The 57,671-nt window shown below is 37.9% G+C and carries 47 protein-coding genes (1 of these 47 running past the window's edge); 21 read left to right on the plus strand and 26 right to left on the minus strand.

Annotation, left to right across the window (positions count from 1 at the left end; genetic code table 11):
- Nucleotides 1-120: 120 nt before the first annotated feature.
- The 5 genes from VB715_RS07545 to VB715_RS07565 form a co-directional block, all read right to left on the minus strand.
- Nucleotides 121-558 (minus strand): phosphate-starvation-inducible PsiE family protein, encoded by a 438-nt coding sequence (locus VB715_RS07545; RefSeq protein ID WP_323300584.1) that lies wholly within the window; start codon nucleotides 556-558, stop codon nucleotides 121-123.
- A gap of 99 nt (nucleotides 559-657) precedes the next feature.
- Nucleotides 658-2,052, minus strand: coding sequence for a cation:proton antiporter (locus VB715_RS07550; RefSeq protein ID WP_323300585.1), 1,395 nt, complete (start codon nucleotides 2,050-2,052; stop codon nucleotides 658-660).
- A gap of 132 nt (nucleotides 2,053-2,184) precedes the next feature.
- Nucleotides 2,185-3,948: a SulP family inorganic anion transporter gene (locus VB715_RS07555; protein ID WP_323300586.1), complete on the minus strand. Its 1,764-nt coding sequence runs from the start codon at nucleotides 3,946-3,948 to the stop codon at nucleotides 2,185-2,187.
- A 393-nt stretch (nucleotides 3,949-4,341) separates the two neighbouring features.
- Nucleotides 4,342-5,823, minus strand: a complete 1,482-nt coding sequence (locus VB715_RS07560; RefSeq protein ID WP_323300587.1) for a pentapeptide repeat-containing protein — start codon at nucleotides 5,821-5,823, stop codon at nucleotides 4,342-4,344.
- Between the two features lie 71 nt (nucleotides 5,824-5,894).
- A complete protein-coding gene (locus tag VB715_RS07565) occupies nucleotides 5,895-6,971 on the minus strand; it encodes a choloylglycine hydrolase family protein (protein ID WP_323300588.1) in 1,077 nt (358 codons plus the stop codon).
- Between the two features lie 255 nt (nucleotides 6,972-7,226).
- On the opposite strand from VB715_RS07565, the gene VB715_RS07570 reads away from it, so the two are divergent.
- Nucleotides 7,227-8,246 (plus strand): ATP-binding protein, encoded by a 1,020-nt coding sequence (locus VB715_RS07570; RefSeq protein ID WP_323300589.1) that lies wholly within the window; start codon nucleotides 7,227-7,229, stop codon nucleotides 8,244-8,246.
- A gap of 72 nt (nucleotides 8,247-8,318) precedes the next feature.
- Nucleotides 8,319-11,117, plus strand: coding sequence for a hybrid sensor histidine kinase/response regulator (locus tag VB715_RS07575; protein ID WP_323300590.1), 2,799 nt, complete (start codon nucleotides 8,319-8,321; stop codon nucleotides 11,115-11,117).
- Nucleotides 11,118-11,329: 212 nt separating this feature from the next.
- On the opposite strand, the gene VB715_RS07580 is transcribed toward VB715_RS07575, so the two are convergent.
- Complete coding sequence (locus VB715_RS07580; protein WP_323300591.1) at nucleotides 11,330-12,127, minus strand: actin family protein; 798 nt, start codon at nucleotides 12,125-12,127, stop codon at nucleotides 11,330-11,332.
- 175 nt (nucleotides 12,128-12,302) lie between these two features.
- On the opposite strand from VB715_RS07580, the gene VB715_RS07585 reads away from it, so the two are divergent.
- From VB715_RS07585 to VB715_RS07595, 3 genes are all read left to right on the plus strand, one after another.
- A complete protein-coding gene (locus VB715_RS07585) occupies nucleotides 12,303-12,716 on the plus strand; it encodes a response regulator (protein WP_323300592.1) in 414 nt (137 codons plus the stop codon).
- 298 nt (nucleotides 12,717-13,014) lie between these two features.
- Nucleotides 13,015-15,594, plus strand: a complete 2,580-nt coding sequence (locus VB715_RS07590; protein ID WP_323300593.1) for a DUF3536 domain-containing protein — start codon at nucleotides 13,015-13,017, stop codon at nucleotides 15,592-15,594.
- Between the two features lie 120 nt (nucleotides 15,595-15,714).
- Complete coding sequence (locus VB715_RS07595) at nucleotides 15,715-15,969, plus strand: SemiSWEET transporter (RefSeq protein ID WP_323300594.1); 255 nt, start codon at nucleotides 15,715-15,717, stop codon at nucleotides 15,967-15,969.
- Between the two features lie 89 nt (nucleotides 15,970-16,058).
- Here VB715_RS07595 and VB715_RS07600 read toward each other — a convergent pair whose 3' ends face one another.
- Entirely contained in the window at nucleotides 16,059-16,397 is a 339-nt protein-coding gene (locus VB715_RS07600; protein WP_323300595.1) for a hypothetical protein, read from the minus strand.
- 175 nt (nucleotides 16,398-16,572) lie between these two features.
- Between VB715_RS07600 and VB715_RS07605 the strand changes: the two genes are divergently transcribed.
- From VB715_RS07605 to VB715_RS07615, 3 genes are all read left to right on the plus strand, one after another.
- Complete coding sequence (locus VB715_RS07605; RefSeq protein ID WP_323300596.1) at nucleotides 16,573-17,913, plus strand: cytochrome P450; 1,341 nt, start codon at nucleotides 16,573-16,575, stop codon at nucleotides 17,911-17,913.
- Between the two features lie 170 nt (nucleotides 17,914-18,083).
- Nucleotides 18,084-18,827: a DUF1449 domain-containing protein gene (locus VB715_RS07610; RefSeq protein ID WP_323300597.1), complete on the plus strand. Its 744-nt coding sequence runs from the start codon at nucleotides 18,084-18,086 to the stop codon at nucleotides 18,825-18,827.
- 2 nt (nucleotides 18,828-18,829) lie between these two features.
- The gene (locus tag VB715_RS07615; protein ID WP_323300598.1) at nucleotides 18,830-20,881 is read left to right on the plus strand and encodes a flotillin family protein; all 2,052 of its coding nucleotides are present in this window, start codon (nucleotides 18,830-18,832) and stop codon (nucleotides 20,879-20,881) included.
- Nucleotides 20,882-20,922: 41 nt separating this feature from the next.
- On the opposite strand, the gene VB715_RS07620 is transcribed toward VB715_RS07615, so the two are convergent.
- Nucleotides 20,923-21,153 carry a photosystem II protein, Psb35-related gene (locus VB715_RS07620; RefSeq protein ID WP_323300599.1) on the minus strand — a complete coding sequence of 77 codons (231 nt, stop codon included), beginning with the start codon at nucleotides 21,151-21,153 and terminating at the stop codon, nucleotides 20,923-20,925.
- Nucleotides 21,154-21,441: 288 nt separating this feature from the next.
- On the opposite strand from VB715_RS07620, the gene VB715_RS07625 reads away from it, so the two are divergent.
- Nucleotides 21,442-23,541 (plus strand): cation:proton antiporter, encoded by a 2,100-nt coding sequence (locus VB715_RS07625; RefSeq protein ID WP_323300600.1) that lies wholly within the window; start codon nucleotides 21,442-21,444, stop codon nucleotides 23,539-23,541.
- A gap of 81 nt (nucleotides 23,542-23,622) precedes the next feature.
- Here VB715_RS07625 and trxA read toward each other — a convergent pair whose 3' ends face one another.
- The gene (gene trxA, locus VB715_RS07630) at nucleotides 23,623-23,943 is read right to left on the minus strand and encodes a thioredoxin (RefSeq protein WP_323300601.1); all 321 of its coding nucleotides are present in this window, start codon (nucleotides 23,941-23,943) and stop codon (nucleotides 23,623-23,625) included.
- A 170-nt stretch (nucleotides 23,944-24,113) separates the two neighbouring features.
- Nucleotides 24,114-24,692: a DUF3038 domain-containing protein gene (locus VB715_RS07635; RefSeq protein WP_323300602.1), complete on the minus strand. Its 579-nt coding sequence runs from the start codon at nucleotides 24,690-24,692 to the stop codon at nucleotides 24,114-24,116.
- Between the two features lie 234 nt (nucleotides 24,693-24,926).
- On the opposite strand from VB715_RS07635, the gene VB715_RS07640 reads away from it, so the two are divergent.
- On the plus strand, nucleotides 24,927-26,492 hold the full coding sequence (locus VB715_RS07640; RefSeq protein WP_323300603.1) for a Na+/H+ antiporter: 1,566 nt from the start codon (nucleotides 24,927-24,929) through the stop codon (nucleotides 26,490-26,492).
- A 70-nt stretch (nucleotides 26,493-26,562) separates the two neighbouring features.
- Here the strand turns inward: VB715_RS07640 and VB715_RS07645 are convergent, their stop codons facing one another.
- Nucleotides 26,563-26,967, minus strand: a complete 405-nt coding sequence (locus VB715_RS07645) for a hypothetical protein (protein ID WP_323300604.1) — start codon at nucleotides 26,965-26,967, stop codon at nucleotides 26,563-26,565.
- Between the two features lie 227 nt (nucleotides 26,968-27,194).
- Between VB715_RS07645 and VB715_RS07650 the strand changes: the two genes are divergently transcribed.
- The 3 genes from VB715_RS07650 (at nucleotide 27,195) to VB715_RS07660 (ending at nucleotide 28,326) form a co-directional block, all read left to right on the plus strand.
- Nucleotides 27,195-27,557: a hypothetical protein gene (locus VB715_RS07650; RefSeq protein WP_323300605.1), complete on the plus strand. Its 363-nt coding sequence runs from the start codon at nucleotides 27,195-27,197 to the stop codon at nucleotides 27,555-27,557.
- Between the two features lie 206 nt (nucleotides 27,558-27,763).
- Nucleotides 27,764-28,018, plus strand: a complete 255-nt coding sequence (locus VB715_RS07655; protein WP_323300606.1) for a hypothetical protein — start codon at nucleotides 27,764-27,766, stop codon at nucleotides 28,016-28,018.
- A gap of 62 nt (nucleotides 28,019-28,080) precedes the next feature.
- Nucleotides 28,081-28,326: a DUF433 domain-containing protein gene (locus VB715_RS07660; protein ID WP_323300607.1), complete on the plus strand. Its 246-nt coding sequence runs from the start codon at nucleotides 28,081-28,083 to the stop codon at nucleotides 28,324-28,326.
- Here VB715_RS07660 and smc read toward each other — a convergent pair.
- Entirely contained in the window at nucleotides 28,302-31,976 is a 3,675-nt protein-coding gene (smc, locus tag VB715_RS07665; protein ID WP_323300608.1) for a chromosome segregation protein SMC, read from the minus strand. The two genes, VB715_RS07660 and smc, sit on opposite strands and share 25 nt — an antisense overlap.
- A 569-nt stretch (nucleotides 31,977-32,545) precedes the next feature.
- On the opposite strand from smc, the gene aroF reads away from it, so the two are divergent.
- Nucleotides 32,546-33,397 (plus strand): 3-deoxy-7-phosphoheptulonate synthase, encoded by an 852-nt coding sequence (aroF, locus tag VB715_RS07670; RefSeq protein ID WP_323300609.1) that lies wholly within the window; start codon nucleotides 32,546-32,548, stop codon nucleotides 33,395-33,397.
- A gap of 192 nt (nucleotides 33,398-33,589) precedes the next feature.
- Here aroF and VB715_RS07675 read toward each other — a convergent pair whose 3' ends face one another.
- From VB715_RS07675 to VB715_RS07685, 3 genes are all read right to left on the minus strand, one after another.
- Entirely contained in the window at nucleotides 33,590-34,162 is a 573-nt protein-coding gene (locus VB715_RS07675; protein WP_323300610.1) for a PEP-CTERM sorting domain-containing protein, read from the minus strand.
- 210 nt (nucleotides 34,163-34,372) lie between these two features.
- Nucleotides 34,373-36,025 carry an acetolactate synthase large subunit gene (locus VB715_RS07680; protein ID WP_323300611.1) on the minus strand — a complete coding sequence of 551 codons (1,653 nt, stop codon included), beginning with the start codon at nucleotides 36,023-36,025 and terminating at the stop codon, nucleotides 34,373-34,375.
- A 144-nt stretch (nucleotides 36,026-36,169) separates the two neighbouring features.
- Entirely contained in the window at nucleotides 36,170-37,537 is a 1,368-nt protein-coding gene (locus VB715_RS07685) for an NAD-dependent succinate-semialdehyde dehydrogenase (RefSeq protein WP_323300612.1), read from the minus strand.
- A 293-nt stretch (nucleotides 37,538-37,830) separates the two neighbouring features.
- On the opposite strand from VB715_RS07685, the gene VB715_RS07690 reads away from it, so the two are divergent.
- Nucleotides 37,831-38,043 carry a hypothetical protein gene (locus VB715_RS07690; protein WP_323300613.1) on the plus strand — a complete coding sequence of 71 codons (213 nt, stop codon included), beginning with the start codon at nucleotides 37,831-37,833 and terminating at the stop codon, nucleotides 38,041-38,043.
- 51 nt (nucleotides 38,044-38,094) lie between these two features.
- Here the strand turns inward: VB715_RS07690 and VB715_RS07695 are convergent, their stop codons facing one another.
- From VB715_RS07695 to cofG, 5 genes are all read right to left on the minus strand, one after another.
- Nucleotides 38,095-38,736 (minus strand): DUF4340 domain-containing protein, encoded by a 642-nt coding sequence (locus tag VB715_RS07695; protein ID WP_323300614.1) that lies wholly within the window; start codon nucleotides 38,734-38,736, stop codon nucleotides 38,095-38,097.
- 33 nt (nucleotides 38,737-38,769) lie between these two features.
- Nucleotides 38,770-40,431, minus strand: coding sequence for a GldG family protein (locus VB715_RS07700; RefSeq protein ID WP_323300615.1), 1,662 nt, complete (start codon nucleotides 40,429-40,431; stop codon nucleotides 38,770-38,772).
- 36 nt (nucleotides 40,432-40,467) lie between these two features.
- Nucleotides 40,468-41,253, minus strand: coding sequence for an ABC transporter permease (locus tag VB715_RS07705; protein ID WP_323300616.1), 786 nt, complete (start codon nucleotides 41,251-41,253; stop codon nucleotides 40,468-40,470).
- A 12-nt stretch (nucleotides 41,254-41,265) separates the two neighbouring features.
- Nucleotides 41,266-42,276 carry an ABC transporter ATP-binding protein gene (locus VB715_RS07710; RefSeq protein ID WP_323300617.1) on the minus strand — a complete coding sequence of 337 codons (1,011 nt, stop codon included), beginning with the start codon at nucleotides 42,274-42,276 and terminating at the stop codon, nucleotides 41,266-41,268.
- A 139-nt stretch (nucleotides 42,277-42,415) separates the two neighbouring features.
- Nucleotides 42,416-43,414, minus strand: coding sequence for a 7,8-didemethyl-8-hydroxy-5-deazariboflavin synthase subunit CofG (gene cofG / locus VB715_RS07715; RefSeq protein ID WP_323300618.1), 999 nt, complete (start codon nucleotides 43,412-43,414; stop codon nucleotides 42,416-42,418).
- Nucleotides 43,415-43,587: 173 nt separating this feature from the next.
- Here cofG and VB715_RS07720 point away from each other — a divergent pair, with 173 nt between their 5' ends.
- On the plus strand, nucleotides 43,588-45,900 hold the full coding sequence (locus VB715_RS07720; protein WP_323300619.1) for a DUF3488 and DUF4129 domain-containing transglutaminase family protein: 2,313 nt from the start codon (nucleotides 43,588-43,590) through the stop codon (nucleotides 45,898-45,900).
- Between the two features lie 263 nt (nucleotides 45,901-46,163).
- Here the strand turns inward: VB715_RS07720 and VB715_RS07725 are convergent, their stop codons facing one another.
- A complete protein-coding gene (locus VB715_RS07725; RefSeq protein WP_323300620.1) occupies nucleotides 46,164-47,327 on the minus strand; it encodes an extracellular solute-binding protein in 1,164 nt (387 codons plus the stop codon).
- A gap of 135 nt (nucleotides 47,328-47,462) precedes the next feature.
- Here VB715_RS07725 and VB715_RS07730 point away from each other — a divergent pair, with 135 nt between their 5' ends.
- A complete protein-coding gene (locus VB715_RS07730; RefSeq protein WP_323300621.1) occupies nucleotides 47,463-47,843 on the plus strand; it encodes a hypothetical protein in 381 nt (126 codons plus the stop codon).
- A 68-nt stretch (nucleotides 47,844-47,911) separates the two neighbouring features.
- On the opposite strand, the gene VB715_RS07735 is transcribed toward VB715_RS07730, so the two are convergent.
- Together VB715_RS07735 and VB715_RS07740 are read right to left on the minus strand one after the other, a co-directional pair.
- On the minus strand, nucleotides 47,912-48,577 hold the full coding sequence (locus VB715_RS07735; protein ID WP_323300622.1) for a biopolymer transporter ExbD: 666 nt from the start codon (nucleotides 48,575-48,577) through the stop codon (nucleotides 47,912-47,914).
- Between the two features lie 32 nt (nucleotides 48,578-48,609).
- Nucleotides 48,610-49,260, minus strand: coding sequence for a MotA/TolQ/ExbB proton channel family protein (locus VB715_RS07740; RefSeq protein WP_323300896.1), 651 nt, complete (start codon nucleotides 49,258-49,260; stop codon nucleotides 48,610-48,612).
- Between the two features lie 306 nt (nucleotides 49,261-49,566).
- Between VB715_RS07740 and VB715_RS07745 the strand changes: the two genes are divergently transcribed.
- Nucleotides 49,567-50,838 (plus strand): serpin family protein, encoded by a 1,272-nt coding sequence (locus tag VB715_RS07745; protein ID WP_323300623.1) that lies wholly within the window; start codon nucleotides 49,567-49,569, stop codon nucleotides 50,836-50,838.
- 41 nt (nucleotides 50,839-50,879) lie between these two features.
- On the opposite strand, the gene VB715_RS07750 is transcribed toward VB715_RS07745, so the two are convergent.
- A complete protein-coding gene (locus VB715_RS07750; RefSeq protein WP_323300624.1) occupies nucleotides 50,880-51,914 on the minus strand; it encodes a DMT family transporter in 1,035 nt (344 codons plus the stop codon).
- A 167-nt stretch (nucleotides 51,915-52,081) separates the two neighbouring features.
- Nucleotides 52,082-53,038 carry a pentapeptide repeat-containing protein gene (locus VB715_RS07755; RefSeq protein ID WP_323300625.1) on the minus strand — a complete coding sequence of 319 codons (957 nt, stop codon included), beginning with the start codon at nucleotides 53,036-53,038 and terminating at the stop codon, nucleotides 52,082-52,084.
- Nucleotides 53,039-53,424: 386 nt separating this feature from the next.
- On the opposite strand from VB715_RS07755, the gene VB715_RS07760 reads away from it, so the two are divergent.
- The gene (locus tag VB715_RS07760; RefSeq protein ID WP_323300626.1) at nucleotides 53,425-55,077 is read left to right on the plus strand and encodes a CTP synthase; all 1,653 of its coding nucleotides are present in this window, start codon (nucleotides 53,425-53,427) and stop codon (nucleotides 55,075-55,077) included.
- A gap of 154 nt (nucleotides 55,078-55,231) precedes the next feature.
- Here VB715_RS07760 and VB715_RS07765 read toward each other — a convergent pair whose 3' ends face one another.
- On the minus strand, nucleotides 55,232-56,449 hold the full coding sequence (locus VB715_RS07765; protein WP_323300627.1) for a transposase: 1,218 nt from the start codon (nucleotides 56,447-56,449) through the stop codon (nucleotides 55,232-55,234).
- Between the two features lie 381 nt (nucleotides 56,450-56,830).
- On the opposite strand from VB715_RS07765, the gene efp reads away from it, so the two are divergent.
- Both efp and accB read left to right on the plus strand, forming a co-directional pair.
- Entirely contained in the window at nucleotides 56,831-57,391 is a 561-nt protein-coding gene (efp, locus tag VB715_RS07770; protein WP_323300628.1) for an elongation factor P, read from the plus strand.
- Nucleotides 57,392-57,469: 78 nt separating this feature from the next.
- On the plus strand, nucleotides 57,470-57,671 hold the start of the coding sequence (gene accB / locus VB715_RS07775; protein ID WP_323300629.1) for an acetyl-CoA carboxylase biotin carboxyl carrier protein. The gene runs 275 nt beyond the window's last position; the window shows 202 of its 477 coding nt (coding positions 1-202); it begins with the start codon at nucleotides 57,470-57,472; its stop codon lies beyond the right edge, outside the window.

Raw genomic sequence — 57,671 nt, forward strand, 5'->3', positions numbered from 1 at the left:
GTTTATTGGTAATTTAATTTGATATTAATATATTTTTAATTATAATTTATTTAAGTTAAAAATATACATTGAAAAAGATAATGGTTTAGGTTCATAAAACTCTATCAATAGATAATATTCTTAGGGAGAAGTACGATTACTTAGTCTGATTAATAGATAACTGGTTGCTAAAGCTAAAGCGGCTACTGCTAGGGCAATAATATCGGATTTTTCATATTTACCTGGATCAAAAATAATAATTTTTCTGGCTACTGCAATTAAAGCTGTTACGACGACTAATTCAACTTGAACAATATGTTTTCTGAGATAAGCGGTAATATTTTCTAATAATTCTAAGGCAATTAATATATTTAAGAAAAGACCAAAAAGCTCTAAAAGCGTTTTGTTAAAAAATCCTATGGGTTCCGTTGTAAATAAATCTTGACACAAAACAACCATTAAATCAAAAATAGAAACCCCGATTACAATAATTAGGGCAATCGATAAAATTTTAGAAACAATATTTTCAACTAAATGAATAAATTTTAGGAAATTTTCATCTTTAAACATTCTTTTCATAAGTGATAATTTAAATCATAAAATTTTATTATTGTTATGGAAGATAACCAGGAAAAATCATTAATTATTCTCTGTATTTTTCCTGGCTTTTAATAGAAATTACTTGACTAAATCAACTGCTTTGCTTGGTTCAACTGTTGCTTCTTCACTCGATTCCTTAAAGGCAAATCTTAATAAAGGAGGTGCCATAAAAGTTGTGAAAATTACCATCACAATAATCGCCGCATCTAACGCAGGACTTAAGACACCACTTGCTGAACCAATACCCGCAAAAACCAAGCCAACTTCACCCCTAGGAATCATCCCAAAACCAATAGCTAAACGGTTAATTTTTTCTTGCCCTGTGACTACCCATCCAGTAATTACTTTACCGAAAATTGCCACAACCATTAAAAAGGTAGCAATGATTAAACCTTCGCGATTTTCAGGCACAATAGGATTCAAAACCCCTAAATCAACTTTTGCTCCAACACTCACAAAGAAAATAGGAACTAAAATATCAGCAATGGGAATTATTTGTTGATCCAATTCTTTGCGTTTATCCGTCTCATCTAAGACTAACCCTGCGGCAAAAGCTCCTAAAATTGCTTCCAGATGAATCACATTCGCTAAAAAAGCCATTAAGAAGGCAAAAATTAAGGCAGGAATCACTAATTTGCCGCGAGTTTGTAAGCGTTCAGAAATGGCAACAAAAGACTTATTAAAGAACTTTCCTAAGAAAATTGATCCCAGTAAAAAGGCCGTGGCACTAATAATTAAATAGACCACATTCAGCACATCAACGGTTCCCGTTTTCGCTAAACTAGCAACAACAGCTAAGACAATAATGCCTAACACATCGTCAATAACGGCTGCACCGACAATGATTTGACCTTCTTTGGACTTAAGATGACCTAATTCCGAGAGAACCTTAGACGTAATACCGATACTGGTAGCTGTTAACGCAGCCCCGGCAAAAATCGCGGGAATTGCTGGAATACCAAACAATAACATCAGTCCGACGGTTCCTGCCGCAAAGGGGGCCGCTACCCCAACAACAGCCACGATCGCCGCTTGATAGCCTACCCGTTGCAACTCCTTCAAATCCGATTCTAGCCCAATTTCAAACAGGAGGATAATCACCCCTAATTCCGCTAAAACGGAGACAACTTCGCTTTGGGTGTTAAACACTTCCACCACAGCGTCAGGGGTTAAACCAGCAACTAATTGTAAAAAACTTATTAAAACGGAATCCGTTGCTGTTGCGCCACTTTCAGGGAATACTAATAAATGAAGGGCTGAAGCACCGACAAGGACACCACCAACTAATTCCCCTAAAACGGGGGGTAAATTGAGGTATCTTGATAATTCTCCCCCTAATTTACTGGCTAAATAAACAATGACTAAACTGAGTAAAACCCCTGCCAAAATCATTGGGCCATTCTCAGCAGTGGTTTCTGTTGCAAGTAGGGGAAACGGAGCAAAAAATTGAGTCAATGGTGAACCTAGCATCATTGTGTTTAATTATGTGGATAATATGGCGGAAGTCAGACTTGTAATGAGCAATGTCGAAGTAAGTCAGAAGTCGTAGGGGTAGGTTTTTGACAAAACTTGATGATTTTCATACATAAACCAGCCCCACAGAACTTATTTAAGATTGCGATCGCTAGAAGATGTCTGATTAGTTGCGTCAGTATCATTAGCTGTAGAGACGTAAGAACTATCCATCCCCATCTCTTGTTGAATCTGTTCTAAAGTGTATCCTTTAAGTTGAGCAACGGCTAATTGTAAGGCAGCAACGCGAGTTTGTACACGGTTTTGTTGAGGCACTCGATCTAAGATATCGAACTTTCTCAAGCGTTCCTTAACTTTACCTTCTCCACCGACGATAAACACTTTTAAGTTCTTCGCGTAAGCATCTTCTACCATTTTTTCAATGGCTAAGGTAGCAGTCACCCCCAACAAAGGCACATGGGTTAAATCAATAATCAGCATCTCATAGTTTTCGACAATGCTTTGACGCTGAGTAATCGCTTTAGCAGCACCAAAACTCATGGGGCCAGCTAAATCTAAGAGTAAAATACGTCCATTAGCTTCTCTCATTAAGTGTCTTGCTTCTTGAGTCGCCAAAGCATCATCATCATGACTATCAACAGCTTTAACCCGATCTGCTTGAATATCAGCCAAACGTTGAATAGTTAAGATGTTAGCAACAAAAATCCCAATACCGACAGCGATAATTAAATCATAGAAGACGGTAAGCAACATCACCCCATACATGATGGCTGCGGCTTTCCAGGACAGATTATGAGCGCGTTTGAGGAATTTCCAGTCAATAATATCGATACCCACCTTAAAGGCAATACCCGCTAATACTGCTAAGGGAATACTTTGGGTTAAAGGGGCAGCCCACAAGACAACAATTAACAGAATAAAGGCACGGGTTAAACCAGATAGGGCGGTAGTTCCCCCAGCTTGAATATTAACAACGGTTCCCATGGTGGCACCCGCACCAGGTAGGCCCCCACATAAACCAGAGACTAAGTTACCAAGTCCTTGACCAATTAATTCTTTATCGGAGTTATGTTGAGTTTGGGTTAAACTATCGGCAATTACAGCCGTTAACAGGGCATCAATACACCCTAACATCCCTAACACTAAGCCATCAATAATCATGGTATTGACTTGCTCTAGGGTGAAGGTGGGCATGACTAAGGTAGGAAGTCCGGTGCTGAATTCAGGAATGGTTTTGATGCCACCACCAGAAAAGAAGACCAACGATAACACAGTACAACCAATTAAGGCTACTAATTGAGGGGGTACATATTTCTTGAGTTGGGCCGGCATCAAGAATAAAACCGCCACCGTTAACAGCCCTAATGTTACTTCTCCCATGTGACTACTAATATGAGTCAAGACATCGGGGGCATTTTTCAAAGCTGCAACGACACCACCTTTGGGGTTGCTTGCCCCCAATAATGGACCAAATTGCAGAATTACTAGAATTAGCCCAATACCCGACATAAAGCCAGAAATAACGGTATAGGGCATCAAGGTAATATATTTACCCAGTTTCAAGACCCCGAAGATGATTTGAAAAATACCTGCTAACATGACCACTGTAAAGGCCATGGCTAAGCCATTTTCAGGATCACTTGCCGTCATTTTGGTGACAATGGCGGTCATAACAACCGTCATGGGCCCCGTCGGTTCAGAAATCAGGGTCGGTGTTCCCCCAAATAAGGCAGCAAAGAAACCGACTAAAACTGCACCCCATAAACCGGCCGCTGGCCCAGCACCAGAGGCAACCCCGAAGGCGAGGGCCATGGGTAGAGCAATAACGGTGGCAGTGATCCCACCAAAAATATCGCCCCTGACATTTCTAAAGTGAATACGATTGGTTATCTGCATGATCAAATGTTAGTAAGTCCTAACCTGGGTTTAGTTGTCTATAATTTGATTTATCTGATTTAAAAGATGTCATCGATAGTGATGAGATCTTTTAACGGTCATTTAATAGACTAACTTCTATTATTTTTTGTAAAAGCATAGTCTAATTACTATCGAAAGTATATAACTAGCTATAGGGATTCGTCAACCCCTTTTATATTAAGGTTTTCTTATTGTTTGTTATAAATTTGATTATCAATTGCAATGACTAGGTAGAGGCGAACATCTGTTCGCCTCTACCCTGATTCGACAAAAAATTGAACTTATTGGCAAGGTCTATTTTTGAGGTCTTTGACATCCTCACGCGCCCTCCACTATCGCTCAAGGGCGGTGATTCCTCACCACGCCACTTTTTTAGGATTTTTTTCTGCGGGAAGCCAAACCACCTAAACCAGCGATCGCCAACAAACCTAATGTTGTGGAAGGTTCGGGGACAGAGGTAGAATCAGATACAACGGTTCCATCGGGTAAAGTACCAGAAAAACCGTTCAAAGAACCGAGTTGATTTTGGTTAATATTGGCATTGAGTAGATTAACATTGACGAAATTCCCACCCATTAAATTTGCTCCGTCAAAATTGGAATCAGTGAGATCCGTATCGGTAAACGAACTGTCTCCCAGATTAGCTCCAGAAAAATTACTTCCAGGAATATTACTGTTTATCACTTCAACAGAGATTAAACTAGTATTGGTAAAATCAGGAGGAGTCGGTTCGTTTGCGTTAGTCGTGAAAAGACTATTTATACTCAGTGGGTCAATAACAATACCTACTTCCAAAGTTGCATTATCAATACGGGCGTAGTCAATTATCGCATTAGAAAAGTTAGTTCCATTCAAGTTACTATCAGAAATCACAGCTAACAGTAGGTCAGATCCAGAAAAATTGGCATTAGTCAGGTTACTGCCAACATAGGCAGTGTTTCTAGCAACTGTATTAGAAAAGTTGGCATTGGTAAGATCGGCACGAGAAAAATTACTAAAGTTGACATTAGAATTAGCAAAGTTGGCTCCAGAGAGATCCGCTAGAATGTAACGCACCCCACCTAGTACACCATTATTAGAAAGGTTAGCGCCAGAAAGATTAGCTCGATCAAAGATAGCACCATTGATTATAGCCAAGCCCAGATCAATGACTTCGGCGCGATTTAAGACAGCAAAAGAAGCATCGGAAAAATTCGCTCCAGCTAGATTAGCACCTACGAAGTTGGAACCAGCTAAGTTAATCCCTGTGAAGTCATAACCAGGAAGGTTAAACCCAGAGAAGTCCATCTCGACTAGCTTCGCTCCTGTCAGATCATTGTTTAGGAAAAAATTCTCATTAATGTTGTCAAAGATAGGGCTAATAAAGAGTGCAGTTGGATCAGTTAGAACGGAAATAATATCAACATTAGATCCATTAAAAGTAGGACCGTTAAATACTGCATTCGTAAGGGTATTGTTAGAAAAATTAGTATTACTAAAATCACCAATCATAATTGAATCAGTGAAATTTGTATTGATGAAGGTCGATTGTTCAAACAGTCCAGTGGACTGGGCCTTAGTGAAGTTAGCGTTGGTAAAATTGGAGTTTATATAGATGGGAAAATCATCTATAACGTCCGAGAAATTAGCCCCTGTAAAGTCAGAATCAGAAACAAAATTTCCAGAAAATTGACGACCGGAAAAATCAGCCCCAGAAAGGTCACATCCTGAACAGAAACCAGTAGTTAAAAACGTTTGCAGGTCATTTTCATTAAAGGCTTGTACTTGGGCTGAACCCGCAAATCCTAAAAGGAAAGTAATCGCTGAAATAGTTCCTATCTTCCGTGAATTGAGATTGTTAAAAGAATTGAGCATGATGGTTAATCCTGAAAAAAACTAAATGTGTTGTAAAGCATTGCTCCGAGGCAGAAGAAGGATAAATTAGACTACCTTTTTAACTGTTGTAAATTGTTTGTCATATCCTCAATAGGCTGTTGCCCTTCGGTACTTAATACTTTTATCGTTATGTCTTTAGTTAACATCAGCTTGTTCAAGTCAACCATACGAATTGTTTGATCATCGTAGGTTTTCCAGTAAAAGCGTAGATTTTGAGGATCACGGGCTGTTGTTAGCATGGTATAGTCTGTCTCATGTTCTGCTATTGCCACTCCAACAGGAATATCAAAGTTGTTAAGAATGTGGAATACTTGTTCAATCCCCTTTTCAATCGTTGCTGAAGGGACTGCTGTTTGGCTGAAAACGGCAGCACGGACAAACCTTGCAGGTGGGGTAAAATCACCCGGCATACCTAACATTCCACTCCCTTGACCGAATTGTGAGAAGGTTTCACCAACGATGTCTATTGCTGGTACGTTGCGAGGATTTAGGGCAATATAGTTACGAAGATTCGTCATGTGCCAATCAAATGTGGGGGAATTTGTGATAACGCCGAGAGGGTTTTCATGAACGATGAGTTCACCCCCAACGGGTTCGATAACAATACTTTTTCCTGTTTGCTCATAAATCACATAGTGAAGCGTTAAGGGATCATGTTCAAGCACTTTTCCGTCTACTTCAGGAATTGATTTAATAATGGCAACTGCTTTATTTTTAATTGCATTTTTGACTTCTTCAACACTTTTAAAATTGGCTACAATCCACCCGGTGAAGTCATGAGGGGCAAGTCCTTTACTTTGATTTTCTGGAGATAATGTTTGATACTCTGCATAGGAGGGAAAGTAGAAGATTCCAGCAGCTAGTCCTTCTTCGTTGAGTCCATCAAAACAATTAACATCTTCAAATTTTATGTCGGGACCCATATCTTTTGCCCATGCTCCAACGAAGGCGTATTTAGACTCATAAGTCATTCCTTTCTGAGTTAGTCCATCACCTACTTTGCTGGTGAAAGTATTCCCTGCCGAAGCATAGACAATATCTGTATTGATTTTAATACCAAATTCAAGGGTTCGACCATGTACAATGGCTTTTGCTTCTTTGGTTTGGGGATTGGGATCAACTTTCAATCTTATTCCAGTACACATGAAATGAATACTCCATTGTTTTGTTCACACTGAAAACATATCACGATAAATATGGAGATTTCCGCCCAAAAAGTATTGATTTTGAGAGAAGACTTGCCTTTAAAGTATAGAAAGTCTAAAAAGTATGATCCCGATTGGTGATAAGATTAAAACTTACTCACTCCCTACTTTCTCTTGTTCTAGGAGACAAGTATTAAAAGAGGTTGGGGCATCTAAAATTTCAAATGGTAGTATGGTATGGATATAGAAGTTGCCATTAATCTAGTAGATAAGCTTGTTTTTCAAAAAAAAAATCAACATCTAAGTTGTCTTCAAATCAATTTATTACGAAGCGTTTGGTTCAATAAGTCTTACGAAGAACTAGCAGAAATTTGTTATTGTTCAGTTTCTAATATCAAGATGGTAGGCTCAGTATTTTGGACAGAATTATCGCAAATTTTGGGAGAAAAAGTGACTAAAAGAACAGTGCGGGCAATTTTAGAATCCTATCACCAAGATTTAAAACAGGGGAAGTTAAGAAGAACAACAATTAAGACGGGCAATAATAATAATAATAATAATAATAATAATTTACGCAAAACAGCTAATACCATAAAAACAATAAAATCTGAGGAAATACCTGATTCTTGGTTTGATTCTGAGATATTATTTCGACTGACTGAGAGATTAGATAATTCTTTAAAGACGATTTATACTAATTGTAATACGGATCTCATTCCCATTAAGTCCTTTTCAGAAAAACTCCGACTGATACATATTTTAAGCAGACAAAAATATTCTCTAAATCGAACTTCTTTAGATATTATCAATATTTGTCGCAATTTAATTAATGATTTTAACGTTCATTATCCTAACCGAACGATTATTCTTTCACTTTTTGAAGAACCTGTTTTACCTCATTATGATCTCAGTGTCAGTACTTTGATAGATGAAAAGTTAGTACAAAATATTCTCAAAAATTTACTCTCAAATGCCTTACAATATTCTAATCCTGAAAGTATCATTACTCTTGATCTAAATGTAGAAGAACAGAAGGGAATTTTTACAGTGATAGATGAGGGAATTGGTATTCCTCCAGATGAATTAGAACAGGTTTTTCAGCCCTGTTATTCTGCGACTAATGCTCGTCAATGGTCTGGAGATGGTTTAGGATTAACCATTGTGGAAAAAAGTGTTAGATTGCATCAAGGCCAGCTTTCTGTAGCTAGTCAGCTAAAACATGGTTCTACTTTTATCGTTGTGTTACCAGTTGTTTGAACTATTTAGTTAAATCAACTATAACAATCTTACATACAGATGTAAACGCTATAATAGATGAATAAATAAATTATGCCTAATTACGCCAAACTAATAAGAGAAAATCAGAAAAGAATTAGATTACTAAGCTTATTATTAGCTTTTTTATTAGCTTTTTTACTCTTGTTAACTTTAGGACAAAATAAGAGCTATAGCTATTCGGTTAAATCAGAAAATAGACCCATTATTTTAAAAAGCAATAAAATTAAATATCCTATTAGCTTAAATTTAGATATCTTAGAAGATAAAAGTCGTGAATTAACGATTAAGGAGATTATTTCTCCAGAATATTCGAGTCAATTTATACCAAACCATCAAGAAACGCCTAACTTGGGTTTTTCTAAAAGTAATTTCTGGGTAAGATTTTCAGTTAAAAATGAAGCAGATATAGAAAAAAAGTGGTTATTGGTACTCAGTGATGCTCGGATGACTTATATTCAGTTTTATGTACCTTCTCAGAATAAATCAGGTTTTGTTGTCAAAGAAACAGGTAAAGCTTTTCCTTTTAAATCGAGAGATATTCCTCATCATAGTTTTGTTTTCAATCTCCCCCTAGCACAAGGAGAAGAAACCACATTTTATCTACGATTTAGTAGTATTTCAACTGTATTTGTTCCTTTAACAGTTTGGCAAAGAGAAGCTTTTTTCTTGGTAGAAAATCAACAACTTTTTTTCTTAGGACTATGCTACGGAATGCTAATAATCATGGTAGCTTATAATCTCTTTTTATTTCTTGCTTTGCAAGATCAAAGCTATCTTTACTATGTATTATTTGTGATTGGTTTAACTTTACATCAGTCTCTTCGTCAAGGTTTTTTTGAACAGTATATAATATCTGAATATTCTAATAAATTATCAATACATTTATTTAGTATTATTGCTATAATTTTAGCTTTAAAATTTGCCACCACTTTTCTTGATCTTAAAAGTACCATTCCTCTCTTGTATAAAATTATATTAGGATTACAGGTTGTAGAGTTTATACAACTATTCTTATTACCAATATTTCCTCATTTAATCGCAGAATTTCATACATTTTTGATTTTATTTGTAATTCAAATACTTTTAATTAGTGGCATATTATCATATAAAAGAGGATACCGACCAGCTAGATTTTATTTACTGGCAATGATTGTTCCTTTTGTTTCTTTTTTTATTTCAAATTTATCTAGTTTTCATCTAATTCCGACTACCTCATGGATATTTGACAGTCAGTTAACATCTGTTGTTATCTTAGTATTATTTTATTCTTTAGCTTTAGCAGATAGAATCAATTTAATCAAAAAAGAGAAAACTGAAGCCTTATTTTTAGCCTTAGAAACCTCTCAGAAACATGAAAAATTAATCCAAGAACAAAATATTATCTTAGAAAACAAAGTTAATCAACGCACTCAAAAATTACAGAAAAGAGAAATACAGTTAAGAAAATCGAAAGAAAAAGCAGAAGCGGCCAATCAAGCTAAAAATATTTTTATTGCGAATATGAGCCATGAATTGCGGACTCCTTTGAATGCGATTTTAGGCTTTAGTCAATTAATGAATCGTTCAGACAAATTATCCCCTGATTATCAAGAAAATATTAATATTATTTATCACAGTGGCGAATATTTACTCACTTTAATTAATCATGTTCTTAATTTGTCAAAAATTGAAGCAGGTAAATTTGTTCTTGATTTGACAAATATTGATTTTCATGAATTACTTGATGAATTAAAAAATATTTTTATTCTTTCTGCTAGAAATAAAGGTTTAAACTTACGGTTTACTAAAGAACCTAATGTTCCCCAATGGATTAAAACAGATGTCACTAAATTAAAAGAAGTCTTAATTAATATTTTGGGTAATGCCATTAAATTTACGCCTTCTGGTAGCGTATCCTTACGAGTTAGTAGAGAAAAAAATAACCTAATTTTTGAGATCGAAGATACAGGAATTGGAATTGCTCAAGCAGAACTGGAAAATATTTTTAAATCTTTTTACCAATGTCAAAATTATCCTCAATCCCAAGAAGGAACAGGCTTAGGCTTGACGATAAGTGACAATTTTATTAAGTTAATGGGAGGTAAAATTACGGTTCAAAGTGTGATTGGTAAAGGAACGACTTTTCGCTTTTTTATCGAACTAATTGAAGTTAAGCATCATGAAATAAAAAGTCCAGTCAATCAACAACGAGTGATAGGTTTAGAACCCAAGCAACCCCACTACAAAATTTTAATTGTAGATGATAATATAGCCAATCGTCGGTTATTATTGAAACTGCTACAACCCCTAGAATTTTCTCTCAAAGAAGCTGCTAATGGACAAGAAGCTATTGAAATTTGGCAAGAATGGCATCCTGATTTAATTTTTATGGATATAAGAATGCCTGTAATGGATGGTTTTGAAGCAACCAAACAAATTAAAGCCACATCGCAAGAAAACAAGACAATTATTATTGCTGTTACTGCCAGTGTATTAGAAGAAAAAGAAACATTGATTTATGAAGTCGGGTGTGATGGATTGATTCGCAAACCTTTTAATGATATCGAAATCTTTGAAGCGTTACATCAATATTTAGGGGTGCGTTATGTTTATGAATCTTCTGTAGAGACTCAACTATTACCAACTTCGGAAGACTTCCTGACTCCTCAAGATTTAAAACAGTTACCGCAAGCATGGTTAGATAAAATGTATGAAGCTATTTATAAAGGTGATATTATGTTAGCCTCAGAACTAATTACCGAAATTAGTCGTGATTATCCTGTTTTGGGGCAACAATTGACACAATTACTAGATAATTACGAGTTTGAACAACTATTAACCTTAACTGAACAGGGTATCAAGAAGAACTGAAGCTAACATTTATGGTTCTACGGAACTTGCCATGTAAAATTAATAAATGAATACAGGCTAAAGCCTTATTCTATAAGCACAAAGGCTGTCTACACAGCCTAATTTTAAGCCTGGCTACCCAGGCTTAGTTCCTATAGCTTAACCCGATCGGGTTTAAGCCTGTAATTTTTAATCGTTTTACATCCTAGGTTCGGTAGAGCCACATTAATTAGCTATTGAAAACACTTGTCGTGAACAATCTTTGCCCCGTACTGTTGATACTCTTGCTTAGTAATCCAAGAACCATTCTCATTAAGGAGCGGTGCCATCTTATCTCCTCCGCGCCAAGCTGCATTTTCCGGTTCATTTGCTTCAACAATTTTTACTGTTGCATTTGGTGGTGCTAATGCTGCAACTCGATCCCGAAGTTTTGTAGAAATTCCTGTATACATAGAACTGCTACCAGTGAGGATAATATTGGAATAAAGGGAGTGACGTACATCGCTATCGCAACGAAAAATTGAAGCATAAACTCTGTCGGCGATATTTGCAACTTCTTGGTCGTTAATCTTGTTTTCTTTTAAAGAGTATTGAATTATGGCATGGGTGAAAGGAGAGCCTTGATAGCAAGGGACTATAACGAGACAAGAACCATTCTCCCCAAAGTTTATGACAGTTCCGTTAAGGTTTCCCCCATCATAAAGGGCTAATAGTTCCCTCATTATTAAATAAAATCCTGATACCTTGAATGTCTCGAAGAAAATTTGCGTCATTTTTTCTCGATTGACTTCTGAGTTGAGAGGGGGTTCAGTAATAATGATAGAATGCTGGGATGGATCGACACCTAGTTGCTTAAAGGTATGAGATAAAACATCCTTCATACCATCCCAGTTTGTCACCATACCATAAGCATCCATTGGAGCTTTCGATGTAACAGAATTAGTCGGGAAGACGACCGTAGGCGTATCACCACTTGATAACCCTGCTCTAGTATAATCAGGTTTACTGTCGATAACGATCGGTGAGTTCATAATTTTTTACCCCAGTATTTGGTTGATTTGGTGTGTGGTGTTTAACTGAATCTTACTGGGCCAATAATATCAGAAACCATTCAGAAATTTTAGTCTAAAAAGTATAAATTTTACAAAAAAATCCCCGGAAAGTATAAAAAGTATAAAAAGTAGAATCTACAAAATCGAAGGATAAATGATGACAGAAAAGAACATTAAACAAGCCAAAATTTTAATCATTGATGATAATCCTAGCAATCTAAAATTATTAACAAAAATTTTAGTTGAACAAAATTACCGTGTACGAATTGCCCCTAGTGCCAAATTAGGAATTAATAGCGTTATGGCTGAAGCTCCTGATTTGATTCTTTTAGACATTAAAATGCCAGATATGGATGGTTATAACATCTGCCAGCAATTCAAAGCTAATGAACAAACCCGTGATATTCCCATAATTTTTGTTAGTGGATTGGAAGATGTTATGGATAAAGTCAAAGCGTTTAAGATGGGAGGCGTTGATTATATTGTGAAGCCTTTTGCTACGGAAGAAGTTATCGCTAGAGTAGAAAATCAATTACAAATTATTAAAAAACTGCAAGAAAACAAATAGAGGTCTAATCTTGTAGATTGCTTTTGAAAATAAATCTAAAATAATTGCCCTACAAAAAATTAAGATTTTCTTTAGAAATAGACTCATTAACAATCAACAGTTAAGCTGAGTGGAGTTAGGGTTGATTTAGATACAGAAATCTCAGATGAAAACGTGCTAAATTAGCCAGAGGGGAATCCAATCTTTTAAATTTGTCATCATTATATTACAATTCCCAATTCCCCAAAAACTGTCCTAGCTTTCAACGCTACTCTATCAACGGCTAAGGGACAAAAGCAACTTTAATCAGGTATTTTCTATGACATATCTTGCCGATCAGAATACGACTACCCAGGCTAATTTAGGGGCAGAAAATGTTAACCCCTTAACCACAGCGACAGGGGTTTATGTCACCCTTCATGGTCACTTTTATCAACCTCCCAGGGAAAACCCCTATTTAGATACCATTGAACGACAACCCAGTGCTTATCCGTTTCGTAACTGGAATGAACGCATTGCCCATGAATGTTATCGTACCAATGCTTTTGCGAGAATTTTCAACCCACAAGGGGAATTAATCGGTATTGTTAATAATTTTGAGTATTTAAGCTTCAATATCGGCCCTACTTTGATGTCCTGGTTACAAACCCATGATCTCGAAACTTACCAGCGCATTATTGAAGCCGATCACAAGAGTTGTCAACGGTTGAATGGTCATGGCAATGCGATCGCTCAAGTCTACAATCATATTATCCTGCCCTTAGCCAACAAACAGGACAAATACACCCAAATTCGTTGGGGAAAAGCTGATTTTCGTCATCGTTTTGGTCGTAACCCCGAAGGAATGTGGTTAGCCGAGACAGCCGTTGATTATGCCACCTTAGAGGTGTTAATCGATGAAGACATCAAATTCATCGTTTTAGCTCCAACTCAAGCCGAGAGATGCCGTCCCTTTGCCACAGAGGAAACCTCTGACCCCGAATGGCATGAAGTGGGCGGGGGACAAATTGATCCCACCCGTCCCTATCGCTGTTTTATTAAAGATGGACGTTATATTGATATATTCTTCTATGATGGCCCGATTTCCGGTGATATTGGCTTTGGGGATGTGTTGGAGAGTTCCCAACATTTAGCAGGAAGAATTGGCCGCGCTGTCAAAGGGGATCATCGCAAGTCTCAAATTATCAGCATTGGCACCGACGGCGAAACCTTTGGTCATCATAAGCGAGACAAAGAAAGATGTATTGCCTATGCTTTTACGGTCGAATTTCCCCAAAGAAACTGGACTGTCACCAATTACGCCCATTATTTAAGCATTTGTCCCCCCGTTTGGGAAGTAGAATTAAAGCCCGTCACCGCCTGGAGTTGTATGCACGGGGTTGATCGTTGGCAAGATGACTGTGGTTGCGGTGGTGGTGGGGAATGGCACCAAAAATGGCGGCGACCCCTCAGAGATACCTTAAACTGGTTAAGAGATCAATTAATTCCCACCTATGAACAGGCAGCAGGACAGATATTTAATGAGCCTTGGCGAGCAAGAGATGAATATATCAATGTAATTTTGGATCGCTCTGTGGAAAATGTCGAAGAATTCCTCAGTCGCCATCAACGTCATACCCTTTCCCCCGCGGAACAAATTGATGCTTTACGATTATTAGAAGTGCAGCGTCATTCGTTATTAATGTATACCAGTTGTGGCTGGTTTTTTGAGGAAATTTCTCGTCCTGAAGGAACCCAAATTTTACGCTATGCGGCCCGGGCTTTAGAATTAGCTGGAGAGGTAGCAGGGGTTAATTTAGAGAAGGAATTTATTAACCGTTTAGCTGCTGCGCCGAGTAATGTAGAAACCTACAAAGATGGGGCAGATGTTTACTATGATTTGGTGGTTTCTTCTCAGGTTAATTTCCAACAAGTAGCGGCTCATTATGCCATCAGTTCCCTGTTTACTAACTACCTGCCCCAAGAAAAAGTTTACTGTTATGATGCCCAACAATTTGATTATGAAAGACAACAGTTGGGAACCTTAACTTTAGCGGTAGGACAGGTAAAATTAACCTCTAAAATTACTTGGGAAAGTCATCATTTTACCTTTGCCGTCTTACATTTAGGGGGTTGGGACTTCCATTGTTGTATTCAACCCTTTAATGGACGTTTATCCTATGCTGAGATTAAGGATCAATTATTTGATCTCTTTGAACAAGCAAGTGCGGCCCAAATTATCTTAGCCATGGCTAAACTGTTTGGGGAACAATCTTTTAGTTTACAACACTTGTTCGCAGAAGAACGTCACCGTATTATGAACCTATTAACGGTGAAAACTAAGCAACATTTGGATCAACTTTATACCCAAGTTTATCGAGATAATTACAGCATTTTAGCGGCCTTTCATCGGGATGAAATACCTGTTCCGAAAGAGTTACAAGTCGCTGCCGAAATCGCCTTATCTCATCGCTGTTTAACGACAGTTCGGGCCTTAGAAAAAAGTCTTGAAGATCAAACAGCAACGGATACATATTTAGGGGAATTAACCGTCATTGCCACAGAAGCAAGTCATCTTTCTTGTGTCTTAGATGTTCCCGAAGCAAAACAAACCCTAGAACGGTTAATTCTCAAGATTTTATGGCAGGTTTTAAATGATGAAAGTTCGGTTGATTTAGAGCAGGAAATTAAGCCCTTAGAACGGATGATTGAACTTGGTAAACAACTGAAGCTAGACTTATCTTTGGATCAAGTACAAGAGCTTTATTATCAGTTCTTGTATGAACAATTTGTGCCGAATTGTGTTGACAGTAATGGAAGCAAAGAAAGTCGTCCCGCTTGTCGTTGGACTCCTTCTCAACTCTGTCCCTTACTCAATTTAGGGCCAACTTTAGGCATTAATGTTAGTCCTTGGTTGTAATTAGTAGTAGAGACGTTTCATGAAACGTCTCTACATTGGTTTATGTTACTAATAAACAGTCTGAAAAGTCAACAAAATGTAAACTAAAAAAAATCAAAAATAATCGATAACTTAGTCTCCATGGATTCTATTACCTGGATTGGTCTAATTGCTGGTACATTAACAACAATTTCCTTTTTTCCTCAATTCCTAAAAACCTTGAAAACTCGCTCAACTAAAGATATTTCCTTGGAAATGTTTCTCCTCTTTTGTACGGGACTTATACTGTGGATAATTTATGGCGTATTTCTCCAAAATCTTCCTGTTATTATGACCAATGTTGCTACCTTTATTCTTGCATTTCCGATCTTAGTTTTGAAACTTAAATATAAATAATTCAAAAAAAATCCCGCATCTTAAACTGATTAAACTGAAAAAAAATTAATCAAGTTTGTGCGGGATAAATTTACTAAGTCTAAGGAAATCTAATCTTCGTCACGGGCCGGAAAAGCTTCCTCAATTTTCCATATAATGTTTTTATGATCAATAAACCAACTGCGGGTTTCAGGGGTTAATTGTTCCCAGATAATATCGATGGGAATATGAGGAGAAGCATATTGATATTTTTGTCCTAATTGCCTCAAATTGTCGATCACATGATTGGATAAACCAAACACAGACAAATCAACCTGAAACTGTCTACCGAAGACTCCCCCACTGGGATCAAAAATGAGTTGTGAGGCTCTCAATAAATCAGCAAAATGCTTGGGTTTAAGTCCTGTCACTTGCTGAATTTCCATCGCTCGGCTATTTGTTGACTTCATAGCGACCTTCCTTGGATAGAATTCTGTAGCTATTGTAACCTATTGAGGGAAATATCCTCTTTTTTAAAGTCTGCGAATGATGACTAATTATCGAATTATTAAGGTTATAATAGATTGATGACATTTGGGTAAAAAGTAATAACCAAATCTTAACAAAATAAATTCTAACTTAATTATGACTCTACCTCCTTTTGTCAATACTCCCCGATTCCTAAGACTGTTTAAACTGATTTTTTATCCCCTAAATTATTTAGATGATTATGGTCAAAAATATGGAGATATATTTGCTGTAGGAAATCAGAAAAATCCCTTAGTTTATGTGAGTAATCCTCAAGGTATTCAGGCAATTTTTAGTGCAGATAAAACTCTTTTTAAGTCTGGGGGAGGCGGGGGATTTATTCAAACTCTATTGGGGGATAATTCTTTACTGCTTCTACAGGGAGAAAAACATCAGCGAGAACGTAAATTATTAACCCCCCCTTTTCATGGAGAAAGATTACAAACCTATGGTAAATTAATTTGTGATATTACTCAAGATGTGACCCAAAAATTAAAGGTTAATCAATCTTTTTTAGTTCGTGAGGTGATGCAAGATATTACTCTGAAAGTTATTTTGCAAGCAGTATTTGGACTCTATTCAGGAGAGCGTTATGAGCAATTACAGCAGTTATTAGGGTCAATGCTGGAATTTTTTAGTTATCCAGGCAATGGAGCAATTATCTTTTTTAGTTCCTTACAAAAAGATTGGGGAAACTGGACACCTTGGGGACGTTTTTTACGAACAAAAGCAAAAGTTGATGAATTACTTTATGCTGAAATTCGAGAACGTCGTCAACAGCAAAATTATTCAGGTGATGATATTTTAACCCTGTTAATGTTGGCGACAGATGAAACAGCAAAACCCATGAGTGATGAAGAATTACATGATGAATTAATTACTCTTTTAATTGCTGGTCATGAAACCACTGCTTCAACCTTGAGTTGGGCCTTATATTGGATTCATTATTACCCAAAAATTGAAGAAAAATTGCGATCACATCTTTTAAACTTAGGTGAGGCTCCTAATTTATATGACATTCTAAAATTGCCCTATTTAGAAGCAATTTGTAACGAAACCTTAAGGATTTATCCTGTTGTCTTAAACACATTTTTTCGTATGCTTCAAGAACCCTTAGAATTAATGGGATATCAATTTGAACCAGGAACCGTATTTGCTCCATCAATTTATTTAGTTCATCATCGAGAAGATATCTATCCCCAACCGAAACAATTTCGACCAGAAAGGTTCCTCGAAAAGCAATTTTCTCCCTATGAATACTTACCCTTTGGTGGAGGAATTCGTCGCTGTATTGGCATGGAATTAGCTAAGATGGAAATGAAGTTAGTTTTAGCCACTATTTTGTCTCAGTTTTGCTTAAAACTTACTTCCCGTCGTTCCCTTAAACCTGTGCGTCGTGGGTTAACTGTTGCTCCTCCGACTCGATTTAAAATGGTTGTCTGCAATCAGATATTTTAGACTTAATTTGCTCAACTGTTCATTTAGCTTATGCACGTCATCAACAACTCATCTATATTGAGTTAACAATACTTATCAAAAATATTTAAAAATTGATGTGATTTTGTATAATTAGTTGCCTTACTTGTTATACTGAAAAGTAAGGCTAATTTATTGGTCATTGAACACCAATGTTATTCCATCCAGCTAATATTCTCTATTGGGTTTTGATCAGCTTTGGAGTCGCTTTCTTTCTCCTGATTATTGTGTCTGGGGGAGGGGATGAAGGTGGGGATATTGAGCTTAATCTTGATAGTAATGGATTCAGCTTAGATGCAGATGTGGATGCAGATATCGATGGTGACATTGATGGTGATGGAGACGACTTTACCCCATTACAAATATTAGGATGGTTTGGCATTGGGAAAGCACCCTTAATGATTTTATTAGCCATTGATTTTAGTACCTGGGGAATGACTGGCTGGATATTAAATACAATTTTAGGGCAGTTAACAGGGACAATTCCTGATGGTTTATGGGGGTGGGGAGGACTGGTTTTTATAACTTCCTTAAGTACAGGATTATTCATGGGAAAACTATTATCAAATCCCCTCGGAAAGATATTTGCTTCCTTTGGAGAAGATGTCAGTAGTGAACGTTTAATTGGTTGTGTGGGAATTGTTACCTCGAAGACGATTCCTTATTTAACAGAGGGAAAAATCGGACAAGCTGATGTTTATGATTTAGCGGGGAATTTAGTTACTATTAGTATCTGTTTACCCCACTGGGCAAATGTCATTCCTCATCATGGACAAGCCATTTTAATTATTGATCGTCAAGAGCATAGTTATCTGGGAATTACTAAAGATAGTTCCGATGAAGATAAATGGCTCAATGGAACAAGTTTACCACAAGATTTTTTAGGAGAAATATAACAATGAACCCAAAACTAGAACTAGAAATTATTAAGGCTTTACCTAAAACTTTCTCTTTTGATGAAGAATTAAACCTAGAGAATAAGCAAAATAATTTGTTAAAAACCGACTCTAATACTGTGGTTTTAGGACAAAATATTCCTGTAAATTCCGCTTATTTGAGTCAATTGGGAGGGGCGACTAATAGTTTACCCTTTGTGGGAATTTTAGGCAGTATTGGCATCTTATTATTCCTATTATTATTAAGTGTTTGGATTTATACTAGGTTTTATGTCATTGCCCCTAATAATGAAGCATTAGTGAGGACAGGGGGCATTTTTCAAAAGAGTAAACGAGTTATTTTGAATGGGGGATGTATTGTCATTCCTGGGTTTCATGAAATTACCCGCGTACCTTTAAGAGAAATTTCAATTGATGTCGTCAGATCGGGAAATTTAGCCGTTAGAACCCAAGATTATTTACGAGCAAATATGCGGGTCACATTTTATGTTTGTATTGCCCAAGAAGAGAAAGATATCTTATCAGCAGCAGCCAGATTATCTAAACAAGGAAAAATATCAGAAAGTGATATCAAAGATGCCATTGAAAAAAGGGCTGATGATGCTATTAGAGCAGCAGCAAAGAAAAAGCGTATTGCCGAAATTGATTCTGATAAATTAGGATTTGCTGAAGCCGTTTTAAACTTAATTCAACAGGATCTTAAAAAGGTAGGGTTAACTCTTAATAATATTGCGATCTCAGAAATTGAAGAAAGCGATACTTATGATGAAAATAACTTTTTTGATGCTCAAGGGGTACGTCTGAGAACAGAAACTATTCAACGAGCTATCCAACAAAAACGAGAAGTTGAACTCGAAACAAAAGTTGCAATTGAACAACGAGAATTAGACGCAGAAAAACAAACCCTAGAAATTGCCAAACAAAAAGAAGATGCGAATTTAACTCAACAAAAAGATATTGAATTTTTCAAGGCGCAACAACAACGGGAAATTCAAGAAACTAAAGATAAAGAAGCGGCTAAAATTGAGAGAAATAAAATCCTACAAGAACAAGCAATTGAAGAAGAACGTATTCAAAAACAGTTAGTTATTCAACAAAAAAATATTGCTGCTAATATTGAATTAGAGGAACAGAACAAACAACTAAAAGTTGCCCAAATCCTGCAAAAACAAGAGGCTGAAGTAGCAGAAATTACCCGTCAAAAAATGATTCAATCTTCTCAATTAGAAGCCCAAGCAGAAATAGCCGCCGCTGAACAAAAATCTAAAATTACTCAACAACAAGCGGCGATTGCTATTGCCCAAAAAGAACGGGAACGCTTTGAATCTGAGGCCGAAAAAGCTCAAGCAGAAGCAGCAGTTGTTACTGCCCAAGAAGTGGAAAAAGCCCAACGGGAACAAAAGTTAGTGGTGATTTTAGCAGAACAAGAAGCCCAAAAAATTCAGATTTCTGAGCAAAATGTGGTGGAGCTTGATGTTTTTCGTCGCCGTCGTCAAGCGGAAATTGCTCGTCAAGCGGCTGAATTAGAAGCTGCTTCGATCCGAACCCTGGCGGATGCAGATAAATACAAAATGTTAGCTGAAGCCCAGTCTAAACAAGCTCTGATTGAAGCAGAAAATGCTTTCAGCAATGCAAATCGGACTGCTGATCTGATAAAAACCATTTGGCCAGAATTAGCCAGCCAATTGCCTCAAATTGTCAAATCTTTAGCCCCTCAACCTGGGGTCTTAGGAGATGCGCGAATTTATGCTTTTCCTGGGTTGAATGGTAACAATGGCAAGGGTTCATCCAGTACGGGAGATATTAACAAATTATTGTTATCAACTAGCGGCTTATCTTTGATTAATACCTTGTTAGATGAAGGAAAATTAGGCAGCTTATTAAATCAAGTGAAAACGATGTTAAGTTCTGAGGAAAAAACCGAAGTTAAATCAACAGTAGCAGCAACACCTTCTAATAATAATCCTGACCTATCAACGGATACTTTGCAAACAGAAAATATCGAGGAATCTTTGCCTATCAATAAAATCCCCCGTTCAGGGAGCGGGGGATAACTAAAAAGCGTCAGAAAGTATTGAGAAAATCTTTAGTTTAATTAGCTGCTGGGTAAGTTTTGGCTGCCATAAGCGTCAATTTGGAAGGCAGGTGTGCGATCGCTATCGATACCTTTCCCTGTCACTGACTTGGCTAAGGTTTCAAAAGACTCAGAACGCCAGTTTCTTTCGTGAATGGGTTTGGTTTGTTCTCCGCGAAAATAAGCCTGGGTTCCGATCACAGCCGCCGCGAGCCAGCCGACAACGAATAAGGAAATAACTAAGGTTAACATAATAATTTACTCCGTTTGTTAAGTTTATTTAACTCTTATGTAAATAAATGTAACAAAATATTGCAAAAGAAGTCAACCTGATCTTTGTACGGTTTTTACACCAGATATAGCAACCGCCCGTGATAGGACGTTTTCAAACTTCAAACCTAATCGCAGTAAGCTTTTAACCTTCTGCCTCCTGTCTCCTGCCTCCTGCTATAGCTACGAGGTCAGCTTCTGACCGTAACCGTAACCTTTTAACATTTGTATCAATTATGATCCGAGTAGTCCCTTAGTCCATCCCACAACATGGAAAATTTTGTCTCCCTTTTGCGTCACAACCCCCTTGTCTCTTTCACCATTCTTTTATTGGTGATTTTAACCTTACCGCCTATTTTTGAGCGGTTACGACTACCTGGGTTAGTTGGGTTATTATTTGCGGGGGTTGTCCTAGGTCAAGATGGCTTAAACCTATTAGATCATGACTCAGAAAGTATCAAACTCCTAGCAGACATTGGCAAAATTTATCTAATGTTTGTGGCAGGATTAGAGATTGATATGGTGGAGTTTCGCAAAAACAAAGATCGTTCTTTGGGTTTTGGGTTGCTGACTTTTGCGGTTCCCATGATTGCTGGGGCGATGGTAGGAAAATATTTTGGGTTTAGCTGGAATACTGCCATTCTGATTGGTTCTCTTTTGGCCTCTCATACCCTCTTAGGTTATCCCATTGTGCAACGTTTAGGGGTAGTGAGAAATGAAGCTGTCATGGTAACAATTGGTGCGACAATTTTTACAGATATTTCTGCTTTGTTGGTGTTAGCGATTTGTGTTTCTATTCATGGGGGAGATTTTTCGGCAAGTAGCTTAGTCATTCAATTAGTTTCTTTAGGCATTTATTCATTAATTGTCTTGTTTGGCTTTGATTGGTTAGGAAAAGAATATTTTCGTCGTACTGGGGATGAAGAAAGCAATCAATTTTTATTTGTTTTATTGGCTTTATTTATGGCTGCAGTGGGGGCTCAGGCGATTAATGTTGATAAAATTGTTGGTGCATTTTTGGCAGGATTAGCGGTTAATGATGTGGTGGGAGAAGGGCCGGTTAAAGAAAAGGTCGAATTTGTGGGAGGAACTCTTTTTATTCCTTTCTTTTTTGTCGGCATGGGCTTATTGTTAGATATTCCTGCCTTTATTAACACTATTCAATTTCAATTTCCTCTCGTACTTGGTATTGTTGGGGGATTAATTGCTTCAAAATTTATTGCTGCTTTTATGGCTCAGGTAATCTATCGTTATAGTTGGCAAGAAGGACTAACCATGGGGTCTTTATCTTTGCCTCAAGTCGCCGCAACTCTAGCAGCAGCTTTAGTAGCTTATGAAGCAAAAAATGCTTTAGGAGAAAGGTTAATTAATGATGCAGTTTTTAATAGTATCATTGTTTTAATGTTAGTGACTTCTATTTTAGGCCCGGTTTTAACCGCACAATTTGCCAGAAATTTACCCCTGCCTAAAGTCCAAAAAGAAGGGGAATCTGAAATTCCGGCGGTGACTTTAGAGGAGTGGTTGCCCCAGCTACAATCGGAAACTTCTACCTCACCTTTTACTGTTGTCATTCCGATTTATAATCCTTATACCCAAAGGGATTTAATTGCTATGGGTGCTTTATTAGCGAAGCGAGAATCTGGTATTATTATTCCGGTTTCTATTGCGATCGCCCATGTCCACATGGATGATTCTCAATTAAATAGTAACTTAAAAAAGAGTCACACTTTACTGGATAGGGCCTTAAGTATTAGCCAGGAATTTGAAGTCAAAACCAAACCTGTTATCCGTATTGATGATGATGTAGCGAGGGGAATTAGTCGCACGGCTAGGGAAAAAGATGCTAATTTAATCATCATGGGATGGAGTGAAAATACAGGGTTACGGGCCCGACTTTTTGGGAATGTGATTGATAGTGTTTTTTGGTCTTCTCATTGTCCCGTAGCGGTGATGCGTTTATTAGATCATCCTGTCAATTTACATCGTATTTTAGTCCCGATTAAAAATTTGACCCCTTCTACCCTGGAAACATTGAGGTTTGCTCAATTATTTGTTGATGCAAATCAAGGAACAATTACTTTATTACATATTTGCGATCGTCAAACCTCTCCTCAACAAATTACGGACTTTAAAGAAGAGTTGTCACAAATTATTGCCGAAAGTCCCTTTTCAGTGAAGACGAAAATTAAAATTGTTACCCATGAAGATGCCCCAAAGGTAATCATTAGGGCAGCCCAAAATTTTGATTTAGTGGTTTTAAGATCATTCCGTCGTCGCACTGCGGGGGGTTTAGCCGTTAGTGATGTGACAACAGAAGTCTTGAAAAAGTTAACTTGTTCTTTAGTCTTATTTGGGGAACCCCATTCTTAAGATTTTGATGGTTTTTCTAGTGGCTTAACCTTTGTCTTTTTATCCCCAGGGTTCAACCTGGGGTTAGCTTTTAATTAATCTTTAAAGATGCTTTTCTAGGGCTTCGCTAAAGGTATTATAAGGAGATTTACCAACGAGATTTTCCACAACTTCTCCATCTTTGAAAATCAGCACACAGGGAATACTCCGAATGCCATATTTTTTGGCATTATCTTTATTTTGATCGATGTCAATTTTAACCACATTGGCCCGCCCTTCATATTCTCCTGCTAATTGATCAATCAAAGGACTAATAACGCGGCAAGGGCCACACCAAGTGGCCGTATAATCAACAACCAATGGGAGAGATTCAATTAATAGGTTTTCAAACTCTTCCCCTTGGACAAAATTCGCTTTTGACACGATAATTTTCCTCTAATTATTGTTACTAATTTTTCACGATCAAATCCTAATAAAATAGGGCTTGAATCATGAGCAGTATTCTTTCGACATTTCTGTTAAAATCTAATAAATCGGGATTAGAGACAGATGTTGAGTCCCATTCTATCTCTCTTTTGTCCCTTTCAATACTACTAATGAGTGTAATCTAATAAAGCTAACCATAAACGACGATGGCCATTGTCTACACTGTAAAATAATAAATCTACCAGCAGTTTTGAGGCCAGTTTCTTGGGTTGGGGAAGCTCTATCAGCCGAGTTGCTCCCATAGCAATTTGATAATATTCGTTAAATTTTTGCAAATAATTACCCAACAAGGTAACTTTGCCTGGATCTTTATTTTGCGCCGTCATTTGTTCCAATAAGGTGACTGCACGGCGGATTAATTCTTGATGTTGGCCTGCAATATAACAAATAATCAAAATCAGCGATCGCGTTTGTTCTACGGAGAGAGTTGTGAGCAGAATTTCCTCCCCATTATCTGCTCGGTTTGACCACAAAGTGACTGCTGCCATGAGGGTACTGCTAATTTCTAAATCTAAGGCTGCTTGTAGCACCATATCTTGATCAATGGGAATTAATGATTCTAGGGCCAATAGCATCAAATCAATGTGGGTTTGAATTAAGGCCAGTTGTTGGGGGGTGGGGGTATTGGTGAGGGGTAAATTTTCCCAATTCGGCACAGAGGAAGGGAGATTAACAGTTGATGTCATAACCATAAGCGTTAGTTTAGTATAAGTTATTTATTTTGTTCTTCGTATTTTAAACTGACTGACGAAAAGTGTGGGGAAAAAGTTTTTATTTTTTCGGATAAGTAAGTCAGCAAAAATAAAGTTAACATATCCTAGGATAGTCGTCGTTCTAACAAGAGTATTGACTATACTTACCTTTGTCTGTTTAATTGTAACCACAGACTAACTCACCTTGTCATCTTTAGGAATTATCTCATGAGTTTAGAAGCTAGTGTTGCTGATATTACAATCAAGGAAAATTTGGAACAATTTTTAGTGGTTTTATGTGTTTCCTTAAGTGTGGCCACAATTTCCCGTGTTTTTGCTTGGTTTCGTCAAATTCCCTACACCCTGCTTTTGGTAATTGTCGGCTTAGGATTGGCGTTTATTGATGTTCGCTTGGTCAATCTTTCTCCTGAATTAATTTTAGAGATTTTTTTACCGCCTTTACTATTTGAAGCTGCTTGGAATGTTCGCTGGCGAGAATTAAAAGCTAATTGGATTCCTATCGTTTTATTTGCGATCATTGGGGTCATTGTTTCTGTCATTGGTATTTCTTTAGCACTCAGTAATTTAACGAATTTAGCCTTGCCAATTGCTTTATTAGTAGGAGCAAGTTTATCGGCAACTGATCCGGTTTCGGTGGTGGCTTTATTTCGAGAATTAGGAGCTAGTAAAAAGTTAACCATTCTCATGGAAGGAGAAAGTTTATTTAATGATGGGGTGGCGGTTGTTGCTTTCTTACTTTTGGTGGGTATTCCTTTAGGAACTGAGGTTTTTTCTTTACCTGAAACGATTGCAAGTTTCTTTACTTTTGTAGGTATTGGCATTGGTTTAGGCTGTTTGGTTGGCTTTGGAATTTCCTATCTTACCCAACGCTTTGATCTACCTTTAGTTGAACAATCTTTAACGTTAGTATCTGCCTATGGAGCCTACTTAATGACTGAAGAATTAGGGGGTTCTGGGGTCATTGCTGTGGTAACAGTTGGTATTATTTTAGGCAATTTTGGCTCTAGAATTGGCATGAATCCGAGAACCCGTTTATTGGTGTCTGAGTTTTGGGAATTTTTGGCGTTTTTTGTTAACTCAATTGTCTTTTTATTAATTGGTGATCAGATACATTTTGAGAGTTTAAGAAGCAATTTAGGCATTATTGCCATTGCTATTGTTGCTGTTTTAATCACTCGTTTTATTTCAATTTACGGACTAGCAAGTTTAAGCAATAAATTTACTGATGTAGATATTAGTTTGCCTGAGCAAACTGTGTTATGGTGGGGCGGTTTAAGGGGTTCTGTTTCTATTGCTTTAGCCTTAAGTGTTCCAGTTTCATTAGTTGGACGAGAGGAAATTATTGATACTGTGTTTGGCGTTGTTTTATTTACTCTCTTAATTCAAGGGTTAAGCACTCAATGGGTTCTCAAAAAATTAGATTTAATTGGAGATCAACCTTTGCGTCAAGAATATACTGAATTATTGGCGCGAAGAACTGCCATTCAAAGAGTGTTAGACTATCTTAAAGAGCTAGATATTTCTCCCGATATTGATCAGGAATTATATCGTTATAAGCGAGAATTAGTTCAAGGAGAGTTTAAAAGTATTGAGGAAAATATTTATAAGTTTCAACAGGAATATCCTCAATTAAAAACCTTAGCAGGGGAACAATTACAAGAAACATTACTCGACATTGAAGCTGATACCTATGCAGAATTAATTCGCAATGGGAAATTGAGTAATAATCTTTCTCCTTTGTTATTAGAGATTTTAGCAGAAGCGGGAGATTAAAAAAAAGAGACGTTATCCTAAACGTCTCTCAATTAAACCATGAAAAAACTTGTAAACTAGCCAAACTTATTTAACGATTTCTTCCTCTATTTTTCTTCATTTCACCCCAAATTTTTTGTTGCTCTGGGGTTAAAATAGCTTGCATTTGTTGACGAGTTTCCTGTGTAATGGTTCGCATTTTTGTTTTTTGCTCCTCAGTTAAATTAAGCTCGCGCCAATTTTTCCCCCGTCCCTGTTGCGGGGTATTTTCTAATTGTTTCTGTTGTTCTGGTGTTAAAATGGCAAGGATGCGATCACGGCTAGATTTTTTAATTTCTTGCCATTGATTTTTTTGAGACTCGCTTAAGTTAAGTTTTTCAGCAAACCTTTCTCCCCGTTGCTCTGTATTGGGTGTAGATTGGGAAAAAGCGGGAGGAACAAAGTAAAAAGGGAGTGAAACTAAAAGGAAACTCGATAATATTAAGGTTCGCTTCATAGTCTGACGCTATTAGTTATGTGTTTATTCATTACGTGGGTTTAGACTGGTAAGGATTGATAAAGGTTCAATTAAAAATTTTTTTTTGTTATTATCTATAATCCTAAAAGCCCTCTAATGATTGGTCAAAGACATTTTTAATTGTTATCTAATGTAGAATATTGTACTGCAACTGTGATACAATTGTAGGCTAGGCGGCTGCACTATATATTTTTAGTGTTTTTGTAATGAATAGAATTCTTAAAATATTGCAACATCGAGGACATCATGACTTAGTTAAGTTGCTTAGTGACGCACATTATAAAATTGATGAAAGTTCAACATACGGTAGCTATCTTTTCTCCACCTTAAGCACTGTTGACATTTATGTCCCTTTAGAAGCACATGATGAAATCGTGTTACTTCCAGAGGATAAAAAACAAGCAGTATTAAAGGCATTTCTTTCTTTATACCCTCCAAAAGCACACTCTATAGAAATAACTCATGTCCAATTTTATGTAGATCCAAGCTTTGATGTAGTCAGAATGGATCAAGGAGTTGGTCTAATCTTATTAGCTGGTGGTCTAATCTTACTAAAACCGATAGATTAGATCCTGAGACTGAAAGGAACTTGTATAGTCGCCTTGATAGTTCACTTGGATCTGAACCAGAGAAGTTATTATTTTTCACTTATTTTGCCAGGCTTCGTTCAGAATTAGGTGAACATCTACCTGCGCTAATACCGCAAGTATATCTACATTATGACCCGTATACGATACGTCAGTTAGGGGGTGTTCAACGATTGACAAGACAACGAATGGATTTTCTATTCCTCTTCTCCAATTATCAACGAGTTGTTATTGAAGTAGACGGTAAGCAACACTATTCAAATGGAGATCAAGCAAGCCCCCAAAAATATGCCGAGATGGTTGCCGCAGATCGCTCATTAAGATTAGCAGGTTACGAAATTTATAGATTTGGAGGCTATGAATTGCGAGGAGAACCAGGCAAAGAATTAGTGGATGAATTTTTTCGTAGCCTTCTACGAAAACATGGAGTAGCACTAAGATAAACTTGACTATAAGCTTCTCGATATGATGGATATAAGCCAATACTTTTACCATATAAAACTTTGTGAACTACCAAGACATCATCACAATTGAACCCGGAAAACGCAGTGTTAAACCATGTATTCGAGGAATGCGAATCACTGTGTACGACATATTGGAATATCTCGCAGGTGGAATGACCGAAGCAGAAATTCTAGAAGATTTTTCTGAACTTACCTCAGAAGATATCAAAGCTTGTCTTGCTTTTGCAGCAGACCGTGAGAAAAAGTTATCATATCTGAATATTTATAACTTAATCCCCAAAACTTGAGTATAGGCCCCCCTCGCTTGAGTAACACCAATAGTTCTTTGAGATGCTTCAATCATGGGACGACGTAAACTAACCACAATAAACTGCGCTTGTTGTGCCTGTTGTCGTATCATTTTAGAGAGTTTTTCTACATTGGCCCCATCTAAAAACATATCTACTTCATCGAACGCATAAAAGGGTGAGGGACGATATCTTTGTAGGGCAAAAATAAAGCTTAAAGCGGTTAATGATTTTTCTCCCCCTGACATGGAACTTAATCGTTGTACGGGTTTTCCTTTAGGGTGTGCAACTAAGTTTAATCCTCCTTCAAAGGGATCTTCTGTATTATCTAATTGTAAGTATCCATCTCCATCTGAAAGAGTGGCAAAAATGCCCTGAAAATTCTCATTAACGGCATCAAAAGCTTCTTTAAATGACCGAAATCTTAAGGTTGTAAAGTTCTCTATTCTTAAGAGTAATTCGGTTCTTTCTCCTTGAATGGTGGTTAATTTTTCCGTGAGTTCATTTAACCTTTCTTCGGTTTTTTGATGTTCTTCTAAAGCTAACATATTTACGGGTTCCATCGCTTCTAGGCGTTTTTGTCCGTTACGAATTTCTTTTTGTAATTCTTCAATATGAGGGTTTAAATCTGTAATATTTTCATCTATTTCTGATAATAATGGGACTTCGGGTAAGGGTTCAGGAAGTTCATTTTCTTGAGTTTCTAGTTCCTCTTTAATCTTAAATAATGCTTGTTTTCTTTCCTGTTGAGTAGTTTGTAATTTTTCTAATTGCCAGGTTTTTTGTTGATGATTTTTTTGAGATGCTGTTAATAATTCTTCCGTGCGATCACGTTCTTTTTTTGTTTCTCCTAATTTTAAAGTAAGTTCCTCTAATAAACTTTCTAAGGTATTAATTTTACTATCAATCTTTTCTAACTTATCTTTAACCTCTACTTGTTCATGATTGAGGTTGACAATCTGCTGTTTTTGTGATCCTACTTTTTGCTGTCCTTCTTGAATTTTCTCCCCTAAATTCTGACATTGGGTTTGCATTTCTTGTAGTTTACTTTCTCCTTGACGGAGTTCAGTTTCTCTTGCTTGTAACTGGGTTTCTTGACTTTTAATTAAGCTTTGAATTTCTTGCCATTCACTATGAGTCTGGGACTTTTCTAATTCCCGTAAACGCGCCTGTTTTTGCTGTAATTCTACTTCTAAATGAGGAATTTCTACGGCAATAATTTTCAGTTGACTGTCTACAGTTTCTACTTCTTGTCTATGACGAGATAACTGTAAACTTAATTTTTCTTCTTGACCGATTAAACGTTGTATTTCTTTCTCTAACTGTTGACGTTTTAATTGTTGCTCTCTCCCATCTTGTCTTGCATCAGTTAATGCTGTAGATAATTGTTGAATTTGCTCTGATTTTTGTCTTAACCCTATCTCATTACGAGATAATAAGTCTTCTAAATCTTTTAATCTTTGTTTGAGGGACTTTGCTTCTTGGGACTCTCCTTGGATCATGTTTCCAAAACGAATAGAAGATCGTTTTGGTTTACTTCCTCCTGTCATGGCCCCACTGGTTTCCAAAAGATCTCCATCTAAGGTAATAATGCGCTGTTTCCCTAAATGAGTTCTCGCATCATTTAAGGTTTCAAAAACAACAGTATTACCAAAAACATAAGCAAAGATTTTCTCAAATTCTGGCTGACAAAGCACTAAATTAACTGCTAAGTCAATAAACCCTTGTGCCTGGCGTAAACTACCAGGATCTTGTCTTCTATAGGGTTGAATTTTTGTTAGTGGTAAAAAGGTCGCTCGTCCTGCTTTTGCCTGTTTTAATAGCTGAATTCCCGCAGATGCAATCGTATCATCTTCGACTACGACAAACCCTAATCTTGCTCCTGCTGCAATTTCTAACGCTAATTGATAACGGGGGTTTACCTGTCCTAATTGAGCGACTAACCCACAGACACCAGGGAGATCAGATGTTAAAATAAGTTGGGTTGCATAGGTTCCTTGGGCTTCTTGTTGGGCCTGTTGGGAAGCTTCTAAACGATCTAATTGTCGTTGTTTTTCTCTGTACTCTTTATCTAAACGGGTTTGGGTTTCTTGTAAAATACTTTTATCTTGTTCTGCGGTGGCTAATTGTTGGGCAAGATTTTGTATTTTTTCTGCCGAAGGAATAGATGATTCTGCTAACTCTTGCCGTTGACTGTTTAATTCTGTTTCAATTATTTCTAACTGTTTTGTTTCATCAGTGATGGTATTTTTTAACTGTTGATGACGTTCTGTGAGTTTAGCCCGTTGTGTTAATTGGGGGTTTAAAGTATCCTGTAAAATGGAAATATTACGGCTTAAATTGGCTTGTTCTTGTACCCAAGCATCAGACGCTTCTGCAACTGCATTTGCTTGTTTCCTGACCATTTCTAGAGTGTGAAGGTTGCGATCGCGTTGTTCTTTTAAGAAAGGTAAACTATCTTGTTCTAAGCGGTTACTTTCTTGAGTCAGTTGGGTTAAATTATATTTTTGTTGTGTAATTGTTATCTCAGTTTGAGAAATTTCTATAGTAGTTTGTTGAACTAAATTATTTAATTCCTCTTGTCGTTGTTGCAGTTGGTTTCGTTGTGCTTTTTGGGTAGCAAGTTGAGATGCAACTGTCAGTTGTTCATCTTCTCCTAATGCTTTGACTTGACGGTTAAGATCATCGAGTTTAGCAGTAATTTCTGTTATGTGTTGGGATAGGTTGCTTAAGTCTTGAATCAGTTGTTTTTCTTCTTGCTCCCCTGTTATAATTTGCTGATTGAGACGGGAAACTTGTTGTTGCAAAGACTTCCAAACTAAGACAGTTTCCCATCCTTGTTTTTGCTGAATTTGCACCTTTAACTTTTGATACTTTTCTGCTTTAATCCGATCTGATGCTAAACGATCTAAAGATCGTTTTAATTCTGTTTCAATTATCTGACATCTTTCTTCCCTATCTCTAACTTCTTCGAGAGTTTCTTTGGTTTTTTCAATTTTACGATCAAATTCGGCAACCCCCGCTAATTCATCAATTATTTGCCGCCTTTCCTTAGAATTCATACTGATAATGCGAGTAACATCTCCTTGTAATACCACATTATACCCTTCAGGATAAATTCGGAGACGGTTTAATTGTTCATGGAGTTCACTAACATTACAAGCTTCATCATTAATGTAATAAGTTGAGGAATAACTTCCCCCTTTTGTCACCCGTAACCGTCGCGTTACTGTCCATTCACTGCTACTAATAATATTTTTTTTATTTATACTATCTGACTCATTATCAATATGATGTCCATTCCCATTACTCTGATTATTCTCAGCTAATTCTAGCTTAGTCGTCGGCGGATTATCAGGACTAAATTCCCTTAATTCTAAGAGATCAGACAGATCAAAAGTAACAGAAACACTCGCTTCTTGCGTTTTGCGATTATTGCTATGATTATTATTAACTAAATCAGGAAGACGTTCTGCACGCATTCCTTTTGAGGTGGCCAGTCCCAGACAAAACAGCAAGGCATCGAGTATATTAGATTTACCCGACCCATTAGGGCCAGATACCACCGTAAACCCAGGTAAAAATGGAATGGCAGTGGTGCCGCCAAAGGATTTAAAATGAGACAATTCGATGCGCTTGATATGAACCATGGGCGCGATATAGCCAACTTCCCAGAACGTTTAAAATAATACCTAGTTGATCTAGTCTAGCAAGTGACGACCCTTTTGAGGGTACAAAAGTTGCAACTATACCCCTAGAGGTTAGGCAATTGTTCAACTCCGTTCACCAGTCAAGTAGGGGTCAACGGCCGTTGACCCCTAACAATGTCAGTTGATGAAGATAACAGGTTGACCGCAAAAGTTTTGTCTGCTATTGTTAAAAGTAGTAAGAAATAACAATTTTTCTCAAAATCTCTATGTCTACCCGTCGTGCTAGTTATTTTTATTGGTTTAGCTTGGTTCACCGAAAGTGAGTCCAGTGATATCTGGTGACTCTCGGTGAACCGCAGTAAATAGGCACTGCGGTTCTTTAATTTTTGGAACTATCGGAACATGATTCCCATTAAGACTTGGTTTAACAGCTTTTATTTTACCTGGCGCAGCAAAGGTTCCGGGTAGATTTAGGTTATTATTCCTTTCTTCTGTTCATCTTACCCCGGAACCCTCAAAAAGTTTCGGGTTTTTTACTGTTTATCTGCGATCATTTGGAGATTAATCCCATGTTTAAGACAAAATTAGCCACTAAATCCCATCCTAATCACGTTAACCCCGTTTCCATCTCTGATAATGTCTGTTTTGGTCAAGAAGAAATTGTTATTATTGCGGGCCCCTGCGCGGTAGAAAGTTGGGAACAAATGGAAAATGTGGCCCGTCAAATGAACTCGGCACCTGTTCAAGCGTTGAGGGGAGGGGCTTTCAAACCGAGAACCTCCCCCTACTCTTTCCAAGGTCTGGGACTTGAAGGGTTAGAGATACTTTCTGGCATCAGCAAAAAATATAAGATGCCAGTGGTAACAGAGGTGATGTCTATTGAACAAATAGAGGCAGTAGCGAGTCATGCAGATATGCTCCAGGTGGGGAGTCGTAATATGCAAAATTTTGACCTCCTGAAAGCCTTAGGACAAGCAAATAAACCTATCCTCCTGAAGCGGGGTTTAGCTGCTACCCTGGAGGAATTTGTTGGTGCTGCCGAATATATTTTAAGTGAAGGTAATAGCCAGGTTGTTCTCTGTGAACGGGGAATTCGCAGTTTTGATAATTATACCCGTAATGTCCTCGATTTGGGGGCGGTGGTTGCCCTCAAACAAATTACCTGTTTACCTGTTATTGTTGATCCTTCCCATGCCGCAGGTAGACGGGAATTGATTGAACCTTTAGCAAAAGCGGCGATCGCAGCAGGGGCCGATGGTTTAATTATTGAATGTCATCCCCATCCTAATGAGTCGGTTTCTGATGCTAATCAAGCGTTATCTTTAGAGGAAATGGTCAATTTAGCTTACAATTTAGAACCCATTGCTGTTGCAGTGGGTCGTTGTTTATCTGTCCCTGCTAATTCTTTATTGGCCGCATAATCTAAGTCCTATTTTTTAGTAAGGTGGGCATTGCCCACCCTACCACTTGAAGTATTCAAAATAATGGTTTACTAACCTTGGAATTAACTTACAACAACTGTTTATTTGTAGCCAATTATTCACTCACATACTTTGGTTGATGAGTGAAACGATTAATATAAGGTGAAATATTAGCAACAAACTAATATTTTATTAGGTTTGTTTGTTATTCTTAGAAGCTAATAAACCTGCGCCTACCACAAGGAAACCAAACACAGTGACAGGTTCGGGAGTGGAGGGCATTTCGATTACTTGGCTAGAGGTTAGGCTGTCATTTGTAACAAAAGTGGCACTGGCAGGAATGGGAGAACCATTTTGAAATAAGGCTTGAACTACACCAGATCCAAAGCCAAAACCAGAGGAACTCAATCCCCAATCTTGTCCAGTTGTAGTATTCGTATTTCCTCCTAGCACAAATGTCTCCGTGGTGGTGTCGAAGTTAAAATTAAACGAACCCCCGTCACTGGGTTGCCAAGTTCCTAAAGAAGTCGAATTCTGAAAAAATTCAATCATAAAAGAGTCCAGGGAACTACCCGTAATTGCACCAGTACCGATTAATACATCATCATAGCTAAACATCCCTGTCATGGTATAGCCACCCCCACCCGTCCAGTTAATGTTAAAGGAGATAGCATGGACGGGGGAAGGCGTGACCCCTTCAGACAACATAATCGAACCAGCCAATCCGATTATGGGCAAGAGAGTGGTTAAGGTGTTTTTTCTCATGTCTTTAAGTTGCTTAATGTCCCTAATTGTCCCATCTTATATTGAAATAATATATAGCTTGACAACAAAAATTAACATCGAGAAAATGCTTAAAAACCTTAACAAATAGATCAATAAAACCGAGAAAATACTCAACAGGATCTGATAATTTCCCCCGATGTACCTAAAAAGGTGGGCAATGCCCACCCAAACATTAAAATTAGGATAGAATTATTCCCAAATTTGACAACTTAAATCGCCAGCTTTTTGAGAGAAACGGATATTTTCTCCATAATCAACGGGACAATCAATCACGGCTGGAACATCCTGTGCTAAAGCCATTTTCAAAGTAGGAACTAAATCTGCTGCTGACTCAACACGATAACCTTTTAATCCCATACTTTCGGCAAACTTAACAAAATCAGGATTAGTAAATTTAATGAAAGCAGACTCACCAAATTGATTAATTTGTTTCCATTCAATTAAGCCATAACCACTGTCATTGAAAATCAGAGTAACAAACGGGGTTCCTACTCGTAAAGCGGTTTCTAACTCTTGACAGTTCATCATAAAACCGCCGTCTCCTGTCACCGCTACCACCTTCTTATCAGGGGCCACAAATTTAGCGGCGATCGCCCCAGGAATAGCAATACCCATGGCCGCAAACCCATTAGAAATAATACAGGTATTAGGACAATCAGAATGATAATGACGGGCCATCCACATTTTATGGGCCCCCACATCAGAAATGACGATATCTTCAGGCCCCATTACCTGACGCAGATCGTAGATGATCTTTTGAGGTTTAATAGGAAACCCGTCATCATTAGCATAGCGTTCGTATTCCGTCACCAATTCTGTGCGTAACCCTGCGGCCACGGAGGTAGATTTTCCTTGGCGATCGGCCCGTTTTAAAATATCCATCAAAGAGTCAGAAATATCCCCCACTACCTCCACCAAAGGAATATAACTGCTGTCAATTTCTGCCGGGGCCATGCCAATATGAATAATTGGGGTTGTGCCTTCAGGATTCCATTTTTTGGGGGAATATTCAATCAAATCATACCCCACAGCAATCACCAGATCACTTTGTTCAAAAGCGCAGGTAATTAAATCTCGTTGTTGCAGGCCAACTGTCCATAATGATAAGGGATGAGTATAAGGAACGGCCCCTTTGCCCATAAAGGTATTAGCCACCGGAATATTTAAGCTAGTGACAAACTCCGTTAACGCTTCACTGGCCTTGGCCCGAATTGTCCCATTCCCGACTAAAATTAAGGGGTTCTTCGCCTTAGAAATCGCCATAGCTGCCGCATTTAAACTGCGATAAGAGGCATAAGTTTTCTCTTGTGCGTCCCGTTGTAAGGGGTGGCCAACTACAGGCATGGCGGCAATATTTTCCGGCAAATCAATATGAACTGCCCCAGGTTTCTCACTTTCGGCCACTTTAAAGGCTTTACGGGTGACTTCTGGGGTAATACTTGGCCGCACAATTTGCTTATTCCATTTGGTGACAGGGGCAAACATGGCCACTAAATCGAGATATTGATGGGATTCAATGTGCATTCGATCCGTTCCCACCTGTCCCGTAATAGCCACTAAAGGCGCACCATCTAGATTAGCATCAGCCACCCCTGTCATCAAGTTGGTGGCCCCTGGCCCCAAGGTGGAGAGACAAACTCCGGCCTTCCCTGTCAGTCGTCCGTAAACATCGGCCATAAAAGCGGCTCCTTGTTCGTGACGGGTGGTGATAAATTTGATGGAAGAATTCTTTAAAGCTTCAAGAACGTGTAAATTCTCTTCACCAGGTAATCCAAAAATGTACTCGACTCCCTCATTCTCTAGACACTGAACCAGTAATTCAGCGGTGTTCATTTCCCCCATGATGTTTGTCCCCTTGTGTTGGTTGATAAGGACTCCCGAAATAACGATCTTGGTTGATCTAATTCTTCGGGAGTTTGCCGATGGATGATTAATCTAATTTAACGAAAGATCCTTGACAGAAACGACTCTATGGGATCAGATTGTTTACTTAATCCATACCGTTTTAACATTGAGGAATTCTTGCATTCCTTGAATGCTTAATTCTCTTCCATATCCCGATCGCTTGATTCCCCCGAAAGGTAAACGGGGGTCGGATTTGACCATACCATTGATAAAGACACATCCGGCTTCAATTTCCTCGATTAAGCGTTCTTGTTGAGCCGGATCATTGGTCCAACCACTGGCCCCTAATCCAAAGATGGTACTATTGGCTAATTCAATAGCTTCGTCGATATCTTTTACCCGAAAGAGTAAAGCAACGGGCCCAAAGAATTCATCGCTATAACCAGGGGAATCTACGGGAATATCCGTTAATATAGTAGGCGGATAAAAGTTACCAGGGCGATCGCTGATCACTTGACCCCCTGTTAAAATTTTCCCTCCTTTTGTCACCGTTTCTTGAACTTGTTGGCTAATTTCCAATAACATGGACGGGGTGGCTAAGGGGCCAATGTCTGTGTCTTCTAACATCGGATCACCGACTTTTAAGGCTTGGAATTTTTCCACTAATAATTGCTCGAAGCGATCGGCTACGGACTCGACTAGGATAAAGCGTTTGGCCGCAATACAAGATTGTCCATTATTGAGAAGCCTTGCCGTAACCGCTGTGGTGGCAGCAGCTTCAATATCAGCACTTTCTAAAACGATAAAGGGGTCGCTTCCCCCTAATTCTAAAACAGTTTTCTTAATCTGTTTGCCCGCCGTCGCAGCTAAACTGGCCCCTGCGGGTTCACTTCCGGTTAAGGTGGCAGCTTTGACCCGATCATCCTTCATGATAGACTCTACTTGAGAGGCCCCAATCAGCAATGTTTGGAAGGCTCCGGCGGGAAAACCTGCTTCTGTGAGAATGGCTTCAATGGCTAAGGCACTTTGGGGGACGTTAGAAGCGTGTTTGAGAATGCCTACGTTTCCGGCCATCAAAGCAGGGGCGGCAAAGCGAAACACCTGCCAAAATGGGTAATTCCAAGGCATGACCGCTAAGATTATGCCCATGGGTTGATAGCGGATGAAACTACGACTCCCGTCGGTGGTAACGGGGACATCTTTGAGAAAGTCAGCAGCATGGTCAGCGTAGTAACGACACACTAAGGCGCATTTGTTGACTTCGGCGATCGCGCTTTTAATGGGTTTTCCCATTTCTAGGGTCATTATTTCCCCAAATTTGCGCTGATCTCGCTCTAAAATGTCGGCGGCTGCTTTTAACCATTGACTCCTTTGTTCTAGGGAAATCTTGCGGTACTGTTTAAAGGTGGCTTCTCCCAAAGCGAGTTTGACTTCGATCTCCTCGGCACTGAGGGGTTCAAAGATTTTTAGCGTTTCTCCCGTTGCTGGGTTAACTGTGGCGATACCCATTCGTTCCTCCTAATTCCCGTACTCTTCTACGATCATATATTGACCTTCCCTAGTCTGCCCTTGCTTATCTAACGGATAGGGTCTTTTTTGGGAATTTTTAAGATCTATCTCTAGCTTCACTCTCTAGAGAGGAGACAGACGATAATTTTAACATTTTGATACATAAGTTTGTTTATTGCAACAGAATACTGGGATTGCTATAGTTAACCTGTAATGCAGCCTTGGCACGACTCGCACCAGCAAGATAGTATAATAGTATTTATTAGGAAGAAAATGTCTGATAAAATAGATGAATGAGTGAAGCTATTGTCGGTATTAATCCTAAAATTTTGAAATGGGCAAGAGAAAGGGCTAAGTATTCTCTTGAAGATGTTGCGTCGAAGTTTAAAAAAGATATTAATATAATAAATGGAAATTTAATATCAGTAAATTTGCCAGATAATTGCATTTTTGCTATTTTCGTGATAACATTTTATGTGATAGGGTGGGGGGATGCTTCTGACTAAAAAGGCTCTAAAAAGGGCAAAACCCTTATTTTTGCGTTGTTTACCTCTATATTATGGCCGAGTTGTCGATGACTTTGGTTCCTGAGTTGGTTTAGGGTCTTGATTAGTGTTAGTTTTAGATTCATCGGTTTTAGGCTCTGATAGCATCCATTCTTCGGGTGTTCTTTCTAAGGCATATTGAAAACTTTTCGGCACTAAACCGATGGTAATTTTACCTTCGGGTTGAGTATTGAAATCAATTTGTGCATATAATAATTCTCCCTGAAAATCTGGATTTCCGATAATGATTTGATGGCTTTTATTGTTGTCTAATACAACTTTTATAGTGGCTAATGGTTGATCTAAACCATACTCTGCCTTCTGATTTTTGTCAATGGTAAAAGTTCTATCTATGTCACTACTTACCAATAAATTAGTTAAAAAAGAAACAACGGCATCATTGGCTATTTTATCTTTGGGTTTGGTCATTTTCCAAGGTTGCTTATTATCTTCAGTTTTCTCAAATTTTAGGATTTGTGATTGAGTTTCAATGGTTAATAGTTTAATATCTTTTTCTTGAAAATCAAAAATTTTTTTAGTCTGAGACTTTATTTCTTCCTGTTTAGGATTAATTTGTGATTCATAAAAATAGACTATTCCTGCTAAGAAAATAGCCGTAATTAAAAACCCCCAAGTTGTTTTTTGTAATTTCATTATTCACCTCATTTATGTTTACCACTAAATTATTTATCGTCTACGCCACCAGGTTACTACAGCAGCAACTAAAGCAGACAAAGGAAAGATAACTAATGCAAGTAATGCTAATAGATTAACTTGTAGAGAAGACAAATTAATGCGTCTATTTTTAGCTTCTTTGGGACGAATTGATAGGGGTTGCTCATCTTGACTTCCCAACCATTGGACTGAATTTAAAAAGACATCTCCATTTAATTGTTGACCAAATAAATTATTAGTTGCAAATATTGAATTACCAATGATAATTAAACGTGATTCAGTTTTTTTGGGCTTTTCATTATTAGAAGAAGGGGAAGGAGAAGGGGAGGAGTTTGTGTTTTCTTTCTTTTCTTCTACTTTGTTACCATTAGCATCATTATTTTTCTCCGTTGGATTAATTTTGCGGGTTAAAGCAACACCTAAGTCAAATGGGCCAGAAATATCCGTTTTAGGGTCAAATGTTACCTCTCCAGATTCTAAATCATTTTCGGCCCACATTTTGTCACTGGTAACAATAAGAGAAGTTGCTTCCACCCCTTTTACCTCAACTGTATCAATAGGACGAGAGAGGGGATAAAAAGAAATTCCGTTAGCAAACTCTTTAGTAATAGGATGATTGCCATAAGTAGTAATAAAAGGAGTTGTTGGGCCCAAACCCACCACATCTCCGGCCCCTGAACCATCAATAATGATACGATTATCTAGTTTAATTCCCCAGTCTTTAAATAGAGGTTCTAATCCTGGATCTGTGTTAGGATCAAGTAATAATAATAAATTGCCGCCTTCTTCTGAATAGGTTTTTAAGGCTTGAACTTCTTGGTCAAATAATTTACGTTTGGGACTGGCAATAATAATCGCATCTGCATCAGTGGGAATACCAAAACTCTCCACTAAATTTAAGGGTTTAACATTGTATCCTTTGTTTTCTAAGCTACTAACTGCCTCAGAAAGACTTCCTTGTTCAGCATTTTCTTTTTCCAAGGAATATTCTCCATGGCCTTGTAGTAAATAAATGGTCGGTATATAATCTTTTTTAATTTTTTCAATGGCATTAGTAAGTTTAATTTCTGATAAAGCTTCTCGGTTATTAAAAGCAATTAAGGTTTGAACCAGTTGTTTTTTATTCCCATATTTTAAGTAAACATCTCCTAATGATTTGACATTGAATTCCTTAGTTAGTCCAACTTTTACATCAGGATCAACAATTTCAAATTCAAACTTATTATTATAGCGTTTATAGTTTTCTAATAAGTCTTTATCCTGGGGATTTGTTTCTTTATCAAAAATAAGAACTTTGATAGGTTGTTGCAGATTTTCAACAATTGATTGAGTTTCTGCGGATAGGGTATAAAGTTGATTATCCGTTAAATCAATACGGGGAAAATAGCGAATGGCAATAAAATTAATTAATCCTAAAATTATGAATAAAGAGAGAGTAGAAATTAAAGCATTTGTTCCTGCTTGTGTTGAACGTTTTTGCCAAAAACTTTGTCCCGTGATTAAAATAAATAATAACCAAATAACTAAACAAATACCTCCAATAACAACTAAACCTATATAGAATGCTCCCCAGGTTTTTGTCGTAAAACCAGCTACTAAACCAGCAACTGTTAAGATTAAACCAGGAATAAAAAGATATTGAAAAATTTTCCGATAATTTAGCAATTTTGTCATGTTAATTCACTCACTAATTGGCTTAGATTTGTATAGTTAAGAGCGTTGAAAGCGGAAGGCTTCTATGGACTGTGCAGTTAAGAAAATTCCCAAAAATATATAACTTGCCAACAAAACTAAACTACTGATATCTAAAACTCCTTTCACTAAGTCAGTATAACGATCAAATAGAGAAAGATGGGATAAAATGGTACTAAAAGGTTCCTTTGTGTTATTGGCGATCGCATCCATAATCCACAAAAACAAAACTAACACAAAGGTCAAAATATAAGCTAAAATTCCACTATCTGTCAAAGAAGAAATAAACATTCCCAGGGAAAGAATCGCTGTAGCAATAAGAATTAAAGAAGCATGAGCTAAGAGAATCACTTGTAAATTGACGGGAGGACTTGCATTGCTAAAGACGATAATTTCATAAATCCAAATAGGAATCATTAAAACCAGAAAAAAGGCAACGACTCCCAATAATTTTCCCACAGCGACTACCCAATTTGTAACAGGAGAAGTGGCTAATAATTCTAGAGTTCCCCGCTTCCTTTCCTCGGAATAGAGTCCCATAGATAAAGCCGGTAATAGCACCAATAATAAGGAAGTTAGAACCCCAAAAAACTCCTCTAAAAATTGACTAGGAACATCTACAGACTGGGGTAATTGTCCACTTTGTTCTAAAAAGGACAGGGTTTGCAACAGTTGATCAAGAATGGCCCCAAAAAAGAAGCCAGAGAGTAACCAAAAAACCGCAGCAATAATATAAGCAAAGGGTGAGGTAAAATAACTTTGAAATTCTTTACGGAAGATAGCAATTAAGTTAGTAAGTATCATTATAAATATCAATTAGGAAGGATTTTCACTGTCAAAATTATCAGAGGTTTCAACCGATTTTTCTGGATTTTCAACACTTGATTCTTCGGTGATTAACTCTAAGAAAACATCCTCTAAGGAGGCGCGGGTTCGCCGCATTTCATAGAGTCCCAAACCCTGACTAATAATTAAGGCAGCAATGTCTTTGCCAATTTCTCGCTCTGAATCTGTCGTCAAGTGGATGAAATGACGTTGCTCATCATTATCTTTGAGTTCAGAATTAATCTCAACCTTGGCAATACCAGACATTTCTTTTAAACTCGGTTCAAGATTTGATATATCCCCCTCAATATCTAATTCATATCCTCCTCTTGCGGTTAAATGGGACATTAAATTATCAGGAGTATCTGTAGCAATAACTTTCCCCCGATTAATAATAGTAACGCGATCGCAAGTCATACTCACTTCCGGCAAAATATGAGTTGATAAAATGATCGTATGTTCCCCCGCTAAACTCTTAATCAGATTGCGAACTTCAATGATTTGTTTCGGGTCAAGTCCCACTGTCGGTTCATCCAAAATAATCGCAGGAGGATCATGAACAATCGCTTGAGCAATGCCTACCCGTTGTTTATAGCCCTTAGAAAGCTTGCGAATTAAGACTTTACGCTTATCTCCCAACTGACAGCGTTCCATCGCCCAGTTTACCCTAGAAACGCGATCGCCTGCTACCACTCCTTTAATGCGTGCGACAAACAGCAAAAACCCTTCTACCGTCATATCAGGGTACAAAGGAGGTGTTTCGGGAAGATACCCGATGCGTCGTCGCACTTCCATCGACTGTTCATGGACATCATACCCTGCTATTTTAGCGGTTCCGGTGGTGGCAGGGAGATAACCGCTTAAAATTCGCATGGTGGTGGTTTTTCCTGCCCCATTTGGCCCTAAAAAACCGAGAATTTCCCCACTTTCAACGGAAAAATCTACATCTTGAATGGCAGCAGTTGACCCGTAAATTTTGCTGAGGTGTTCGACTTCAATCATAAATCATGAATTGATAGACACTTGAGGATTGATTATGCCTCAATTGTTACATACCTTAGATATTTTTTTCTTGCCTTAGTATGAGACTGGTTATTTTAGTCAAAAGTTTCAATCCAATTTTTAAGATTTTTCTTATACTCTATGTCTTAAAACAAGTTCTAAAAGTTTGATTTAAACTCTTCAAATTGCCTGTTCTAATTCTCCAGGAATTCACCGCAAATTGTAAAGAGGAAGATAACCAAGAATCATATTGAGGATAAATCGGTAGACGAGGCACTAATTGCCATCCGTTTGTGGCTAAAAGATTAATTAATCCTTGATGAGTGTGATGGGGATAATCAGGATTTACTTCATCTTTGGGGCCAATTCCTCCTAAATCTCTAGCCCCTGCTGCTAAACAGTCTAATAAACATTGAGGTTCAGTAATTAAATTAGGGGGGATTTGTAAGGTAATAGACTCAGGTAAAATTTCCTTTGCTTTAGCAATAATTTCTGGTAATTGATGATAATTAAAAGCAGGGGTAATCAACGTTTGTTTTTGACCAGGACTATGAGGTTGTAAGATGACTTCTTGGATATGATGCCAACGGTGATGAATTTGGCTGATCACGTCTAAGGTTTCCCAACAATCCTTTAAAGTTTCTCCAATTCCTAATAAAAGACCTGTCGTGAAAGGGATTTTTAATTTCCCTGCCCATTCTAACTGTTGTAAACGCAATTCAGGGCGTTTACTCGGTGCATAATTATGAACTGTTTGTAACAGTTTTGGGCTTATTTGTTCTACCATTAATCCCATTGACACATTAACGGTTTTTAAAGTTTCCATTTCAGTAAAACTTAAGGGACCGACATTGGTATGGGGCAAAAATCCCAGAGATAACGCTAATTGACAAAGATCATAAATTCGTTGAAACCAAGCTTTTCTTCTTGAAGACTGAGGATGAACTTCTCCACTAAGAATAAGAATTTCACAAATAGATTGATGTTGTAATTTCTGTAAGATTTTTTCCGCTTTTTCTAAGGTTAACCAATCATCTTGATCAGGAGCAACCCGAAAATTACAATAGGTACAACGGTTAAAACATTCATAGGTAGGTACTAAGGTATAAGCAGGACTATAAGTAATTTGCTTAGACATGGTTTCTTCCTCAACTTAAATGAACATGACAATTAATATAAAAAACGTAATAAATCTAATTGACTAATCGAGGTAAACTGGTGACAGTAGGAGGCAAAAGAAAATTAAAATCTGTTGTGATTCTTGAATTTAAAGACATAACAGCTTTGATCCCCCATCAACTTTCTTGTTCTATGAAAAATAACCCCACTAAACCATTATCCCTATTAGAAAAATTTCGGCAAACAATCGCAGCAATGCCGAAAATGCAGACGGAAGAGTCCTTAATGCTGCGAATTTTAGTCCAGGGATTAGTGATTATCGGGATTATTGCCACAGATGTGGCCGCCCAAACCCAGATGAGTTTATGGGCAATTCCTTTAAGTATCGCGGGGTCAACTTGGAGTTGGTATCGTCGAAAACATCGCAACATCACGGTTAAATTTTTCCTGGCCATTGCTATGCTGGGGGTACTTTTTTTCTTTTTAATTAATTTAGCCCAAAATCTTAATGATAGTCGTTTGGCCCTAGCAGGGTTATTAGTTCAACTTCAAGTTCTCCACAGTTTTGATTTACCAAGACGGAAAGATTTAGGTTATTCAATGGTAATTGGCCTGATTTTATTGGGAGTTGCTGGTACCATTTCTCAAACCTTAGCTTTTGCCCCTTGGTTATTATTATTTTTAGGTTTCGCTATTCCTACCTTAATTTTAGATTATCGTTCTCGTTTGGGACTTGAAGCCATTGATAGTAGACTTAATTTAGGGTTTCGTTCCCGTCGTACTGCTAATTCTGTTATCACTTATTCTCCCTTTTCTATTAAAAAATTAAGTTTTATTATTGGTCTTACTTTGGTATTAGGATTAACAATTTTTATGTTAATGCCACGCTTTCCAGGGTATCAATTACAAACCTTTCCCGTGAGTAGTCCTTTAGATGCAGATAGTCAAAAGTTTAATGGACAAAATAACGGGATTATTAATCCAGGATATACGAATAAACAACAATCCAAAAGTTCAGGGGGACAAGGCAAAACTCCAACGGAAGGACAAGGGGAAATCGATAATACTTATTATTATGGATTTAATACCAAAATCAATCAGAATTTACGGGGAAATATGACCCCAAAAATTGTGATGCGGGTACGTTCTCAAGCACCCGGATTTTGGAAAGCATTATCTTTTGATCATTATACAGGACAAGGTTGGGAAATTTCTAATGATCAAGATCTTAAAATGATTGAACGTGATCCTTGGTCTTACAAATTCTTTTTATCATCACCAGCTACTCGTATGAAAACGAAGCAGGTGATTCAAAGTTATACAGCCGTCACTAATTTGCCAAATGTAATTCCTTCCCTTGCTATTCCCAATTCTCTTTATTTTCCTGCCAAAGAAATTGGCATCGATCAACGGGGAAATTTGCGATCACCTGTGGGTTTAATTGAAGGATTAACCTATACCGTTATTTCAGAAGTTCCTTATCGAGATCGTACCATTTTAAGAACATCTCCTTATGAATATCCTGAAAGAATCATCAAAAATTACTTACAAATTCCCCCTGAAATTGAAGAAAAAGTTCGTCAAAAAACCTTGGAATTATTAGCAAAATCACCCAACCCAATTAACTCAACCTATGAAGCGGCTTTGTTTTTAACACAAACGGTTAAACAACAGTATCAAATTAAACCAGATTTACCGTTTTTTGATGAGAATGAAGATTTAGTTACTGCATTTCTCTTTAAACATGAAGGGGGTTATCCCGATCACTTTTCTACTGTTTTAACCATGATGTTACGATCCATTGGTATTCCCGCAAGATTAACGGTAGGATTTGGCCCAGGAAAATTTAATCCTTTTACTGGATTTTATGTGGTTAAAAATACTGACGCTTATGGGTTAACAGAAGTTTACTTTACTAAATTTGGCTGGTATACTTTTGATCCCATTCCTGGCCATGAATTAATCCCTCCTTCGGTTGAAGAAGAACAAACTTTTGGGGTTTTAAAGCAATTTTGGAATTGGATAGCCAGTTGGTTGCCTTCTCCTGTAACCAGCTTTTTTAACATAATTTGGACTCAGATAATTGGCGGATTTATTAATCTTTTGGTGTGGTTATGGCGGTTTATTTCAGGAAGTTTAATCGGGGTATTTGTGGGATTATTCTTAGGAGTTGGGTTAGGATTATTGGGTTGGTTAGGTTGGGGACAATTAAGTAAATTGGGGTTTTATCGTCGCTTGGCTAAATTACCACCAATTGTGAGATTATATCAAGAAATGTTAGGAATTTTAAAAAGTAAGGGATATCCCAAACATCCGGCTCAAACCCCTTTAGAATATGTAGAAATTTCTTATCAACAACATCCCCATGAACAAGCGGCAATTATTGAGGAAATTTCTCAAGCTTATGTAAGTTGGCGATATGGAGAAAATAGTCAAAATTTTGACTATTTGCAACAACAATTTAAAGCATTAGTTAAGAGTTTAAAGAAAAAAAAATCAGATTAAGAGGTAAGCAGTTTATATTTTTTAGGCTCTACCGAACCTAGGATGTAAAACGATTAAAAATTACAGGCTTAAACCCGATCAGGTTAAGCTATAGGAACTAAGCCTGGCTACCCAGGCTTAAAATTAGGCTGTTTAGACAGCCTTTGTGCTTATAGAATAAGGCTTTAGCCTGTATTCATTTATTAATTTTACATGACAAGTTCGGTAGAACCATTTTTTAGAGTATTTATGTAGGGGCAATTTATGAATTGTCCCTAGAGAATTTAACTTTTTCTCATTTCCTTCCAAAGATTAAGATACTCTGCTTGAACCTTATCTGGTAAAGGCTCTAAAAATTCGCATTTATCGAAAATTTCGGGCTTTATTAATAATAAAGGATTATCTTGAACTTCCTTTGAAAGTTGATTTTTATCAATGGTATTAATCATAGGAGAAGCCCCATCAGCAAACAAGGAAATTAGATCAGCAGCTTGAGGTTGCCAACAAAAATCAAGCCATTGTTTCGCTGATTTTGATAACTCTAATTTTCCAGTTTTTGCTTTAGGTTTAACCCAAATATCTGACCAAATAGCAGTCCCAGAAGCAGGTATTACAGCCTTAAGACCTCGATTTTTAGCAATTAGGGGTAAAATCTCATTAGACCAACCCACACTTAACCAAGCATCTCCCACCAATAAGGGTTGTAAATAATGACGAGAACTGTAATATTTAACTTGTTTTTGTAGAGACAAAAGTTCAGATTTTAAACGAGGAACTGAGGCTAAATCTTTTGTATTGTAAGACTGTCCTAATTTTTTTAAGGTTAATCCAATCACCTCTCTGGGTTGATCCAGCAAGGTAATGCGATCGCGTAATCGTTCATCCCATAAATCGTGCCAATCTGTCGGTTCCCAGTCTAACTTATCCTCTTGGTAAACCATTAACGTTGTTCCCCAACGATAGGGAGCCCCCCAAATTTGTCCGTTTTCCTGGATATTTCCTTGTTGATCTCGTTTAACCAAGCGTTGCCAACGAGAGGGGAGTTTTTGCCAATTGGGGACATCAGCAAGCTCTAGGGGTTCAATTAAACCCTTTTGAATGCCTTCAGCTAACCAAGCATCTCCTAAAGTGACTAAATCACTGATCGGTGGTTCCTTGGGGTTAATGATGGGTATTTTGGGTAAATCACGCCATAAACCCGTTTTCTTGGCATCTTTACCTTGCCAAGTTTCCAATAACTCAAACAATTCTTTTAGCTGAGCTTGGGGAGTAAAGGAGAGAGAAGGCTGAGAGGATAATTGTTGACGAAAAGCAGTCAGTAATTGGGGGGGTATGGAACCTTGTAACAACAAAACCCGCAAATCCTGCCCAGAATCACCGCATCCTGATAACAATTGCCCTAGTGCGACAGTCCCTGTACTGATCAAAAAAGAACGACGGCTAACCATGGAATTTATTGTATCAAGGTTTACGGTTAATGAAGAGTAGTGAAGTAATCGTTAAATGAATCAGGAATCTGTAACTATCAGTCTCAGTCACTTCTAGGATGAGAAATAGCACAGTTTTCAGTGATGGGCATTCCTATGGATGGACTACAGCAGCAAATCAATGAACTTAATCAAAAAGTCAGTCAACTCCATCATATTGTTGAACAGATTGGCCAACAGATGGTGGGTTCTCGCCTGCCAACGGAAGTCATGGTTAACAACCAACAACCCTCTCTGCCTAGCATCTCCCGCCCGAACCCCATTGCGTCACCTCGTCATGGACATTATCAGTCCGTGATGGAGCATAAGGATATCCTACCAGATGAGAGTGAAAATAGCACCCTCATCGCCCCTGAAGTGGAACCATTACTAACCACCGATCTTCAGGTGCGACGACTCACAGCACAGTTAACCGCCGCTTATAACCGTATTGCTGCCTTAGAAGAACAGTTACTCGCTTCTCGGATCATGCGGTAAAAAATAGGGGATATCGGTCAGGGAAACTATCGATAGCCTTGGGACGAGTGAACGGGAGCTTTGAGAAATTAATTATTCGGCACAGTGGTTTGAGGAATTGTTGTAGAAGGGTTTAGAGGATTCCCTGGATAATTACCGACTCCATTGTTCGGGTTAGTTGGGATTGTCTGAGGAAGACTATTGGTGTAATTTCCTGGTAAACCTGTTCCTGATGGCAAGGGACTGAGGCTAGGATCACTCAAATTAGGGGTTTTCTCAGATTCACCTGGTAGGGTAGCTAAAGCAACTCGTTCACCACCGACTTCTCGCAACATATCCAGCACCTGAATGACTTCATTGTAACTCGCATTTCTTGAGGCATGAAGTACCATTAAGCCTTCGGGGTTAAATTGATGATAGCTCTTAATCGCGTCAAATAGCTGATTGCGAGTTACCAATTGCTTTTCAACGTAGACTTGGCCAAAATCATCGAGGCTAACCACCATCATTTCCCGCATTTGGGGAGTTCCGGAACCAGCCTTCGGTAAATCTAAGCTAATGGCCTGCTGACGAGATAAACCAACTGCCCCCAAAATAAAGAAGGTCAAGATACAAAAAATCACATCAATCATTGGCAAAATTTCAATGCGAACTTCTTGTTCTTGAGATGAATTTTGCCAAAGTTTTAGCGGACGAGCATGGCCATGGGACAGATTTTTACGGGTTATTTTTTGATGATTCGTATTTTGGGTCATGAGTGTCTGTTAAAAAGATGTTGTTTAGGTGCTTATTCGTCAAAAGTATCCTTAAATCTCGGTGCGACATTGCTTGGGAAAGTAGAGGGTTCACCATCAGTATCTAGCCAACGTTGACGATAAATCACTTCTAATTCACTGCCCGTTTTACGGAATACCCGCACTTGGTTAAACCACAGAGATTGGAATATTCGGTAAAAAGTTAAGCTGATAATGGCAACAATTAAACCCGTAGCCGTAGAAATTAACGCTTCACCGATTCCTAGGGTAACACCTGTGGTAGAAGATGTTCCCAAGTCGCTAATTTGGATGTTGCCCAAAGAGGCAATTAATCCTAAAACGGTTCCCAGTAATCCCAGCAGGGGAGACAGGGCAATCACTGCCTCTAACACCTTATCTCCCCGTCGCATCATGGCTAACTCGTCATCGGCGGAGGATTCTAGAGCCAAATGGAATACCTCCGGATCGGGGTTAATCAATCTCAGGGGGCCATAGAGGAACTTGCCCACGGGATGATTACTATATTCTTTGGCCACTTTTGGGGCCCCATCCCAGTTACGGGCCGCTGTCTCCAAAATCCGGTTCAGAATCTGTCCCTCTTTGAGCAGAAATCTCACCCAAAACCAGGAGCGTTCAATAATGGTACTCAAGGCTAATACCGACAAAATGAGCAGGGGCCACATGGCTACCCCACCTTTTTCCATGATTTCTTGAATATTCACCGTCTTGGCTGACCTCCGTTGCTTGTCCCCATCTTGAAAAAGTGTTGATAGTTGTAATTATTTATTTACAATTCTAAGGGTTTATGTTTAGTGATCAAGTATATCCTCAGAGAAGGAGGATTTTTTTTTAATTCGGTGGACTCTATTCCCAAATTACCGTCAGAACAACATCATCAGTGCTTTGGGGCTTTTTAACCTTCAGGCTAAAAACGGTAAACATAGCTGTATCGTCAATCAGGATTAAGGGTGATGAGGACTCAAAGAACCATGAGAGCCACATTGGGCTTTCTCTTGTTATTTTTCTTGAGTGGGTGGATCTCCTTCTCAAAAACTGACTTTCTGGACTTTCTGAGTATATTAGCAGACGCTCAGGGGTTACAAGAAGTTTCCCCTAGGATGATTTTCCTGAAGTCGTCTCTCGATGAGAAACGGCTGGTTTCAGCCCATACACAGTTGGGATTTCAGTTGTTTTCAACCTTAGCTAAAGGGAATCAAGAGCAAAATATTTTTATCTCTCCAACCAGTGTGGCTTTGACTTTGTCGATGCTTTACAATGGCGCAACGGGAGATACTAAACAGGAAATTGCTCAAGTCTTAGGAATTCAAGGGGTAGAAATTGATGCGCTAAATCGAGCAAATCAGGGGTTAGAAAGTCACTTAAATCTTGAGAATCCTCAATCTCCGTTAATTGTCGCTAATTCCCTTTGGGCAAGACAGGGCTTTACCTTTCGTTATCAGTTTCTTAAAAATAATCGAGATTATTATAACGATCAAATTACCAATTTGAATTTTGCTAGTGGTGAAGCGAGCGGTATTATTAATCGTTGGGTTACAGAAAACACTCAAGGAAAAATCAAAAATATTATTAATCAAATTCAAGCAGATGATGTTCTGTTTTTGATCAACACAGCTTATTTTCAAGGAACTTTGCAAGTCGGTTTTGATCAAAAGCTCACGACAGAAAAATCCTTTCATTTAAGCCGCAATGTTAGTAAGCTTTACCCTTTTATGTCTCGTCAAGGGACTTATAGCTATTTTGAAAATTCTCAATTTCAAGGGATTAAATTACCTTATGGTGATGGAAACTTGAGCTTTTCTCTGTTGTTGCCCAAAAAAACTGACCAATTGTCCCAAGTTTTTCAGGATTTAACCCTTAAGAAATGGCAAAAACTATCATCTAAGTTTCGGAAAACCAGTGGGTTGCTTCAGTTGCCTCGCTTCACTTTAAACTATGAAGTCGATCTCACGAAATCTTTACAGTCTTTAGGACTTTCTACTATGTTTAATCCATCTCAAGCTGGTTTTTCTAAATTAACGTCTCATTCCGCTTATATCAATAGCATTAAACATCAGGCATTACTAGAATTTAATGAAAAAGGCAAACAAGTCCCCTCCGTTAAATCGATGAATCTTAAAGTAGCATCAATTATCTCGTCACCACCCCAATTTACGATGATTGTAGATCGTCCTTTTTTCTGTCTGATTCAAGATGATAATACGGGGGCAATTTTATTTATGGGTAGTATTTTTGAACCTTAGTTTTATTTATTTTTTCTTGGATAGTTTCTAAATGAACTATCTTAAATTCCTTTAAATCCGGCTTGAATATCCGCATCTTTTGTGTTAGAAATCATTAAGTTTTGTTGGTTTAATTGTCTCACACCAATTTGAGTTAACATAATTCCCATCATAATGATAGTGCCACCAATATATTGAGATGTGTTGGGAATTTCTCCTAAGATTAAATAAGCCGCAATAATCCCAAGGATAGGACTAAATGAAGTCGCCAAAGACACATCAGCTGCTTTTGTGGATTTTAAGCCCATAAACCAACACAATTGACCAGCCACGACAATAATAGCTCCATAAATCAACATCCATTGCCACAAAAATGGAGAAAACACATCAGTAAAATGGATTAATCCATAGAGTTTAACGACGATTACAAAAAAGATAATTGTTCCTAATATATTCCTAATAATTGTAAAACTTCCTAGGGGGATTTTATTAAGACTAACCTTACTAATAAGGTTAGCAATGGAAACAGAAATTGCTCCTAAAACGGCACATAATTCTCCTGTCCCAATTTCTAATTTTCCTCCCATCATGCTGATAGTTTCATCTGAGGATTGTAACCAAACGATGCTCAATACTCCCAGAAAGGAAATAAGTGAACCACATCCCACCCAATAATTAATTCTCGCCTTTAGTAACAAAACCGACAGTGTTAGGGTTAAAGGCGGTTCAATTCTTCCAATCAGAATAACATTATTGACAGAGGTTAAATCTAAGGCCAAAAATCCCAAAGCGGGAGCCAAAGCTCCTGAAAAAATCCCCACACTAATTAGTCCAAACCAATCTTTGAGCGTAAATTGTTTGAAAATTTGCCAAGAAATTTGACGGCCATAAATAAATATTAATAACAATAAAGCAGACAGATTACCCACAAATAAAAGATTACAAAATGAGATAGGATTTCTGCCATCAATAAGATGTTGTTTCCCTAAATCAATTAACTTGCGAGTCACAGGACTAGCTAACCCAAAAATGATTATACTAAGTAACAAATAAACTTTTCCAGGAACTCGATGAAAAATTGCTAATCTTTGATTCATAAAAAACTTTTATTGACTTATCTTAGATTTTTATCTAAGGAAAAGTCATTGCAGGATTTACTACCAGGACAATTCTATCATAAGATTTCTGGCAGAAGTCAGGGAACCAGATTAATTTTTTGGCGATAGCTATGTATGGCCTTTAGATTGTTACTGTTTAAGAGCATTTAAGCATTGACTAACTTAAAAGAATCTCCTTTGAGAGATGTTGATACATTTAAAGAAGATGTCTGACTAAGAATTGGGTTCTTTTTAGGGAGGTTGGGAGACAAAACTAAGCTGATTAATTCAACATCAAGCATCTGAGGATAATTTTGCACAATTTGAGAACAGGATTGAATAAAGGTTTTTAACCAAGCTTGTGACCATTGTAATTTAATCGATGTTATAGGTGTTTCTAATTCCCCGTTAAAAATTACTTGTCCTGCGGAATCAATCTCAAATTGATCTAACCATTCAAACAAAGGACGAGAAGATTCCCAATACTTTTTTGTCATGGTTTTTCCTAGATAACGATAACTAATTTGATTGAGATAATTAAAAGTTTCTAGAAAGTCTTTGACAGTTATTTCTTGATGGATTTTTGGGGTTTCATTTTCTTCTATTTTTTCTGATTGATCAAAGTTCTGCTTTTTATCTTCTAGTTCTCTCATTTTGGCTTCTTGAGGATTAAAAGTCATCTCAAATCTGGTTTGATTATTATAATAAGCACCTTCTAATTCGGCTCCGGCTAATTTCGCTCCATTCAAGTAAGCCTCACTAAAAATCGCTTCTTTAAAAGTGGATTTTGTTAGGTAAGTTCCCGTTAAATATACCCTTTTAAAATTCGTTTGATAACAATTAGCTTTAATCAGATAAGCCTTGATTAAGGAAGCTCCCTCTAAGTTGGCTCCACTAAAATTGGCTCCGGTTAAATCTGCTTCATTCAGATAAGCTTCCCGTAAATCTGCCCCACTAAAATTAACATCTCTTAAATTAGCATAGCTGAGATCCACTCCCCGGAAATCTGTATTACTGAGGTCTAGTCCTCTTAAATTTGCACGCCGTAATTGATAGTCTTGAAAATTTCTTTGACCGGCTTGATATTTTTGGGTAAGTTCAATCGCTTCTTGACTTTGAAACATTATTCCTCCTGGCTTTATTTCTAATGTATCTCTAGAAACATTCAATTTAAAAAAAGTAATAAATTGTAATCTTATTAACTTATTATTTGTGTAAAAAAGTATGATAATTACATAATAAATTATCAACCGAACTGATGCGTAAATAGAGAATATTAATAGGTTAATTGATTTAGGTAATTCCTCGGAGTTGCTAATAAGTAAATTGTTCAAGTCTCTCTGGCCATATTGAATCAAAACTTAAACCGATAGGCAAGCTCAGCAGTCACCGTCTGAAGGTGATAGTTATCACAGTTAATAATTCATTAATCTTCGAGCAGTTCCGAGACGGAGCAGACAGGTTAAAATAATTGGGAATCAGCAACGGACGAGATCTCAAGGGAAAGGATATGGCGAAATTTGTATTCATTACTGGGGGTGTTGTCTCCAGTATCGGTAAAGGCATTGTAGCGGCCAGTTTAGGACGGTTACTCAAGTCTAGAGACTATTCTGTGTCAATTCTCAAGCTCGATCCTTATATTAACGTCGATCCAGGTACCATGAGTCCTTTCCAACATGGGGAAGTTTTTGTGACGGATGATGGAGCAGAAACGGATTTAGACTTAGGCCATTATGAGCGTTTTACAGACACTCCCATGTCTCGTCTCAACAGTGTGACAACGGGATCAATTTATCAAGCGGTGATCAACAAGGAAAGACGTGGGGCCTATATGGGGGGTACAGTACAAGTGATCCCACATATTACCAACGAAATTAAAGAGAGAATTCATCGGGTGGCAAAAAATACTAATCCTGATGTGGTAATCACGGAAATTGGGGGGACAGTTGGGGATATTGAATCTTTACCCTTTTTAGAGGCAATTCGTCAGTTTCGGAAGGATGTGGGCCGCCATAACGTGGTTTATATGCACGTTACCCTAATTCCTTGGATTCCTGCCGCTAGGGAGATGAAAACCAAACCGACGCAACATTCCGTCAAAGAATTACGCTCCATTGGTATTCAACCGGATGTCTTAGTTTGTCGTTGCGATCGCCCGTTAAAAGCGGGAATGAAAGAAAAACTCTCAGAATTTTGTGATGTACCTGTAGAATCAGTCATTACGGCTCAAGATGCCAGCAGTATTTATGAAGTTCCTTTAATTGTGGAAAAAGAAGGATTAGCTCAACAAACCCTAGAATTATTAAAATTAGAACCCCGTCAACCGGATTTAAGTCAATGGCAAACTTTAGTCCAGAGAATGCAGTCTCCCCAAGGACAAATTGAAGTTGCTTTAGTGGGAAAATATGTGGAATTAAGTGATGCTTATTTATCCGTAGTTGAATCTTTGGTACATGGGGGAATTGCTGCTGATAGTGAGGTTAAATTGCGCTGGATCAGTGCCGAAGATATTGAAAATCATGGGGCAGAAAAGTATTTAAAAGATATTAGTGGAATTATTGTTCCTGGTGGGTTTGGCATTCGGGGTGTGGATGGAAAAGTCCAAGCGATTGAATACGCTAGACAGCAAAATATTCCCTTTTTAGGATTATGTTTAGGAATGCAATGTGCGGTGATTGAATGGGGGCGAAATGTTGCCCATTTAGAGAATGCCAATAGTGCAGAATTTGAACCGGAAACGACTAACCCAGTTATTAATCTTTTACCCGAACAGCAAGACGTGGTAGATTTAGGGGGAACCATGCGTCTGGGTTTATATCCTTGTCGCATTACTCCTGATACTTTGGCTGCTTCTTTATATCAACAGGAAGTGATTTATGAACGTCATCGCCATCGTTATGAGTTTAATAATGCTTACCGTAATTTGTTATTAGAAACAGGTTATATGGTGAGTGGAACTTCTCCTGATGGACGGTTGGTGGAAATTATTGAATTGCCTAGTCATCCTTTCTTTATTGCCACACAATTTCACCCTGAATTTCGTTCTCGTCCTAATTGCGCTCATCCTTTATTTTTGGGATTTGTTAAAGCAGCCGTTGAGCATGATGCTACTAATATTAGTAAACCAGAGTTTAAGGATAAGAGTGAGGAATTAATGGCTTAAACTGGATATTTATAATCCTGTAATCCACAAAAGCGGTAGTAAGACACTAGCGTACATAGCTAATTTCCTGACACATAATATTTCTTAATCTCATTCTTAAATCAGTAAAAGGAAAGGGAAGTGACATACTCCCAGCACTAAGTCGGAGTACCGACTATAGTGTGGGCTTCTTACCAACTCCATCTATCGATTCGGATACTCGGTAAGCTTTAAGAACGGAATGCCCTACCGCCCTATATTTGATATTGATAGCCGCATTAAAATCCCGATCAATTGTTAATTGACAATGGGGACAAGAATGAACTCTATCTTTCAATTCTTTGGGAACTTTAACCCCGCATCCAGAGCAATCTTGTGTTGTACCATTAGGATTTACTTCGATTACCAACTGACCAGCTTTTTCAGCTTTCTCCTTGAGAATTGAAATAAATTGTCCCCATCCAGCATCATTAACACTTAAACTCAGTCTGCTTTTAGCTAATCCCTTTATGTTTAAATTTTCAATGGCTATAACTTCATTTTTTGCCAGTAAATGATTAGCTGTTTTAAAATGAAAGTCTTTTCTTTTATTGGCTACCTTCTGATGAAGTTTTGCCAATCTTTTAACTGCTTTGCGTCTATTTTTAGAACCTTTTTGCTGACGACTAACTCCCTTTTGAACTACCTTTAGCTGTTTTAATAACTTTCGATAGTGTTGGGGAATAGTTACATTTTCTCCCTCACTGTCTACCAAAAATTCCTTTAATCCCAAATCAATACCTAGAGTGTTATTTAAACCAGGTTGAATATTAGGAGTAAAGTTAGGTACAGATTTATCTTCTAGAGATAAAATCACATACCAACCGTCAGCTTTACGGACAATAGTAGCTGTTTTAATTAGAAAACCACTAGGTAAAGGACGATGTTGAATCAGTTTTATCTTCCCAATAATAGGAAGATTAATATATTTTCCCTCTAAACAATTTTGTTTAACTTGAGGGAAAGTAAAAGAATGATAACGCCCTTCTCCTTTAAATCTTGGTCTTCCTGAACGCTTACCATTACTATCACCTTTTAGCCATTTTTGAAAAGTAAAATCAACCCGCTTAATACAGTCTTGTAACACTTGAGACTGTATATTTTTATAATCAGGAAATAAGGCTTTAGTATTAATTAAATCCTTTTTCTGACTATAATAATCAGGCTTTTCTTTTAACTCAGGTAAATGGCATATTAAAGGACAAGAATTAACATCACAACGATTACGTTCCCACCAATTAAAACGTTCTGCTAGACGATAGTTGTACTGCCACCTTAAAAGGCTCAGCCAACTGTCAAATCTGGCAGTTTGTTCAGGAGTTGGGCGTAATCGATACTGATATGCTAGTCTCATGGTAAAATTTTAGCAGATAAATCATAGGTGCTGACCGCGATTCATGAGGCAGCGCGGTCTTGGGGTCTCCCCAAGTTGAGCGACTGCCGTGCCGACGCTAACCCAAGGGTATAGCGCGGGGCTTCTCGCGGCGGAAGCTAAAACAATATCGCCAGCTTCTGGTGAGTTTTATGGGGGTAAAAATTGAGAGACATAATATTAACAACCACTAAGAGAAGAATATTTGATTAATCTTAAATTTTTTTCAAGTATGGTAGTGTTAAATCTTGCAAAAATTGTCTTATTGTAAAAAAACTTATTAATAAAGGTGTAAATGACACATCCCCAGTCCCCAATCTCTTGTAAAATGAATCTTGACTTTCTAAGCTCTAAAAGCCTTTCATGATTTCTAGTAACGATTTTCGGAGCGGTGTCACCATTGAACTCGATGGCTCAGTGTGGCGTGTTATTGAATTCCTGCACGTTAAACCAGGCAAGGGTTCCGCCTTTGTGCGGACAAAATTAAAAAATGCCCAAACTGGAAGTGTGGTTGAAAAAACATTCCGCGCAGGGGAAACCGTTCCCCAAGCTACCCTGGAAAAGCGCACCATGCAACATACCTATAAAGAAGGGGATCAATACGTCTTTATGGATATGGAAACCTTTGAAGAAGCACGTCTAAATCCCAATCAAATGGGAACTGCTGTCAATTATGTCAAAGAAGAAATGTCCGCAGATATTGTCTTCTGGAACGATCAAGTGTTAGAAGTTCAATTACCGACTTCAGTCATTTTAGAAATAACTGAGACAGATCCAGGGGTTAAAGGAGATACAGCCACAGGGGGAACTAAACCCGCTATTGTGGAAACTGGGGCCCAAGTCATGGTTCCATTATTTATTTCCATTGGCGAAAGAATTAAAGTGGATACCCGTGATGGTTCCTATTTAGGACGGGAAACCTAACCCGTTAATGTTAATGTTGAAATCGGTTGTCTGCATTGCGGCAACCTCTTTTTGACCGTATTATGGGATGGATAATTTGTGTCAATTAATTTTAATGAACTGCGAGAATTATTAGGGGCGATCGCTCAAACCGACATAGCAGAAGTCACTTTAAAAACAGAGACGTTTGAGTTAAAGGTACGTCGTGGGGTGACAGCTAGTTCTCCTCCCCCTGTTTTACCCTCAGAAGCGGTTATTACCCCTACTCATTCCCTTCCTGCTGTATCTACTCAAACACCAG

Source organism: Crocosphaera sp. UHCC 0190, assembly GCF_034932065.1.
In the GTDB taxonomy this organism is placed as follows: domain Bacteria; phylum Cyanobacteriota; class Cyanobacteriia; order Cyanobacteriales; family Microcystaceae; genus UHCC-0190.

Coding starts and splice junctions, on each gene's coding strand:
- VB715_RS07560 (WP_323300587.1), bottom strand. CDS start 5,823: ATGCTCAATTCTTTTAACAATCTCAATTCACGGAAGATAGGAACTATT.
- VB715_RS07745 (WP_323300623.1), top strand. CDS start 49,567: ATGAGAGCCACATTGGGCTTTCTCTTGTTATTTTTCTTGAGTGGGTGG.
- efp (WP_323300628.1), top strand. CDS start 56,831: ATGATTTCTAGTAACGATTTTCGGAGCGGTGTCACCATTGAACTCGAT.
- cofG (WP_323300618.1), bottom strand. CDS start 43,414: ATGTCTAAGCAAATTACTTATAGTCCTGCTTATACCTTAGTACCTACC.
- VB715_RS07590 (WP_323300593.1), top strand. CDS start 13,015: ATGACATATCTTGCCGATCAGAATACGACTACCCAGGCTAATTTAGGG.
- VB715_RS07580 (WP_323300591.1), bottom strand. CDS start 12,127: ATGAACTCACCGATCGTTATCGACAGTAAACCTGATTATACTAGAGCA.
- VB715_RS07610 (WP_323300597.1), top strand. CDS start 18,084: ATGTTATTCCATCCAGCTAATATTCTCTATTGGGTTTTGATCAGCTTT.
- VB715_RS07700 (WP_323300615.1), bottom strand. CDS start 40,431: ATGACAAAATTGCTAAATTATCGGAAAATTTTTCAATATCTTTTTATT.
- VB715_RS07555 (WP_323300586.1), bottom strand. CDS start 3,948: ATGCAGATAACCAATCGTATTCACTTTAGAAATGTCAGGGGCGATATT.
- VB715_RS07675 (WP_323300610.1), bottom strand. CDS start 34,162: ATGAGAAAAAACACCTTAACCACTCTCTTGCCCATAATCGGATTGGCT.
- VB715_RS07760 (WP_323300626.1), top strand. CDS start 53,425: ATGGCGAAATTTGTATTCATTACTGGGGGTGTTGTCTCCAGTATCGGT.
- VB715_RS07730 (WP_323300621.1), top strand. CDS start 47,463: ATGGATGGACTACAGCAGCAAATCAATGAACTTAATCAAAAAGTCAGT.
- VB715_RS07685 (WP_323300612.1), bottom strand. CDS start 37,537: ATGGGTATCGCCACAGTTAACCCAGCAACGGGAGAAACGCTAAAAATC.
- VB715_RS07585 (WP_323300592.1), top strand. CDS start 12,303: ATGATGACAGAAAAGAACATTAAACAAGCCAAAATTTTAATCATTGAT.
- VB715_RS07600 (WP_323300595.1), bottom strand. CDS start 16,397: ATGAAGTCAACAAATAGCCGAGCGATGGAAATTCAGCAAGTGACAGGA.
- VB715_RS07625 (WP_323300600.1), top strand. CDS start 21,442: ATGGAAAATTTTGTCTCCCTTTTGCGTCACAACCCCCTTGTCTCTTTC.
- VB715_RS07620 (WP_323300599.1), bottom strand. CDS start 21,153: ATGTTAACCTTAGTTATTTCCTTATTCGTTGTCGGCTGGCTCGCGGCG.
- VB715_RS07640 (WP_323300603.1), top strand. CDS start 24,927: ATGAGTTTAGAAGCTAGTGTTGCTGATATTACAATCAAGGAAAATTTG.
- VB715_RS07570 (WP_323300589.1), top strand. CDS start 7,227: ATGGATATAGAAGTTGCCATTAATCTAGTAGATAAGCTTGTTTTTCAA.
- VB715_RS07710 (WP_323300617.1), bottom strand. CDS start 42,276: ATGATTGAAGTCGAACACCTCAGCAAAATTTACGGGTCAACTGCTGCC.
- VB715_RS07545 (WP_323300584.1), bottom strand. CDS start 558: ATGAAAAGAATGTTTAAAGATGAAAATTTCCTAAAATTTATTCATTTA.
- VB715_RS07655 (WP_323300606.1), top strand. CDS start 27,764: ATGGATTTTCTATTCCTCTTCTCCAATTATCAACGAGTTGTTATTGAA.
- VB715_RS07755 (WP_323300625.1), bottom strand. CDS start 53,038: ATGTTTCAAAGTCAAGAAGCGATTGAACTTACCCAAAAATATCAAGCC.
- VB715_RS07575 (WP_323300590.1), top strand. CDS start 8,319: ATGCCTAATTACGCCAAACTAATAAGAGAAAATCAGAAAAGAATTAGA.
- VB715_RS07695 (WP_323300614.1), bottom strand. CDS start 38,736: ATGAAATTACAAAAAACAACTTGGGGGTTTTTAATTACGGCTATTTTC.
- VB715_RS07550 (WP_323300585.1), bottom strand. CDS start 2,052: ATGATGCTAGGTTCACCATTGACTCAATTTTTTGCTCCGTTTCCCCTA.
- VB715_RS07680 (WP_323300611.1), bottom strand. CDS start 36,025: ATGGGGGAAATGAACACCGCTGAATTACTGGTTCAGTGTCTAGAGAAT.
- VB715_RS07595 (WP_323300594.1), top strand. CDS start 15,715: ATGGATTCTATTACCTGGATTGGTCTAATTGCTGGTACATTAACAACA.
- smc (WP_323300608.1), bottom strand. CDS start 31,976: ATGGTTCATATCAAGCGCATCGAATTGTCTCATTTTAAATCCTTTGGC.
- VB715_RS07735 (WP_323300622.1), bottom strand. CDS start 48,577: ATGACCCAAAATACGAATCATCAAAAAATAACCCGTAAAAATCTGTCC.
- VB715_RS07720 (WP_323300619.1), top strand. CDS start 43,588: ATGAAAAATAACCCCACTAAACCATTATCCCTATTAGAAAAATTTCGG.
- VB715_RS07705 (WP_323300616.1), bottom strand. CDS start 41,253: ATGATACTTACTAACTTAATTGCTATCTTCCGTAAAGAATTTCAAAGT.
- VB715_RS07740 (WP_323300896.1), bottom strand. CDS start 49,260: ATGTGGCCCCTGCTCATTTTGTCGGTATTAGCCTTGAGTACCATTATT.
- VB715_RS07750 (WP_323300624.1), bottom strand. CDS start 51,914: ATGAATCAAAGATTAGCAATTTTTCATCGAGTTCCTGGAAAAGTTTAT.
- VB715_RS07765 (WP_323300627.1), bottom strand. CDS start 56,449: ATGAGACTAGCATATCAGTATCGATTACGCCCAACTCCTGAACAAACT.
- VB715_RS07615 (WP_323300598.1), top strand. CDS start 18,830: ATGAACCCAAAACTAGAACTAGAAATTATTAAGGCTTTACCTAAAACT.
- VB715_RS07635 (WP_323300602.1), bottom strand. CDS start 24,692: ATGACATCAACTGTTAATCTCCCTTCCTCTGTGCCGAATTGGGAAAAT.
- VB715_RS07650 (WP_323300605.1), top strand. CDS start 27,195: ATGAATAGAATTCTTAAAATATTGCAACATCGAGGACATCATGACTTA.
- VB715_RS07725 (WP_323300620.1), bottom strand. CDS start 47,327: ATGGTTAGCCGTCGTTCTTTTTTGATCAGTACAGGGACTGTCGCACTA.
- VB715_RS07690 (WP_323300613.1), top strand. CDS start 37,831: ATGAGTGAAGCTATTGTCGGTATTAATCCTAAAATTTTGAAATGGGCA.
- VB715_RS07645 (WP_323300604.1), bottom strand. CDS start 26,967: ATGAAGCGAACCTTAATATTATCGAGTTTCCTTTTAGTTTCACTCCCT.
- aroF (WP_323300609.1), top strand. CDS start 32,546: ATGTTTAAGACAAAATTAGCCACTAAATCCCATCCTAATCACGTTAAC.
- VB715_RS07605 (WP_323300596.1), top strand. CDS start 16,573: ATGACTCTACCTCCTTTTGTCAATACTCCCCGATTCCTAAGACTGTTT.